The organism is Streptococcus sp. HMSC10E12 (genome assembly GCF_001807855.1).
In the GTDB taxonomy this organism is placed as follows: Bacteria; Bacillota; Bacilli; order Lactobacillales; family Streptococcaceae; genus Streptococcus; species Streptococcus salivarius.
The window spans coordinates 250,085-307,755 of the sequence record NZ_KV791104.1; the positions used below are offsets into that span (position 1 = coordinate 250,085).

Genomic DNA, 57,671 nt, shown 5'->3' on the forward strand with positions numbered 1-57,671 from the left:
TTTTGCTTTAGGCTTTATACGGGCTTTGTATCTTAATTTTAAGGAGTCCTTTGATATCGTGAATAACGTAAAATATGATGTGAATGATATGCCAAAACCTGGTTTATTGGTTGGTTTGTCATTCCAGCACTTGTTTGCCATGTTTGGTGCGACGGTGCTTGTGCCGATTTTGGTTGGGATTGATCCCGCTATTGCTCTTTTCTCATCTGGTTTGGGAACTTTAGCTCACTTGACGGTGACCAAGTACAAAATTCCAGCTTACATGGGCTCTAGTTTTGCCTATATTGCGGCTATGCAGACACTTATGAAGACGGATGGAATTGCAGCGGTGGCTCAAGGTGCCATGGCAGGTGGTTTGGTTTACTTGCTTGTGGCTCTGATTGTTAAGTATGCGGGTAAAGACTGGATTGATAAGGTCCTTCCACCAATCGTGGTTGGTCCCATTATCATGGTGATTGGTTTGAACCTTGCAGCCAATGCAGTCAATGATGCGACAACTTTAAATAAAAGCTATAGTATCTATGCTCTATTGATTTCGATGGTCACCCTCTTTGCGGTTATCCTCTTTAACATGTATGGCAAGAAGATTGTCGGTGTTATCCCAATTTTGCTTGGTTTAGTTGTGGGCTATATTTTCTCAGCGGTTCTTGGTTTGCTGACAGGACATAGTTTTATCAATTTCTCAGAGGTAGCTGCGGCACATTGGATTCAAGTTCCAAACTTTGACATTCCATTTGTGGATTATAGCTTTAAGCTCTACCCAAGTGCGATTTTGACCATGGCTCCGATTGCCTTTGTGACGATGACTGAACACTTTGGTCACGTCATGGTTCTAAACAGTTTGACTGAGCGTGATTACTTCAAAGATCCAGGACTTGACCACACCCTTACTGGTGATGGTTTGGCACAGATTATCGCTGGTTTCTTTGGAGCTCCTCCGGTAACTTCTTATGGTGAAAATATTGGGGTTATGGCCCTCAGTAAGGTCTACTCAGTTTACGTTATTGCGGGCGCAGCAGTGATTGCGGTCTTGATGAGCTTTATTGGTAAGCTATCAGCACTCTTGCATTCTATTCCAACTCCTGTATTGGGCGGATTATCTATTGCCCTCTTTGGAGTTATCGCTGCTAGCGGTTTGAAAATTTTAGTTGAACATAAGATTGATTTTGATAATAAAAAGAATCTCTTGATTGCTAGTGTTATCTTGGTATCTGGTATCGGTGGTTTGATGATTGACCTTGGTGGTCTTCAAATCACGGGTGTGGCAAGTTCAACCATTCTTGGTATCTTGCTCTATCAAATCTTGCCAGATCCTAAAAAAGGTAGCAAAGATTAGTCAATCAATTTAAAAGGAAAAACTATGGCGATTGCAGATGGAAAAGTGTCACTGAAACATTTGGTGACAATGGAAACCCTCACGAATGAAGAGGTCTTAGGCCTGATTCGTCGAGGTGGAGATTTTAAAAATGGCAGAGCTGATTTCCAGCTGGATCGACAGTATTTCGCTGCCAATCTCTTTTTTGAAAATTCAACACGAACGCACAAGTCCTTCGAAGTGGCTGAGAAAAAACTAGGCTTGGATGTGATTGAGTTCGATGCTGGAACTAGCTCGGTGAACAAGGGTGAGACCCTCTATGATACGATCTTAACCATGTCTGCTTTGGGCGTTGACATCTGTGTGGTCCGCCACTCGGAAGTCGATTATTACAAGCAGTTGATTGATAGTAGAACTATTCAGACCTCTATTGTCAATGGTGGTGATGGTTCAGGGCAACACCCAAGTCAGTGTTTGCTTGACTTGATGACCATTTACGAAGAGTTCGGAACCTTTGAAAATCTTAAGATTTGTATTGCAGGTGACATTACGCATTCGCGTGTCGCTAAGTCAAATATGCAGATTCTCAAGCGTTTGGGAGCTCAGCTTTATTTTGCTGGTCCGGCAGAGTGGTACTCGAATGAGTTTGATGTTTATGGTCAGCATGTGGCCATTGACGACGTCATTGAGGACTTGGATGTTCTCATGTTGCTTCGTGTTCAGCACGAGCGTCATGGGGATGACAAAGGATTTTCAAAAGAAGACTACCATGCTCTCTATGGTTTGACTGAAGAACGTTATGCCAAATTAGCTGATCAGGCGATTATCATGCACCCTGCTCCGGTTAATCGTGATGTGGAGATTGCTGATAGTCTGGTTGAGGCGCCTAAGGCTCGTATCGTTGCTCAGATGCAAAACGGGGTCTTTGTCCGTATGGCAATTATTGAAGCTATTTTAAATGGCAAAGCGTAAACAACGTTAACCGATTCCTGAGAGAATCAGACGAAAAAGAACATGGGCTAAATCTTTGAAAAGAGACATATCTTCCTAGAGGCTAGAGCCTCTCTGTCAGATTTGATTTTCATTCAGATTTTAACGCCCTTGTATCTTAGTGAAAGGAACAATTTACTATAATGGCAAAACGTTTACTTATTTTGGAAGACGGCACTATTTTTGAAGGTCAGGCCTTCGGTGCTGATGTGGATGTGACGGGTGAAATCGTCTTTAATACTGGTATGACAGGTTATCAAGAATCTATCACAGACCAGTCTTACAATGGTCAAATTTTGACTTTTACTTATCCACTTGTTGGTAACTACGGTGTTAACCGTGACGACTATGAGTCAATTAAGCCAACGACTAAGGGTGTTGTTGTGTCAGAAGCCAGCCGTCGTGCTAGCAACTGGCGAAACCAAATGACCTTGGATGAGTTTTTGAAGGCGAAAAACATCCCTGGTATCTCTGGTATTGATACACGTGCCTTGACTAAGATTATCCGTCAACACGGTACCATGAAGGCCACTTTGGCTAGCCCTGGTGACAGTATCGAGCACTTGCAAGATCAATTGCGTGCGACTGTTTTGCCAACCAACAATATTGAGCAGGTATCAACTAAGACAGCCTACCCAGCACCAGGAGTTGGTAAAAATATCGTTTTGGTTGACTTTGGTCTCAAGCATTCTATCTTGCGTGAATTTTCAAAACGTGATTGTAACGTGACTGTGGTGCCACATGATATCACCGCAGAAGAAATCCTTCACCTTAATCCAGATGGTGTGATGTTGTCAAACGGTCCAGGTAACCCTGAAGATGTGCCATATGCACTTGATATGATTCGTGGCATCCAAGGTAAAATTCCAATCTTTGGTATTTGTATGGGTCATCAGTTGTTTAGTTTGGCTAATGGTGCCAAGGCCTACAAGATGAAGTTCGGTCACCGTGGATTTAACCATGCGGTTCGTGAAATTGCGACTGGTCGTGTTGATTTCACCAGTCAAAACCATGGTTATGCCATTGACCGTGAGTCACTTCCAGATTGCCTCATGGTAACACACGAAGAAATTAACGATAAGTCAGTTGAAGGTGTTCGTCACCGTGACTTCCCTGCATTCTCAGTGCAATTCCACCCAGATGCAGCACCTGGTCCACACGACGCTAGCTATCTCTTTGATGAGTTCTTGGAATTGATTGATGCTTTCCAAGCTGAAAAAGCACGTCGTTAATTGCAACTGTCTAGTGACTATAGTGGGGTGTGACTCTTGTTCGCCCCAGTCTACTACCTTATTTAATGACAACCAGAGAGTTGTCAAATAGAAAGGAGAAGATACAGGTTCACGGAAGTGAACACGCCCTAGGGACTATGTGAAAAAGATAAACGGTGACTAGACGCTTGGGCGTCGTCGTCACGTTTCCTATTTTCACTGGGTCCTTAACGGGCTTTGTATCATAAATTATGCCTAAACGTTCTGATATTAAAAAAATTATGGTTATCGGGTCTGGTCCTATCATCATTGGTCAGGCTGCTGAGTTCGACTACGCTGGTACGCAAGCCTGCTTGGCCTTGAAAGAAGAAGGTTACAGTGTTGTCCTTGTTAACTCTAACCCTGCGACAATCATGACTGATAAAGAAATCGCAGATAAGGTTTACATTGAACCAATTACGCTTGAGTTTGTCACACGTATTCTTCGTAAAGAGCGTCCTGATGCCCTCTTGCCAACACTTGGTGGACAAACTGGTTTGAACATGGCAATGGAATTGTCAAAAGCTGGTATTCTTGAAGAGCTTGGAGTAGAGCTTTTGGGAACAAAATTGTCTGCCATTGACCAAGCCGAGGACCGTGACCTCTTCAAACAATTGATGGAAGATTTGGAACAACCAATTCCAGAATCTGAGATTGTCAATACGGTTGAAGAAGCAGTTGCCTTTGCGACAGAAATTGGCTACCCAGTTATCGTGCGTCCTGCCTTTACCCTTGGTGGTACTGGTGGTGGTATGTGTGCCAACGAAGAAGAACTTCGTGAAATCGCTGAAAATGGATTGAAATTGTCACCAGTAACACAATGTTTGATTGAACGTTCTATCGCTGGTTTCAAGGAAATCGAATACGAAGTTATGCGTGATGCCGCAGACAATGCTCTTGTGGTATGTAACATGGAAAACTTTGACCCAGTTGGTATCCACACAGGGGACTCAATCGTATTTGCCCCAACGCAAACCTTGTCAGATATTGAAAACCAAATGCTTCGTGATGCCAGCTTGAAGATTATCCGTGCCCTTAAAATTGAGGGTGGCTGTAACGTACAGTTGGCTCTTGACCCACATAGCTTCAAGTACTATGTTATCGAAGTAAACCCACGTGTATCACGTTCATCAGCCCTTGCCTCAAAAGCAACTGGTTACCCAATCGCCAAATTGGCAGCCAAGATCGCTGTTGGTTTGACACTTGATGAAATGATTAACCCAGTCACTGGTACAACTTATGCCATGTTTGAACCAGCTCTTGACTATGTGGTTGCTAAGATTCCACGTTTCCCATTTGATAAATTTGAACACGGTGAACGTCGTCTTGGTACTCAGATGAAAGCAACAGGTGAAGTTATGGCTATCGGTCGTAACATCGAAGAGTCACTTCTTAAAGCCTGCCGTTCACTTGAAATCGGTGTTTACCACAATGAAATGTCTGAGCTTGCGGACGTCACAGACGACGCCTTGGTTGAAAAGATTGTCAAAGCTCAAGACGACCGTCTCTTCTACCTTTCTGAAGCCATCCGTCGTGGTTACACTATTGAAGAATTGTCAGAGTTGACTAAGATTGATATCTTCTTCCTCGACAAATTGCTCCATATCTTTGAATTGGAACAAGAATTGGCTACTCACGTAGGCGATGTTGATGTTCTAAAAGAAGCTAAACGTAACGGTTTCTCTGATCGTAAGATTGCTGATCTTTGGAATCAAACAGCCGACCAAGTTCGTACGACACGTTTGGAAAATAACATTGTTCCTGTCTACAAGATGGTCGATACCTGTGCGGCTGAGTTTGAGTCATCAACACCATATTTCTATTCAACTTACGAGTGGGAAAATGAATCAATCAAATCTGATAAAGAATCTGTCATCGTTCTTGGTTCAGGTCCTATCCGTATTGGACAAGGGGTTGAGTTCGACTATGCGACAGTTCACTCTGTAAAAGCTATCCAAGCTGCAGGTTACGAAGCTATCATCATGAACTCTAACCCTGAGACAGTTTCAACAGACTTCTCAGTTTCAGATAAACTTTACTTCGAACCATTGACTTTTGAAGACGTGATGAACGTTATCGAATTGGAACAACCTAAGGGTGTCGTGGTTCAGTTTGGTGGACAGACAGCCATCAACTTGGCAGAGCCATTGTCTAAAGCTGGTGTGAAAATCTTGGGTACACAGGTTGCTGACCTTGACCGTGCCGAAGACCGTGACCTCTTTGAACAAGCCCTTAAAGACCTCGATATCCCGCAACCACCAGGACAAACAGCGACAAATGAAGAAGAAGCGGTTGAAGCAGCTCGTAAGATTGGTTTCCCAGTTCTTGTTCGTCCGTCATACGTTTTGGGTGGACGTGCCATGGAAATCGTTGAAAATGAAGATGACCTTCGTTCTTACATGCGTACTGCCGTTAAGGCAAGTCCAGACCACCCAGTCCTTGTCGATAGCTATATCATTGGACGTGAGTGTGAAGTGGATGCCATCTCTGATGGTAAGGATGTCTTGATTCCAGGTATTATGGAACACATCGAACGTGCAGGGGTTCACTCAGGGGACTCAATGGCAGTTTACCCACCACAAACCCTTTCTAAGAAAATCCAAGAGACTATCGCTGATTACACTAAACGTTTGGCTATTGGTCTTAACTGTATCGGTATGATGAACATTCAGTTTGTTATTAAGGATGAAACGGTCTATGTTATCGAGGTTAACCCACGTGCTAGCCGTACCGTACCATTCTTGTCTAAGGTTACTGATATCCCAATGGCTCAAGTTGCTACAAACTTGATTCTTGGTAAATCATTGGCTGAACAAGGTTACAAAGATGGTCTTTACCCAGAAAGTAACCATGTCCATGTCAAAGCACCAGTCTTCTCATTCACAAAATTGGCTAAGGTAGATAGCCTCCTTGGACCTGAAATGAAATCAACTGGTGAAGTTATGGGGACAGATGCGACTCTTGAAAAAGCGCTCTACAAAGCCTTTGAAGCATCTTACCTCCACTTGCCAACCTTTGGTAATGTCATCTTTACTATTCATGATGATACTAAAGAAGAAGCCCTTGACTTGGCCCGTCGTTTCGATGCTATCGGTTATGGTATCTATGCAACTGAGGGAACAGCTAAGTTCTTGAATGAACACGGGGTTCACGCAACGCTTGTTAACAAATTGGGTGAAAATGATGATAACGACATTCCAGCCCTCGTTCGTACAGGTAAAGCGCAAGCTATTATCAATACGGTTGGTAACAAACGTACTTATGACGAAGACGGAGCAGCTATCCGTAGCTCAGCTATTGAAGCTGGAATTCCACTCTTCACAGCGCTTGATACAGCAGATGCTATGGTGCGTGTGCTTGAAAGCCGTAGCTTTACAACAGAAGCTATCTAATCACGAAATAAAGTCTCAGCCTTGCTGGGGCTTTTTTATTGATGACAAAGTTTTCTTTTGAGACTTTTCTTAAGTGATGACGGACGTCAGCGACCTTCTGCGAAGTTCCATGACTAAGTTTTGAGCCGAAAGTCTCAAAACTTCCGAACGCCTGAAACTAATCGTTTCAGACGTTTTTATCACTGCGAAAAGTCTCGGTATAAGCTTACTAGGTTCGCAAAATCTATTTCATATTTAAAAATAGTTTAATTATGTTCTGAGTCTCAGCCTTGCTGGGGCTTTTTTCTTACACAAATGTAAGCTAAGAAGTTAAAAATGAAAGCTAAGTCTATAGTTTTGTTTCCTATGATTCTGCTATACTAGTAACATGATTATTACCACATCTTTACGTGAAAATGAGGCCTTGATTGCGCGTGCTCAAGAATTGGCCCACGAACTAGGAGCTGACTACCAGCCTCGTCGCAAGTTATCCTTGGCAAAATGTTTAGAGCGATTTGGAGCTTTTTATCTTCTATATAAAGATAGACTGTCTTTTGTCAATTCGGATGGCAGTGAGCTATCCTTTCATCCAGATACAGCAGTTCTTAGGATTAAGGCACCACATGATGCTTTAGTCAATCTTTTGGGTCCGTCTTCCAAGTCTATTCTCGACACGACCATGGGTCTGGCTTCCGATAGTCTAGTTATGGCGGCAGCGGGAAATAAGGTGACTGCCCTTGAGAGTCAAGAAGTGATTTTTCAGGTGGTTTCTCGTGGTCTGGCCACTTATCAGACAGATGACAAGCAACTTGAAAAAGCGACGCGTTCTATTAAGGCTATTAAGAGCGATAGCTTATCCTTTTTGAAATACCAGGCTGATCACTCTTTTGATATCATCTATGCCGATCCTATGTTTTCAGAGACTATCAAGGAATCGGAAAATCTACAAGCTATCAAACCTCTAGCTAATGGCAGTCGTCTGACAGAAGAATGGTTAAATGAGGCTAAGCGTGTCGCACGAGAAAAAATTATCATCAAGGCGCATTTTCGAGATACCGTTTTTGAGGAACTTGGGTTTGAACGTCAGATTCGTCCCAATCAAAAGCTGCACTATGGTGTCATGGATTTAAGCGAAGGCCATTGACACAGAAAGTTAAAAGTATTACAATTGTTTTATTTATGTGATACAAAAGAAAAGAGAGACTTATGCGAAAGAAAATCAGTCCAAAGTTATTTAAAAATAAAAAAAGAGTTTGGATCATTGGAGGAATTGGCTTCCTTGTCCTTTTGGTCCTAGGTTTTAACCTTTTTGCAGGTGGTGGCAAAGATGATAAGGCTTTCGAGTCCCCTACAGCAAGTAGGGTAACCAAGGGGCAGTTGGCCTCGTCCACCCTTCTGACTGGCATGGTGAAGGCTCAGTCGGAACAGTACGTTTATTTTGATAATACCATTGGACGCAATGCCACTGTGACAGTCTCTGTTGGTGAGGAAGTTAGTGCTGGTCAGCAACTGGTCCAATACGACAGTACCTCTGCCCAAGCGGCTTATGATACGGCTAGCCGTGCCTATAATAAGGCAGTTCGTGACCGTAATTATTTCCAACAGTATGGGACGGCTCCTGCGGCTTCGGCACAAACAAGTAGTGATTCGGATGAGGATGATTCGACGACTACCGTTAGCCCTCAACAGCGTCAGCAAACCGAGGCAAGTAATTACCAAACCTTGCAAGATTATAATGATGCTGTTGCTAACGCAGCATCAGAGCTAGAAAAGGCACAAGACGTCCTCAATCAAACGGTCATTGTTTCAGATGTTAATGGGACAGTTGTAGAAGTTGCGGACTCTGTGGATCCTGCTTCAAAAGAGAGCCAGACTCTAGTTCATGTGACCAGTGAAGGCCAATTTGAGATTCAAGGAACCTTAACAGAATATGACATTCCAAATATTTCAGTAGGTCAAAAGGTCAAAATTACTTCCAAAGTATACCCAGATCAAACTTGGACAGGGAAAGTTAGCTACGTTTCCAATTATCCTAAGCAAAATGCCAGTCAGTCAGCGGGTACATCTGGCAATTCAGGACAGACAGGTTCCCAGTATGAATACAAGGTTCAATTGACCAGTCCTATAGGCAAGCTCAAGCAAGGTTTTAATGTATCACTTGAAGTGACCAAAGATGATGATGCCTTGTTGGTTCCTGTAACTGCTGTGACCAAGAAAGGCTCTGACAACTATGTCTGGGTTTACGATGATGAAACTCAGAAAATCAAGCAAGTCAAGGTCAAACTTGGCAATGCGGATGCCAAGCAACAGGAAATTGCTTCAGGACTTAAAGAAGGCCAAAAAGTTATCACCAAGGCAGATAAATCCCTTAAGGATGGCAAAATCCTAAAAGATGTGACGGATGCTGATAGCAAACAATCAAAAGACACTAGTGGAGAAGAGGTGAGGTCTAGTGACTAAGCCAGCACTTATGGTTTTAAAGAGCATCACCAAGTCTTTCAAAAATGGTCAAGAGTCCTTGCAGGTCCTTAAGGGGATTGACTTATCGGTAGAAGAAGGGGACTTCGTGGCAATCATGGGCCCTTCAGGATCAGGGAAATCAACCCTTATGAATATTATCGGACTTCTTGATCAACCGACTACAGGTTCCTATCAACTCGAGGGCGAGGATGTGGCTGATCTCTCTGAAAATCGCCTAGCCAAGGTAAGAAATGACCAGATTGGCTTTATCTTTCAACAGTTTTTTCTCTTGCCAAAGTTAAGTGCCCAAAAGAACGTAGAGCTTCCTTTGATTTATGCAGGGAAATCTCCACGTGAACGTAAGCAAAGGGCACAACAATTCTTGGAAAAAGTTGGCTTGTCAGACCGTAGCCATCACCTACCATCGGAGCTGTCTGGTGGACAGAAGCAGAGGGTTGCCATTGCGCGTGCACTGTCTAACGATCCGGCAATCATTTTGGCGGATGAGCCTACAGGTGCGCTTGATACCAAGACAGGAACCCAGATTATGGATCTCTTAACCCAGCTAAACCGTGAAGGAAAGACCATTGTCATGGTTACCCATGAGCCAGAGATTGCAGACTATGCCCGACGTAAGATTGTCATTCGTGATGGGGAAATTACCCAAGATACGACTGATAGCGTTCGGATTGACTAGGAGGTAAGAATGGAAAATTGGAAATTTGCTCTTAGTTCTATCCGTTCACACAAGATGAGGTCCTTCCTGACCATGTTGGGAATCATCATTGGTGTTGCTGCGGTAGTACTTATCATGGGGCTAGGAAATGGAATGCGTCAGAGTGTTACCGATAGTGTGACTGGTGACAAGGATACAGTTCAAGTCTACTATGAAGCCAAGGGTGAGGAGCTAGATCCTGCCTATGCGGACTTGTCACAACCGACCAAACCGGTTAAAGAAGTTTGGTTGGAGCAAGTGGCTAAGCAGACGCCAGGTATCGATAGTTATTTTGTGACCAACAGCCTAACTTCCTCTATCTCCCTCCAAAAAAAGACCGTGAAGAATGTTAATATCACAGGTGCCAGTCAGGGCTACTTTAAAGCTAAAAAGTTAGAGATGTTGACAGGACGTTCCTTGCAAGACAATGATTATAAAAACTTTTCACGAGTTATTGTCATTGATCAGATGGTGGCTAAAAAACTCTTTGAGACGAATGGGGATGCCCTTAACCAAGTGGTTACTATTGGGAACAATGATTATCGTGTGATTGGTGTTTATAAGAATAAAGACACAGCAATCGGTGCCTATGGTGAAATTGGAACAGCTCTTGTGGCCAATACCCAGTTAGCGGCTGAAAATAACACTGATGCTATTGGCCAGATTTTTTTCCATGTGACCGATGTGAAAAATAGTAGTAGCGTTGCTAAGGATGCTGCTAAACGCTTGACCCAGTTGGCCCGAGATGATAATGGAGAATATAAGGCGGCAGATATGAGTTCGACCCTAGATCAGGTGAACACGATCTTTGGAACCATTACCACCGTTGTCGGAGCTATTGCTGGGATTTCATTATTAGTTGGCGGAATCGGTGTTATGAACATCATGTTGGTTTCGGTAACTGAGCGGACACGAGAGATTGGTCTTCGTAAGGCTTTAGGTGCTACACGTCGTAAAATCTTGACCCAGTTTTTGATTGAGTCGATGGTTCTGACTATTCTGGGAGGTTTGATTGGGCTAGGCTTTGCAGCCCTAGTCGTTGGTCCAATTGGGAATGCCATGGACCTTAAAGCGACGGTTTCTCTTGGTGTAGCCATGGGAAGCATAGCCTTCTCAGCAGCTGTAGGGATTATCTTTGGTCTCCTACCGGCTAATAAAGCTTCGAAACTCGATCCTATCGAAGCCCTTAGGTATGATTAGAAATAACCTCTTGAAATCTTTAGATTTTGAGAGGTTTTATGGTCTTCGAAAAAAAATAGAGAAAAAAATAAAAAAATTGCATTTTTTTCTTGACGTCTGATTTAGGTCATGATATTATAAATAAGGTTTGAAAAAACTGACCTAAGACAGTTGGGGAGTTAAACTCATAAACATCCAACCGAGGCACAAAACGTAACTATTTTTTTGGAACGTATTGTACTTTCGTGTCTAGGTTTAGGTACGATTTTTTTGTGCCTAGCCCAAAAATAAAAACGGAGGTAAAACTACTAATGAGTGAAGCTATTATTGCTAAGAAAGCTGAACAGGTTGCTATCGTCGCTGAGAAAATGAAAGCAGCAGCATCTATCGTTGTTGTTGACTCTCGTGGACTTACAGTTGACCAAGATACAGTTCTTCGTCGTAATCTTCGTGAATCAGGCGTTGAATTTAAAGTTATCAAAAACTCTATCTTGAGCCGTGCAGCTGAAGAAGCAGGTCTTGAAGACCTTAAAGAACTTTTTGTTGGTCCATCTGCAGTAGCATTCTCAAACGAAGATGTTATCGCACCAGCAAAAGTTATTAGCGAATTTGCTAAAGACGCAGAAGCTCTTGAAATCAAAGGTGGTGTTGTTGACGGTGCGTTCACTTCAGTCGAAGAAATCAACGCTCTTGCATCACTTCCAAACAAAGAAGGTATGCTTTCTATGCTCCTTTCTGTACTTCAAGCGCCAGTGCGCAACGTTGCATACGCTGTCAAAGCGGTTGCAGAAAGCAAAGAAGACGGTGCTGCATAAGCCCATCTTCACAACTCGTAGCCTAAGCTACGTTTAAAACACTATATTAAAAAACACATTTGGAGGAAATCACAATGGCATTGAACATTGAAAACATTATTGCTGAAATTAAAGAAGCTTCAATCCTTGAATTGAACGACCTTGTAAAAGCTATCGAAGAAGAGTTTGGCGTAACTGCTGCTGCTCCTGTAGCTGCTGCTGCAGCTGGTGCTGCTGACGCTGGTGCTGCTAAAGATTCATTCGACGTTGAATTGACATCTGCAGGCGACAAAAAAGTTGGCGTTATCAAAGTTGTACGTGAAATCACAGGCGAAGGTCTTAAAGAAGCTAAAGCTATCGTTGACGGTGCACCATCAGTTATTAAAGAAGGTGTTGCTGCAGCTGAAGCTGAAGAAATCAAAGCTAAACTTGAAGAAGCTGGAGCTTCAGTTACTCTTAAATAATAAGGTAACGACTCAAGTCGCTTAATAAAGAAAACCAGGGCATCAGCTCTGTTTTTTTCTATTGCTTTTAATATTTTCATTTGTTAGAATGTAGGTAATGTGCGTGCTTGTCACGCCCTTTTTTCTGTGTCTTTTACGGCTTTAGTGGTTGTAAATAACTATAAAAATCTTAAAGGCATGGTAAATGCTAAAAAGAAAAGGAGAAATTTATGGCTTATATTTGGTCTTATCTCAGACGTTATCCTAAGTGGCTAGCAATGAATTTTACGGCAGCCATTTTATTTGTTATTGCTAACTTGGGTTTGCCGACGGTTCTTGCCAGAATGATTGATGAGGGAATAAACCGTGGTGATGTTGATAAGCTTTACGCTTATGCTTGGGTCATGTTTGGTGTAGTTTTGACTGGGATTGTTGGTCGTATACTTCTGTCCTATGCAGTTGGTAAGTTGACCACTACTATGGTGCAAGTCATGCGTAATGACATTTATGCTAAGCTTCAGGAGTATTCCCACCACGAGTATGAGCAGATTGGGGTATCCTCTTTGGTGACTCGTATTACATCAGATGCTTTTGTGCTTATGCAGTTTGCGGATCAGGTTCTTAAGCTAGGGGTTATCACTCCTTTGATGATGGTTTCCAGTGTCTTTTTGATTTTGACGACAAGTCCATCTTTGGCTTGGATTGTGGCAATCTCCTTGCCTTTCCTAGCCGTAGTAGTCTGGTATGTGGCGGTAAAAACGCGTCCGCTTTCTGAGAAGCAACAGGCAACTCTCGACAAGATTAACCAGTATGCTCGTGAAAATCTGACTGGACTTCGTGTCATCCGTGCTTTCGCTAGAGAAGATTTTCAAGAGAAGAAGTTCGCTTCTGAAAATGCTGTCTATGCGGATAATTCAAACAAACTTTTCAAATTGACTGGTTTGACCGAGCCACTTTTTGTGCAAATCATCATCGCCATGATAGTGGCAATTGTTTGGTTTGCTCTTGAGCCATTAGGTTCTGGGACTTTGGCTATCGGTGACTTGGTTGCCTTTATTGAGTACAGTTTCCATGCACTATTGTCCTTCCTCTTCCTAGCTAATCTTTTTACCATGTATCCTCGTACAGCGGTGTCTAGTGAACGTCTGCAGGAAATTATGGACATGCCGATTTCTATCAATCCAAATGAAGATGGCGTGACAGAAACCGAGACTAAGGGATATTTGGAATTTGACAATGTTACCTTTGCCTATCCCGGTGAAACTGAGAGTCCTGTCCTACACAATATTTCCTTCAAAGCTAAACCAGGTGAAACCATTGCCTTTATTGGGTCTACGGGTTCAGGGAAATCATCACTTGTACAGTTGATTCCACGCTTTTATGATGTAACACTTGGACGCATTCTTGTTGATGGTGTGGATGTCCGTGACTACAATCTTAAGGCTCTTCGTCGTAAGATTGGCTTTATTCCACAAAAAGCCCTACTCTTTACAGGGACTATTGGTGAAAATATCCGTTATGGTAAGGAAAATGCCAGTCATGAAGAATTGAATCAAGCTACTGATGTGGCTCAAGCCAAGGAATTTATCGAAAGTAAGGAAGAACGTTATGATTCTCACTTGGCTGAGGGTGGTAGCAACCTTTCTGGTGGTCAGAAGCAGCGTTTGTCAATTGCACGTGCGGTGGTTAAACGTCCTGATCTTTATATCTTTGATGATTCCTTCTCTGCCTTGGACTACAAGACTGATGCGACCTTGCGCCGTCGTCTAAAAGAAGTGACTCAAGATGCAACAGTCCTGATTGTAGCCCAGCGTGTGGGAACTATCATGGATGCAGACCAGATTATCGTTCTGGATAAGGGTGAAATCGTTGGTCGTGGCCGTCATGAAGAGCTTATGGAAAGCAATGACATTTACCGTGAAATCGCTAATTCACAATTGAATCAAAAGAGTCTTACGGAAGACTAGAAGGAGGTCAAAATGAAGAATAATAAAAAGAAAACAAATCATTCCTCAAGTTTTGGCCGTCTTTGGTCATACTTGCAGGCTTATCGTTTCCCACTTTACCTAGCCATTTTCTTGAAAATTGTTAGTGTCATCATGAGTGTCATTGAACCCGTAGTCATTGGTTTAGCTATTACCGAGTTGACTAAAAATACGCTGGCCATCATCAAAGGTGTGGAAGGTGCTCGTATCAACGTCTCCTATGTTGGTTGGGTTCTAGTTGTTTATCTCTTGCGTGGTCTTATTTATGAGTTGGCCGCCTACTATTCCAACTATTTCATGACCAATGCTGTGCAAGCAACGGTTCAAGATATGCGTAATGAGATGACTGAGAAAATCAATCGTACCTCAGTGTCATACTTTGATAAGCACCAGTTTGGGGACCTCTTGGGCCGCTTTACTAGTGACGTCGAGACAGTATCTAATGCCTTGCAGCAGTCATTCTTGCAGGTTGTTAATGCCGTCTTTACTCTAGCCTTGGTTATTGGAACAGTGCTTTACCTTAATCTTCAATTAGGAACTATAGTTGTCATCACTATTCCGATTACTTTCTTTGGTGCCCGCTTTATCATGAGTAAGTCTCAGCCCTACTTTAAACAGCAGGCTGATGCCCTAGGTACTCTTAATGGTTTTGTTCAGGAAAATCTGACCGGCTTCAATGTGCTTAAGCTATTTGGCCGTGAGGATAGATCCTTGGATGATTTTAAAGAAATCACGGAAGACCTTCAGAAGGTAGGTTTTAAGGCTAATTTCATTTCAGGACTTATGATGCCGGTTCTTAATGGTTTATCTGACTTGACTTATCTCATTGTTGCTGTTTTGGGTGGTTTGCAAGTTTTGGCAGGTCACTTGACGATTGGTAATATGCAGGCCTTTGTTCAGTACGTTTGGCAGATTAACCAACCTATTCAGAACTTGACTCAGTTGGCTGGACAATTGCAGAGTGCCAAGTCTTCTTTGGACCGTATTTTCCAATTGATGGATGAACCAGATGAAGTCAACGATGTTACAGAAGTACTTGATGGAGACTTGACTGGTCAAGTTAGCTTTAAGCATGTGGACTTCCAGTATGTGGCTGATAAACCTTTGATTCGTGACTTTAATCTTGAGGTTAATCCTGGTGAAATGGTGGCCATTGTCGGTCCTACCGGTGCTGGGAAATCAACGATTATCAATCTTCTCATGCGTTTCTATGATGTGACTGCTGGTTCTATCTCGGTTGACGGTCATGATATCCGTAACCTGTCTCGTCAGGATTATCGTAAGCAGTTTGGTATGGTGCTTCAGGATGCTTGGCTCTTTGAAGGAACTATCAAGGAAAATCTTCGCTTTGGTAATCTTGATGCGACTGACGAAGAAATTGTTGAAGCCGCTAAGGCAGCCAATGTGGATCACTTTATCCGTACACTACCTGGTGGTTACAACATGGAAATGAACCAGGAATCAAGCAACATTTCACTGGGACAAAAGCAACTTTTGACCATTGCGCGTGCGCTTTTGGCTGATCCTAAAATCTTGATTTTGGATGAGGCAACCTCATCGGTTGATACTCGTCTAGAACTCCTGATTCAAAAAGCCATGAAGACCCTTATGCAAGGTCGAACAAGCTTTGTCATTGCCCACCGTCTGTCAACTATCCAAGAGGCAGACAAGATTTTGGTCCTTAAAGATGGTCAAATCATCGAACAAGGGAACCATGAATCCCTCCTTGCAGATAAAGGCTTCTATTACGACTTGTATAATAGCCAGTTTGCAGAGAAATAAATAAAAAATCCATCAGTTCATAGCTGGTGGATTTTTTCTGAATTTGACGAGCAATAAGAGAGACTCCCCAATCTAAGAGAAGTCTCAAAAGCAATATTTATTTCTCAGCAGGTCGTGTGACGAACATGGCATCTCCGAAACTGAAGAAGCGGTAGCGTTCTTGGACGGCGTGTTTATAGGCATCAAGGACGAATTCACGGCCAGCAAAGGCTGAAACCAACATCACCAAGGTTGATTTTGGAAGGTGGAAGTTGGTTGAGAAGGCATCTACGACTGTGAATTGGTAGCCTGGTTTGATAAAGATATTGGTCCAACCTGAGTCGGCTTGGAGTTGACCATCGTATTTATTGCCGATTGTTTCCAGTGTTCGGATAGAGGTTGTTCCAACTGCAATGATGCGTCCTCCAGCGGCTTTGACACTATTGAGTGTATCGGCAGCTTCTTGGCTGAGAGTGTAAAACTCAGAGTGCATCTCATGTTCGTCGACATTATCGACAGAAACAGGTCGGAAGGTTCCCAGTCCAACGTGGAGGGTGAGGTAGACCAATTTTACGCCTTTAGCTTCAATCTTTTGAAGTAATTCAGGAGTGAAATGGAGGCCAGCTGTTGGAGCAGCGGCAGAGCCATTTTCCTTGGCGTAGACTGTTTGGTAACGGTCGCGGTCTTCCAATTTTTCATGGATATAAGGTGGCAATGGCATCTCGCCCAAGCTTTCCAAAACTTCAAGGAAGATACCGTCGTAGCTAAATTCTACGATTCGTCCACCATGATCCAGTTCCTCAGTAACAGTGGCTGTCAAGCGTCCATCACCAAAACTGACTTTAGCACCTACTTTAAGGCGTTTGGCTGGTTTGGCTAAAACTTCCCATTGATCCCCTTGGGTATTTTTCAAAAGGAGAAATTCCACATGGCCGTGGGTATCAGGCTTTTCACCATAGAGGCGGGCAGGAAGCACGCGCGTATTGTTCATGACCAAGGCATCGCCAGGGTTAAGCTGGTCAATGATGTGGTCGAAGTGGGTATCAGTCATTTCCTTGGTTACAGGATCAATGACCAAGAGTTTAGAGGCATCACGTTGTTCCAATGGGGTTTGGGCAATCAGTTCTTCTGGTAGTTCAAAATCAAAATCGTTTGTATTCATTTGTTTCCTCGTTTAAAAATTTTCAGCCTTTTTATTATAGCACGATATAGGGCGACCGTCATTAAAGGAGTTGAGTGAAAGCGCTTGACAAAAAGGTTAAAAAAAGAGATAATAAAGAAAATGGTATATACCAATATCGAGGTGAATAGAATGAAAAAGATTTTAGTTAAGAATCAAGTTGAGGGAGGCCAAGTTGCCTTTGATCTTCTTAAAGAGAGCCTTGTAGCAGGTGCTCAAACATTGGGCTTGGCGACAGGTAGTTCCCCTATCGCCCTTTACCAAGAGATGGTTGAAAGTGACGTGGATTTTTCGAAACTTTACAGCGTCAATTTGGATGAGTACGTCGGACTAGCACCAGACCATGAGCAGAGCTATCATGCCTTTATGAAGGCTCAACTCTTTGATGCCAAACCATTTAAGGAGAGCTTCTTGCCTGACGGTATGGCTGAGGATTTGGAGCAGGCGGCTAAGGATTACGATGACGTCTTGGCACAACATGCCATTGACCTGCAAATCCTAGGCATCGGAAGTAATGGGCACATTGGTTTTAATGAGCCAGGTACGCCTTTTGATAGTCAAACTCATGTGGTCGACTTGACTGACAGCACCATTGAAGCCAATAGCCGTTTCTTTGCCAGTCGTGACCAAGTCCCTACAAAGGCTATTTCAATGGGAATTGCTTCTATTATGGCTGCCAAGAAGATTATCTTGTTTGCCTATGGTGACAAGAAGGCAGATGCCATTTTCAAGATGGTCAAGGGTCCGGTGACAGAGGAAGTCCCAGCTAGTGTTTTGCAAAATCATCCAGATGTGACTCTCATCTTAGATGAGGCAGCTGCTGCGAAATTGTAATACTATCTTTTGAAAAACAATCTTACGAAACTCAGGTTGAGGCATCTGGTACTCAGCCTTTTTCTTTTGTGACAATTCTCCTCCAAACAAATCAATTGCCTAGTCCTCTTTGATAGCGCTATAATAGTTAAGTTGACTTTGACTATCAAACAACAGATATAGATATTTCATAAAGAAAGAGGACATACAATGGCAAAACCTATTCGAGTATTGCTTTATTATAAATACCTTCCCATCGAAAATGCTGAGCAATTTGCGGCTGATCACTTGGCTTTCTGTAAGTCAATCGGTTTGAAAGGACGTATCTTGGTCGCTGACGAGGGAATCAATGGAACGGTTTCTGGTGACTATGAAACCACTCAAAAATACATGGACTACGTTCACAGCCTTCCAGGGATGGAGGACCTCTGGTTCAAGATTGATGAGGAAGAAGAGCAAGCCTTCAAGAAGATGTTTGTTCGTTACAAGAAGGAAATCGTCCACCTTGGTTTAGAGGATGACAACTTTGATAGCGACATTAATCCACTTGAAACTACAGGTGCTTACTTGTCACCAAAAGAGTTTAAAGATGCTCTTTTAGATGAGGACACTGTTGTCCTCGATACACGTAACGACTATGAGTATGACCTTGGTCACTTCCGTGGAGCCATTCGTCCAGACATTCGCAATTTCCGTGAATTGCCACAATGGTTCCGTGACCATAAAGAAGAGTTCATGGACAAGCGCGTGGTTGTGTACTGTACGGGTGGAGTCCGCTGTGAGAAATTCTCAGGTTGGATGGTCCGTGAAGGCTACAAAGATGTTGGTCAATTGCACGGTGGTATCGCGACTTACGGAAAAGATCCAGAGGTTCAAGGGGAGCTTTGGGATGGTAAGATGTATGTCTTTGACGAACGTATTGCCGTTGACATCAACCATGTAGACCCTGTCGTTGTCGGTAAGGATTGGTTCGATGGGACGCCTTGCGAACGCTATGTCAACTGCGGTAACCCATTCTGTAATCGTCGTATCCTTGCTTCAGAGGAAAATGAAGACAAGTACCTTCGTGGCTGCTCACACGAATGCCGTGTTCACCCACGTAACCGTTATGTCACTGAAAATGGTTTGAGCCAAGAAGAAGTTGTTGCACGTCTTGCGGCAATTGGTGAAAGCTTGGATGTAACACCTGCCTAAGTTTAAGGAGTGAAGAAGCTGAGAGAAATCTCGGCTTTTTATTTTGCAATTTATTTCTAAAATAATGACATATATATATTGCAATTAGAAATATATAGTGTATAATTAAGATGAAAACAGATGGTGAATCTAGTCAATTTCGACGATAATATCAGATATGATGAAAAGGAGGGGCATGTGGCAAAGAATTTACGCTTAAAAGCAGCTCGAGCAGAGCATGATATGACCCAGGGTGACTTGGCAGAAGCTGTAGGTGCAACAAGACAAACCATAGGATTGATTGAAGCTGGAAAGTACAATCCCAGCCTAGCCTTATGCATTGCTATTTGCAAAACACTGGATAGGACTTTGGATCAACTGTTTTGGGAGATTTAGGAAGGAAGTAAAGATGATGAAATTTAAACTGTTTAATAATAAGGTTACAGATGAACGCGAAGAAGCTCTAAATAATAAAGTTGCTGCCGAATGTTTTTACATAATGATTGCAGGGACGCTTGTATGCTTATATTATGGCTCCCTCTTTAACAATGGTGTCATCTCTGCTGATTACTTACTTTATCCAATATTAATTGCATGGATTTGGTCTATTTATAGAGCTGAACGTCTTGCTGTAAATGCTTTTGGAGGTTCTGGTATGACAGTCTTAGGTTGTTTACTGGTGACTGGGCTTTTCACCCTTTTTATTATGATACGTAACTATCAGTACAACCACAATGTCTATCATAATAATTCCTTGGATCCTAGATATCTCATGACTTGGGTATTTACTTATATTCTGTATGCTCCCTTTGTCTTTTTTATGAATTGGGCTCTTACTGCACTGGGAAGATATGAGAGAAGACGTCTCGAAAAACAGCTGGACGATTTGGAGAATGAAGAATAAATAGTGATAGAATCAGACCGTTCTTTTGGGTCTGATTTTATTATGTTATAATGGGTCCTAAAATTAAGGAGGTCACGTATGCTACTAACTGAATTTGATGCCAACCGACAGGCTATTATTAATCCACAAGACTTACACCAACCAATTGAAGGATTTCCCAAAGTAGTCATCTCTTGCTTTTCAAGGGTAACTTTTGCTCGCCTGCTTGAGAATTACGATCATGAGGTCATCGCAAGAACCTCTATGGCTAACTTTGAAGTCATTGTCTATGGGATTACGATTGGAGACCAACAGATTGGGGCCTTTAATGCGCCCGTTGGGGCAGCTTCCTGTGTAGGGATTATTGAGGATTTGATTCAATTTGGGATGGAAAAACTTGTTCTTTTTGGGACCTGTGGAGTTTTAGACCGTGATATCGAAGCAACCTCCATCATCATTCCAACAGCAGCTCTTCGTGACGAGGGGACTAGTTACCACTATCTTCCGGCTAGTGATGAAGTGGAAGTAAATAAGAAAACCCTTCCGCTCTTCCAAGCCTTTCTGGAAAGCCACAAGGTTTCCTATCAGTCAGGAAAAGTGTGGACGACAGATGCACCGTACCGGGAAACCATCGACAAGATGAAGCGACGAAAGGAAGCAGGAGCCATCTGTGTGGATATGGAATGTTCAGCAGTGGCAGCTTTAGCAGCTTATAGAGGCTTTGAGCTCTGCCATTTCTTCTACGCGGCAGACCACCTCTCTGAAGAAAAATGGGATATCCGAACCTTATCTAGTCATGAGGATTTGGATGAAAAGGACAAGGTAGCTTTATTAGCTTTGGAGTTTGCGTGTGACTGGAGTGAATCTTAAAAATTCTACTTTTTAGTTTTCTTATTTGTAATCATTCTAAATAACTGTTATAATATTTTTTAGAATGATTCTAAATAAGGAGTGAATAAATTGGAAGATAAGAATTTTGCAGAGCGTTTAAATATTTTGAGAGCTGGTGTTTTAGGTGCCAATGATGGAATCATTTCCATTGCAGGAGTGGTTATAGGTGTGGCCAGTGCGACATCAAACATCTGGTTTATTTTGATTTCTGCCTTATCAGCGATTTTTGCCGGTGCCTTTTCGATGGCCGGTGGCGAATATGTCAGTGTCTCAACACAAAAAGATACCGAAGAAGCTGCCATCGCTAAGGAACAAGCTCTCCTGGATCGCTCACCTGAAGCAGCTAGAGAGAGTTTGTACCAAACCTTCCTCAGTCAGGGGGATTGCGAAACAGCAGCCGAAGTCAAGGTCAATCAAGCCTTCAGTAAAAATCCTATTAAGGTCTTGGTTGAGGAAAAATATGGAGTGGACTTGGATGAAATTACCAATCCATGGCATGCTGCCGTATCTAGTTTCTTTGCTTTTTCGGTTGGTTCCTTGCCACCAGCACTAGCTATCATGCTTTTCCCAGAGCCTTACCGTATTCCTGTAACAGTGGTCGTGGTTGCACTGACTTTGCTCTTGACTGGCTATATTAGTGCCAAGCTCGGAAAAGCACCTATTAAACAAGCTATGTTGCGTAATTTGACAGTAGGACTCTTGACCATGCTTGTGACCTTCTTGGTTGGGCATATCTTCCATGTGAATGTGTAAGTGTTAATAATGGATAAGTCTACCATGTTAGGTGGGCTTTTTTAGTCTGCTAGACCAGGCTTATCCGTGGTACAATAGGGTTATGCGTTTAGATAAATTATTAGGACAGGCGGGCTATGGTTCTCGTAATCAAGTCAAGAAACTTATTCGTAGCCGTCAGGTATATGTGGATGGCATCTTGGCTGAACAAGATAATCTTAATGTGGATGCTAGTCTTCAAACCATCACGGTTTCTGGTAAGGAACTGGAGCATGCCCCAGAAGTCTACTATCTTATGAATAAGCCGTCAGGGGTGGTGTCAGCTCGAAAGGACAAGAAACACCAAACAGTCATTGATTTGATTAGACCTGAGGATCAGTGAGAAGGGCTTTATCCTGTTGGGCGATTGGATAGAGATACGGAAGGTTTGGTGCTGATTACTAACAATGGTCCCTTGGGATTTGCCATGCTTCACCCACGTTATCATGTGGCTAAGAGGTATTATGTAGAGGTCAATGATGTTCTTGGGCCTGCTGCACCTGAATTTTTTGAGTCAGGTGTTGTCTTTGAGGATGGTACTATTTGTCAATCAGCTCAGCTGGAAATTCTAAGTTCTGCAAGTGACAAGAGCTGTGCTCGAATTACGATTTCTGAAGGCAAGTTTCATCAAGTGAAAAAGATGTTTTTGGCTTATGGCGTCAAGGTGACCTATCTTAAGCGTATTTCTTTTGGAGAGTTTAAGCTTGATGAAGGGTTAGCAGTAGGATCCTACCGAGCATTAACGGAAGCGGAAAAAGCAATCTTACGTACTTATCTTGGCTAGCAGCCCTATGTGACTTAAAGTGCGATAGGAATTTTCAATCTCATGATAGGTTCCCTCTATCATGAGACTTAATACTGTAAGGCTCATAACGGCGGTCTTTTCTAGGGGTATAAGTAAAACTTATGACATTCCATAAGTTTTTTTAATTTCTCAAGCCTTGTTTCTGGTGGTATGATGGTATCAATTCGATTGAGAGCTGAAGTAAGTCAGGAGCAATGAGCAAGTCTAATCAGAGAGGGAGGTTCGTTATGACAGAAGCATTTTATAATCATTTAGCAAAGACACGTCATCAGATTCACCAACATCCAGAGGTTTCTGAGGAGGAGCATGAGACGACAGTCTTTTTGAAAGGTTATTTGAAAAATCTAGGTATTGAGCCTTTAAATTATCCCTTGAAGACGGGACTCATCGCTGAGATTGGGTCAGGTCATCCGATTATTGCTTTGCGTGCTGATATTGATGCCCTACCAATTAAGGAAAAGACAGGACTTCCTTATGCTAGCGACAATGGGGCCATGCATGCTTGTGGTCATGATTTTCACCAGACCTCTCTTCTCGGAGCTGCTCAGCTTTTAAAAGAAAGAGAAGCCGAGCTTAAGGGGACTGTTCGCTTGATTTTCCAACCGGCCGAGGAAAATTTCCAAGGGGCCTATCAGGTCATTGAAGCGGGTGGTCTTGACGGTGTGTCAGCTATCATCGGTTATCACAATAATCCTCACTTGAAACCTGGTCAGATTGGTCTTCGTTCGGGAGCTATCATGGCAGGTGTGGAGCAGTTTAGGGTTGATGTTAAGGGTGTTTCGTCCCATGCTGCTCGTCCTGATTTGGGTGTGGATACGGTCTTGGTCACTACGACAATCATCAACAATTTACAACAGATTGTTGCTCGTACGGTATCGCCCTTTGAATCAGCAGTATTGTCAGTTACTCATATCGAAGTTGGAAATACCTGGAATGTTCTTCCAGCAGCAGGCTTTTTTGAAGGAACAATTCGTACCTTTGAGCCTAAGGTTCGTGAAGATGTCATTGCCCGCTTTGAAAAAGTTGTTCAAACGACAGCGGATCAGTTTGGTGCTCAAGTTGACATTACTTGGGGTAATTCACCTTACGTGACCTACAATGACCAGTCACTCACACCACTCATCTTTGAAAATTCTAAAGCCTTCGCAGAAGTGATTGAAACGCTGCCATCAACAGGGGGCGAAGACTTTGCGGCCTATCAAAAGGAAATACCAGGAGTCTTTGCCTTTGTTGGCTCAAATGGTGAAGAAAATGCACCAGACTGGCACCATGATGATTTCCTTGTGAAAGATGAGGCCTTGCCAGTAGCTGTGAATTACTATGTGGAAAACGCCCTTTTCCTACTTGATTATTTTAAGGAGAAAGGCAAATGACCATTCCCTTAATCGGTATTACCAGTAATGAAAACCCTGTTAGAGAGTTGAGAGCTTCACTGACGCCCCATTTATAGGTGTTCAGTGGCATCCTGAGTTTCTCTTGGGACATAAGCTCTTAAAAGACCAAGGACTCTTTGATTATTTTGTTAAGAGTTTTAAATAAAGCTTAAGGACTTTAAATTGGTACTACTTTTGATATTGAAAAGGAGGACGTGCTTAAGGAGAAAAAATCTTTTGATCATTTAGTTTACACTTAAGAACCCAGCCGATTGGTTGGGTTCTTTTGTCGTATTTTAGAAGCAAGATTTCAGGCCTTAAAAAGGGAGGGAAGATTTTTCACTTGCTATTTTTGAGTTTTTTAGATAAAATGAAAGCGTTATCATTTCAAAAATAGATAGGGAGTGGTCAAGTCATCTTTTTGATGGTTGACCTTATAACTTCCGAATAAGGAGAAACGTATGTTAATTGGTATTCCAAAAGAAATCAAAAATAATGAAAACCGTGTGGCTCTAACGCCTGCTGGTGTCCAAAGTCTTGTGGCTAAGGGACATGTCGTGTTAATCGAAACAAATGCAGGCCTTGGCTCTGGTTTTGCGGATGCAGATTATGCCAATCAAGGTGCTAAAATCGTTGCAACTGCTGCAGAAGCATGGGCAGCTGAGCTTGTGGTTAAAGTTAAGGAGCCTCTTGCAGCAGAATATGGCTTCCTTCGTGAGGATCTTTTACTCTTTACCTACTTGCACATGGCAGCAGCTCCAGAATTGGCAGATGCTATGGTCAATGCTAAGACAACAGGTGTGGCCTATGAAACAGTACGTAGCCAAGAAGGTCACCTACCACTTTTGGTTCCAATGAGTGAAGTTGCAGGACGTATGGCCGTTCAAATCGGTGCTCACTTCTTGACCAAACAAGAGGGTGGCTCTGGCGTTCTCCTAGGTGGGGTACCTGGTGTTCCTAAAGGGAAAGTGACTATTATCGGTGGTGGTGTCGTAGGGACACATGCAGCCCGCATTGCCCTTGGACTTGGAGCTCAAGTGACTATCCTTGATATCAGTGCTAAACGTTTGTCTGTCCTTGAAGAGGTCTTTGGTAGCCAAATTCAAACACTTATGTCAAATCCGCTCAATATTGAAGCGAGTGTCCGAGATGCTGACGTGGTTATCGGTGCTGTTCTTATCCCAGGTGCTAAAGCACCGAAACTTGTTACTAACGATATGGTTAAACAAATGCGTCCAGGTTCAGTTATTGTTGACGTTGCCGTTGACCAAGGTGGGGTTGTTGAAACTGCGGATCGCGTGACCACTCACGATGAGCCCGTTTATGAAACACATGGTGTTCTTCACTATGCCGTTGCCAATATCCCAGGAGCTGTAGCACGTACATCAACTATTGCCCTTACCAATGTCACTTTGCCTTATATCGAAGCCCTTGCAGGAAAAGGATTCAGAAAAGCCATTAACGACGACGAAGGTCTGCGTCAAGGGGTTACAACCTACCAAGGTCATATTACTAGCAAACCGGTTGCAAAGGGCTTAGACAGAGAGTATACATCAATTGATGAATTGGCATAAATAGATTATTTAGCATAAACAAAGAGGAGTCGCACCATGATTTGGTTGACTCTTTTTTTGTGGTCTGAGACAAGAAATGCTACAAAGCCGAAACTGTTAGAATTTTTCTAATTTTGCTCTTATTTTATGCTATAATGAGTAGACATATTAAGGGCAGTAATGAGTATCTATAAGGTATTTTATTCATGTTTGCCATTAGGAGGTTTTATCGTGGCCAACCATATTCGTGTGATCACAGTAATTATTTTCTCTCAGCTTGTCGTTCTTTATTTTGGTTTTCGTATGGATGTCTCTTTGACCGAACTGCTAACTACAGTAGCTGTGGCATCTCTGGTTGAGATTATTTATCATGTGAAGTTTGTTCGTAAGATAGGAGCCAATATTTCTTTTGAGACTTTTTGGAAAAACTGTGACCAACTTTTTAGAAAAAATGCTGTGCTGTTGGCTATTTTACTTTGTGATCTGCTTATTTTTAAAGGTGGGGATTTCTTGGCCTTCATTCTTTGGCAAGTTACCTTTGTTGTCTTGGTAAGTATTATCATCATGGCATCAAATAATGCACCGAACGCATGATACTACTTAAATCTTACAATAGAAAGTGTGTAGATAATGTTTACCATTCAAAGAAATCATTTGTCGGACCCAGGTGTAGATTATGTCACTTTGGGTAAGGGAGACAAAACTCTTATTATCATTACGGGATTAAGTTTGCAACGATTAGGCGATATGTCCAACCTGACTATTTATTCACTATTTTATCGATACGCTAAGGAGTATACGGTCTATATTTTTGATAGAAAGGATCATATCGAAGAAGGCATTACTATTGAGAATATGGCGGATGACCTTTATCATTCTTTGGAAGTATTGCATATTGCTAATGCCTCTATCATAGGCATATCACAGGGAGGTATGATTGCTCAGCTATTTGCTATCAAGTATCCTCAAAAGGTGAAGAAGCTAGTATTAGCTCTGACACTTTCTCGCAATAATGCCGTCAGTAGAGAAACCATCGGAGGGTGGATAGAGATGACTGAAAATAACGATATGGACCAACTAAATAAGGATTCGATGAGTAAATCATTTTCGTCACCTGTTTTAAAGAAATTATATGTGATTAACAGATTATTTTTGAAGTCTGTAAGCAAGGAAAAACGCAATCGCTTTGTCTGTTTAGCCAAGTCTATTCTTGAGTTTGACTGCTATAAGTCGCTTGATAAAATCACTTGTCCGACCCTTGTTCTGGGAGCCAAAAACGATTTAGTTCTGGGTGTGGGTGGTGCAAGGGAACTTGCAAATAGCATTCCAAAAGCCTCCTATTATGAGTTTAGCAAACAGGGGCACGCGGCCTTTATTGAAAGTAATCAATTTAATAAAATGATATTAGAATTTCTGCGAAAGAATGCTTAGGCAGCAAACTCATAAAAATAAATCTAACCACTTACTCTCTCTAAAAAAATCAAAAAAAATAGTAAAAAAGTTATTTATTCATTTTAGGTTCATCTTTCTTAGCTAAAATAAAATCATCAAGAAGAACTTGATAAGTTAATCAAAAAGAAAGTTGGAATATATCATGAAAAAAACAATTAAACAAAAAACAGTTATTACACTTGCATCACTTGGTCTCGCATGTAGTTCAGTAGTAGTGTTTGCTAATACTACTAAAGCTACTAAAAGTACTGGGTCAACTACCCAATCAAGTTTGACGGTGGAACAGGCCAAAGAAAAAGCCCTCAATGAATCGAAAAGTGGTCAGGTAATTGGTTATGAGCAAGAGAATAAGTCTAGAAAAACTGTTTTTGAGATTACAATACTTGATGGTCAAAATGAGAAAGAATACAAAATTGATGGCCAGACAGGGGATGTCTTGAAGTCTAAAACGAAAGACTTGACCAAGGATAAGGATGATAAGCAATTGATTAATGCTAGTTATAAGATTGATTTAGCTGGTGCTGAAAGTCAGGTTAAATCTAAATATCCTAAGGCTACTATTGAAAAATTGCAATTAGATGTTGAGAATAATACACTTGTCTATGACGTTAGTCTAACTGAGGGCAAGAAAGAGATTGATCTTGAACTTGATGCTAATACAGGCCAAATTGTAGAAGAAGAGATTGAAACAGACAAAGGTTAATTTTAGTTATTAAAAATCTAAATCTCGACTAGTCCTTTACTAGCCGAGATTTTTCATACGAACATGATATAATATGGGATAAGAGAGTGAGAGTAGATATCTATGAAAATATTAGTAATTGAAGATGAAGTTGACTTAAACCGGAGCATAGTGAAATTATTAAAAACACAAAAATACAGTGTTGATTCGGCGTATGATGGTCAAGAGGCATTGGACTACATCAAAGTTTCACAGTATGATGTGATTATTTCAGATATTATGATGCCTAAATTAGATGGTTTGGGGGTATTGTCCTACTTGAGAAATCATCATATTAAGACACCGCTTTTGTTGTTAACGGCAAAAGATACACTAGAAGACAAGGTGACGGGTTTGGATGCTGGTGCAGATGACTATCTCGTAAAACCTTTTGAATTCGATGAATTGTTAGCTAGAATTCGTGTCATGCTTCGAAGAGATAATAGGGAAAATCTAACCAGTAGTGTGGTTTTTGGAGACTATTGTCTAGATTTTGTGAAAAAAACGTTGACTCAAAATGGCCAGCTGATTGACTTAACCTCTAAGGAATTTGAACTTCTTGAATGCCTGGTTAGACACCCGAATATTGTTTTAAGTCGGGAGCAAATTAGAGAGCATATTTGGGATTTTGATTATGTGGGAGAATCGAATATCATTGATGTGCTAGTCAAGAATATTCGAAAGAAATTGGGGAATCCGTCAATTATTCAGACAAAGAGGGGCATGGGCTATGTTTTCAAAAATGAAGAATCAGACTAAACAACCCTCTATAATTTCGAAGGTAACACTTTGGTATACAGTGTTTGTCTCCTTACTATTCATTGTCATGTTTGTAGCCTCTTTTATCATATCAGGAACTTGGTCTGACTATGAATCACGAAGTGAGTTGGAACAAGAAACGGTAGAATTGTCTACGGATCTTGATGATTTTGAGTCCTTTGATGATGGTATCTATTTTGCACTCTACAATCAAAATAAGGAGTTTGAAAAAGGGGCACTCCCAAGTGATTTTGATGCGAATGCTTCCTTTAAGTCTGGTAAATTATCTACCTATAGCAGTTCACAAATGAACTATTATTATTACGATGTTTATAATGCCAAGAAAGGAAAGTGGATTCGTGGTGTGCGAACCGCATCTGGACTGAGTAAGGAATTAACCTTGTTTTTAATTTCGATAGCTATTCTTGCTCCCATTTCAATTCTTGGTATGGCATGGGTAGGACGTCGAATTTTAAAACGTGCCTTTGTGCCAATTAAAGATGTGACTCAGATGGCGGAAGAGATTACAGAAAGTAGAGACTACACTAAACGTGTTTCCTCTTCTTATAAGCTGTCTTATGTTGAAACGACACGATTGACCAAAGTTTTTAATGACATGATATCATCGGTCCAGTCGACTTTTGAGAAAGAAAAGCGGTTTAATCAAAATGTTTCTCATGAACTTAGAACACCACTTTCTGTCATCTTGTCTGAAAGTGAGTTTGGTTCGAAATATGCTGATAGTCTGGAAGAATCCAAAGAATCCCATACTATCATAAAGCGTCAGGCGAAATTAATGAAAAATATGACGGAGCAAATTTTGGAGTTGTCTAAAACTCAGAAGCTTAATTGGAATGATTTAGAAAGATTATCGTTGTCAAGCCTGATATCAGAATATTGCCAGGCACAAGAAAGAAAGTGGGCAGAATCAGCTATTGATTTTAAAGTAGCTATTGAACCCAATTTATGGATAAAGGGTGAGAAGTTACTTGTCATCCGAATGCTCGATAATCTGCTGAGTAATGCTATGAAATTTACTCGTACTAGTATTTCCATTACTCTTGAAAGGGTGGACAATCAGGCTCTTTTAAAAGTGGCAGATGATGGTATTGGTATCTCAGAAGACCAGCTCAATAAAATCTGGGACCGTTTTTATCAGGTCGAAGATTCTCGAAACAAATCGCTCAATAGTGGTGTTGGGTTAGGTTTATCCTTTGTCAAAGATATTGCAGAGTTACACCGGGCAGAACTTGATATTCAGTCTAAAGAAGATGTCGGCAGTACGTTTATTATTTGTTTCCCTCTAAGTGATTAAGAATACTGGATGAGGCTTAAAAGTATTTATTTCTAGCTAAACTATATTGAAGTTTTGGGATCTAAAAAAGATTTGGTTCTGGGAGTGGATGGTGCAAGGGAACTTGTCGATGGAATCCCAAATGCTTCCTATTATGAATTTAGCAAACTGGGGCACGCGCCTTTATCGAAAGTAAACAATTTAATAAAATGATATTAGAATTTCTGCGAAAGAATGCTTAGGTAGTGGACTGATAGAAACCTATTAAAATAGAATGAGAAAGGGGTTACAATAAAAGCTGTAGCCTCTTTTTATTTCCGGTTCAATTGTGTGCAGTCTGAAAAATTAAATGATAGAATGGCGGTAGATAGGAGGATACAGAAATGTTAAACTATGATTTGATTGTTATCGGTTTCGGTAAAGCCGGTAAAACTCTGGCTGCTAAGATGAATGCAGCTGGTAAGAAAGTTGCTGTCATCGAGCGCAGTAAAGCGATGTATGGTGGTACTTGCATTAATATTGCTTGTATCCCAACTAAGACTATGATTGTTGCGGCTGAGAAGGGCTGGTCATTTGACGATACCATGAAGGAACGTGGTGCAGTGACTGGTCGTCTTAATGCTAAGAATTATAAAATGTTGGCAGACAATGGCGTTGATGTCATTGATGCAGAGGCACATTTTGTGTCAAATAAGGTTATTGAAGTAGTGGCTGGTGATGATCGCCAAGAGCTAACAGCTGAGACTATTGTCATCAACACAGGTGCCGTGTCTAATGTCTTGCCTATTCCTGGCTTGACAACAACTAAGCATGTCTACGATTCAACTGGTATTCAAACCCTTGAATCCTTGCCAAAACGTTTGGGTGTCTTAGGTGGTGGTAATATCGGCCTTGAATTTGCTGGCCTTTATAACCGTTTGGGAAGCCAAGTGACTGTCTTGGATGCAGCGACTAGCTTCTTGCCACGTGTGGAGCCATCTATTGCTAAGTTGGCCAAGGAATACATGGAAGAGGACGGCATTGTCTTTGAGCAAGGTGTTAAAACTTCCGAAGTGAAAAATGACGGTGATGAAGTTGTCGTTGTTACTGACAAAGGCGAGTTCCGTTTTGATGCCCTCCTCTATGCAACAGGACGCAAGCCTAATATCGAACCTCTTCACTTGGAAAATACTGATATTGCCTTGACTGAACGTGGTGGTATCCAGGTCAATAAACATTTGGAAACAAGTGTTCCTGGTGTCTTTGCAGTGGGTGATGTTAATGGTGGTCTTCAATTTACCTATATCTCACTAGACGATTTCCGTATTGTCTTTAATTACCTAACTGGTGATGGTAGCTATAACCTTGAAACACGTGGAGCTGTTCCAACTGCTATGTTCCTCAACCCACCTTTGGCTCAAGTTGGTCTTACTGAAGACCAAGCCAGAGCAGCAGGTGGACCGGTTGCTGTCAAGGAACTTCCAGTTGCTGGTATGCCTCGTGGTCATGTTAACGGTGATTTGCGTGGTGCCTTCAAAGCTGTGGTAAATCCTGAAACTAAGGAAATTTTGGGAGTGACCCTCTTTGGTCAAGAATCTCATGAAATTATCAATTTAATTACCCTAGCGATGAATCATCACATTTCATATACAGATTTGGCTAAACAAATCTTTACTCACCCAACTATGGCTGAGAACCTAAATGATTTGTTTGCGATTTAACATGAAAAGAGCCGAGAGGCTCTTTTTTGTGAGTATATCATCCATACAAAGCGACACTCTAGGTTAGATGTCGCTTTTTTTGCGCTTTGATGATAAGATAGAAGTGCTATAAGAAAATTCTTTAGATTGGTGCTCTTTGTCTCCTTTGAATGCTTGATTGACCTTGAGTCACCACTAGAATCTGTATGAACAACATAGAAAGATACTCGTATGCCAACTGGTCTGTGAGTGTGTGTAATTTATGACTAAGAAAGTAGGAGTGGGCAAGGCTCACAGTAAGATTATTTTGATGGGGGAGCATTCGGTCGTTTATGGTCATCCTGCCCTTGCCCTCCCTCTTAAGGATATTGAGGTTGTTTGTCAGATTCAGGCGGCTGAGACTCCTTTGACGCTCAGGGCTCAGGATCCCTTGACGACAGCCATATTTTCAGCCCTTAACTATCTAAAAATCAAGAATCAACCTATCAGCTATGCTATTAAGTCTAGTGTCCCTGAAAAGCGTGGCATGGGGTCGTCTGCGGCTGTAGCCATTGCGGCAATTCGAGCGGTCTTTGATTATTTTGATCAGGAGCTTAGCCAGGAGACCTTGGAAATGCTAGTTCATCAGGCAGAGACCATTGCCCATAGTAAACCTAGTGGTTTAGATGCCAAGACCTGCTTGAGTGACCAAGCCATTAGCTTTACGCGTAATATCGGTTTCAAGGAAATCGAGGTCAATTTAGGTGCCTATCTGGTCATTGCTGATACGGGTATCCATGGAAATACCCGTGAGGCTGTGGAAAAGGTTGAGGCCATTGGTTTAGATGCCTTGTCAGATCTCAACCAACTGGGCGAATTAAGTCAGAAGGCAGAACGCGCCCTCAAAGCCAAGGATCAAAAGCTTCTTGGTCAGCTCATGTCTCAAGCACATAATCACCTTAAATCTTTAGGGGTGTCTTGTGATTTGTCGGATCTTCTAGTAGCAACTGCTCTGGAGCAAGGTGCACTGGGAGCCAAGATGTCAGGTGGAGGATTGGGTGGTTGCATTATTGCCCTAACAAGTACTAAAGACCAAGCCCGAACGATTGCTAAAAAACTTCAAGAAAAAGGAGCCGTAAACACGTGGATAGAAAGCCTGTAAGCGTCAAATCGTACGCAAATATTGCTATTGTCAAATACTGGGGTAAGGCGGATGCGGAGCGTATGATTCCTTCAACCAGTAGTATCTCACTGACTTTGGAAAATATGTATACGGAAACCAAGTTATCTTTTCTGCCTGAGGATGCGACTGGTGATGTCATGTATATCGATGATGAGCTCCAAGGGGAAAAAGAAACAATCAAGGCCAGTAAGGTTTTAGATCTCTTCCGTACTAATCCAAACCAACATGTCAAGATTGAAACTTGGAACAACATGCCAACAGCAGCGGGTCTATCCTCAAGTTCCTCAGGACTTTCTGCCCTAGTTAAAGCAGCTAACGAGCTCTTCCAAGTCGGAAAAACGCAGTCTGAATTAGCTCAAATTGCCAAGTTTGCTTCAGGTTCGTCATCACGGTCCTTCTTTGGACCATTGGCAGCCTGGGACAAGGATAGTGGTGAGGTTTACCCGGTTGAAACAGACCTTAAATTGGCCATGGTTATGCTGGTTTTGACAGATCAAAAGAAACCCGTATCAAGCCGAGACGGTATGAAATTGTGCACCGAAACATCGACCTCTTTCCCAGAGTGGATTAAACAGTCTGAGCAGGATTACAAGGATATGTTAGACTACCTCAAGGCTAATGATTTCCAAGCGGTGGGTGAGCTCACTGAAGCCAATGCCCTTCGTATGCACCAAACCACAAGCACGGCTAACCCACCATTTTCATATCTAACGGAAGCCTCATATCAGGCTATGGACAAGGTTAAGGCCCTCCGTGCCTCTGGTGAGCAGTGTTACTTTACTATGGATGCAGGACCAAATGTTAAGGTGCTCTGTCTGGAAGAAGACCTAGACCGCCTAGCAGACCACTTCCGTAAGGACTATCAGGTCATCGTTTCACGCACTAAGGAGTTGCCAGATGCCTAAGCAGTCGGTCAGTCAGGTCACAGTAAAAACAGGTGGGAAACTCTACATTGCTGGAGAATACTCAGTCTTAACACCTGGGCAGACAGCCCTAATCCAATTTATTCCCATTTTCATGTCAGCAGAGGTCAAGGAAGCACAAACTACCCAGTTGTCCTCAGACATGTTTGACTATAGTGTTGGTCGTGAGCCAGACGCAAATTACGCCCTCATTCAAGAGGCCTTGAATACTTTTGAGGCCTTTTGTGGTGAGAAGTTGCCCGCTCTGGATCTTTCCATCACTGGAAAGTTGGAACGAGATGGGGTTAAATTTGGCATCGGTTCTTCGGGTTCTGTTGTGGTATTGACCCTCAAGGCCTTGGCAGCAGCCCTTCAGAAAGACTTATCTAAAGACATTCTCTTTAAGCTAGCTAGCTACACTCTCCTCAAGCAAGGAGATAATGGTTCTATGGGAGATTTAGCTTGTATCGTATACGAGGGCCTGATTTCCTATCGTTCCTTTGACCGTGCAAAAATAGCAGAGCTTATAGATCAAATAACTCTAACAGAGCTTTTGGAAAAAGATTGGGGCTATCGTATCAGTCCTATAGTGCCAGTTCTCCAAGCTCACTTTTTGGTGGGGTGGACCAAGCAAGCTGCTATCTCAAAAGACATGGTTAAAATGGCCAAATCTCGCATATCAAGCAAGTATTTAAGTGAAACAGAAGTTGCCGTCCAAGATGCCATCAAGGCACTGGAAACAGGAAATAAGAATTTACTTAAGAGCAGCCTTCAAACTGTCAGTGACCAGTTGGAATCACTTAGTCCAGATATTTATGTGGCCAAGCTGAAAAAACTCAAAGAAGCAGAGCAAGGACTCGATGCCATTGCTAAGTCCTCTGGAGCTGGGGGTGGCGACTGTGGTATCGCCTTTGCCTTTGACCAAGCTAGCCGAGATGCTCTAGTTGAGCGTTGGCAACAGGTAGGAATAGAGCTCTTGTATGAGGTTTAAAGGTCAGCCTAGTAGATAATAATCACGCAAGAAAGTAAAGAAATAACCTATGACAAATCGTAAAGACGATCACATCCGTTATGCCCTTAAGTACCAGTCGCCCTACAATAGTTTTGACGATATGGAACTTATCCACAAGTCTCTACCAACTTATGATTTAGATCAGATTGACTTGTCCACACATTTTGCAGGACGAGATTGGAACTTTCCCTTTTATATCAATGCCATGACAGGTGGTTCGGCCAAAGGTGGTGCAGTTAATCGTAAATTGGCTGAGGTGGCCAGTCGAACAGGTATTCTCATGGTGACGGGTTCCTACAGTGCTGCTCTAAAAGGAGAAGCACCAGAATCCTTTGACTATCGTCAAGAGTTTCCAGACTTAGACCTAGCGACTAATATCGGTGTGGATAAGTCTGTGGACTTGGGGACTAAGACGGTGGAAGCCATGAATCCAGTCTTTTTACAGCTCCATGTTAACCTTATGCAGGAGCTTCTCATGCCTGAGGGAGAGCGTATTTTCCACACTTGGAAGGAAAATGTGGCGGCTTATGCACAGAACATAGAGGTTCCACTTGTGCTTAAGGAGGTCGGCTTTGGTATGGATGTGGAAACCATTCGTTATGCCATGTCTCAAGGAATCAAGACTGTGGATATCTCAGGTCGTGGTGGGACTAGCTTCGCCTATATTGAAAATAGTCGAGGTGGCAACCGTGATTACCTCAATGACTGGGGACAAAGCACCGTTCAGACCCTCTTGCAAGCCCAAGACCTTCGTGATAATGTGGAAATCCTAGCCTCTGGTGGCGTGCGAAACCCACTCGATATGGTCAAATGTCTGGTCCTAGGAGCAAAAGGCGTTGGCCTCTCACGAACTGTCCTTGAATTGGTGGAACGTTACCCTGTGGATAAGGTTGTGGCTATTGTCAATGGCTGGAAGGACGACCTTCGTCTCATCATGTGTGCCCTCGATTGTCGGACTATTGATGAGCTCAAATCTGTGGATTACATCTTACATGGTAAGCTACAAGGGACTTATATCAAGCAAGGAAAGTAGGAAAGAGCCAAGTGCTCTTTTTTTCTTTTTCTTATTATGTTAAAATATTGTAATGTAACTCATTGTATTTTTCAGTCAATGCATGCTTACTTTCAGAAAAATGCATGGAATGATAGGTGTTAGGTTAAAGAAATATTAAAGGAGTAACTATGTCTCAGCAGGTTATTAAAGCGGACAATTTAGGCAAAAGCTTTGGGTCTTTTAAGGCCATAAGTTCCCTCACTTTCGAGGTCAACAAGGGAGAAATTTTAGGTTTTCTTGGGCCGTCTGGATCTGGTAAAACGACCACAATCAATATTCTCACAGGTCAATTGACACCAGACCAAGGGCAATCATCAATTTTAGGTAAGTCTTCTACCAATTTGAACGAGGAAGACCTTGCTAATATTGGTCTAATTACGGAAAATAGTGGCTATTATGAAAAGTTGAGCCTTTATGACAATCTCCTCTTTTTTGCAAAGCTCTATGATGTTCCACAAGGGGACCTTGATGATTTGATGAAGCGTGTAGGTCTCTATGACAGACGTAAGACCCTGGCTGAAAAGTTATCAACAGGGATGAAGCAACGTATGTTACTCGTCCGTGCCATTATTAACAAACCTCAAGTTCTCTTTTTGGATGAACCGACTTCAGGCTTAGATCCGTCAACTTCCCAGTCTATTCATGAACTTATTAAGGAGTTGCAAGCAGAAGGGACGACCATTTTCCTAACGACCCATGACATGCACGAGGCGACTATCCTCTGTGACAAGATTGTCCTTCTTAATAAGGGACAAATTGTGGAAGCGGGGACTCCAAGTGATCTGATTCAAAAGTACAATACAGCTAGACGTGTCAAAATTACCTATCAATCTGGTGAGGAGAACTACCTATCGTTTTCAGAGTTGGGACAGATCAGCCAGACTGATGATATTCTAACCATCCATTCTTGTGAACCAACCTTGGAAGATGTCTTTATCCAACTAACAGGAGGTAAGCTCAATGCGTAAGCAGTTAAAATCACTTATGTGGCTCAGACGCCGAATTATCTTATCAAATAAAAGTCTTTTGCTTCAAGTCTTGCTACCATTTGGCTTTCCCTATCTATACAAAAAGCTCTATGAGGTACAAGGAACATTAAATACAGAGACAAAGTTCAATCTTCTAGCGACTTGTTTGTCTATGGCTCTTTCCCTTGGTGTAGGAAATATAATTAGTACCATTGTGTCTGAGGAAAAAGAGAAAAAGACCCTCCGAACTCTCCTTCTGAGTGGTGTTAAGACGGAAAATTACATAATCTCTACCCTTGTTTTCCCATTTGCCATTAGTCTTGCTTCAGCACTTTTCATTCCTAACATTCTAGAGATTGATTTGGGTAAACAGTCAGATGCTTATTATCTCATTGTTTTATTAACTGCGGTAGCAATCATGCTTATCTATCTATTAATTGGTATGGTGTGTAAGACTCAAGTTTCTTCACAAATTGTTAGCTTACCAGTAATGATGATTAGCCTTTTCATTCCAACATTTTCAGGTATGAGTGACACTTTTGATACCGTTATAAAATATAGTCACATGGGACTTTTCACAAATGCGCTCAGTGATTTTGACCACTTTAAGTGGCAGGACCAAAAAGCTAGTTTAATAGCTCTAATCATCTGGATTCTTGTCTTTGCATTGCTTGTCTTCGTGCAGGCTAAGAAAATACGAAAGATCTCTTAATTTTTCTATTGGAGAGATAAGTTCCTATTTTGACTATGACGTCTGCCCTCACTTAAGGAAAGTCTCAAAAGAAGATTTTATCTAAGTATAAAAAGAGCGGAAGCTCTTTTTTATTATCCAATCAAGCAAAAAGTAACTTTTCCCCTTGACAAGTCACTGCCTTAGGAGTAATATTTTCAGTGAAATACGGTAGGTGAGGCTACCACAAGGATACGGATGACTACCGCAAAGCAGTGGAGACACTACTCGTTGGTCAACAGTCCTGATCGCCAAGGTCAAGACTAAGCTCATTTCATTGCCTTGCGGAGCTAAAGCTTGAACGGTCCATTTTTTGACAGAATCTATTAAAAAATCCACCTCGAGTTTATAGAGTCTTACCTGTATATGGGTAGGACTCTTTTCTTTTGTCCGAGGTCCGCCCACCATTAATAAATTGAAAGGAGAAAACTATGAGACTAATCGACGATCACCCCGAACCGCACCTAACCAGTCAATCGCTGATTAGTGTCTTAGGGACTCCGTAAGTGATTGGCTCCTGATTAAAAAAGGAGATTCCAATGTCAACAAATAAAGAAAGACTTATTGCTGCTCTTCAAGAGCCACTTGAAACAACCCTTACTCGCTACAAGACTCATTTGGATGGCTTGAAGGAAGACCAAGTAGAAGAAAACCGTAACCTTTATGGGGAAAATGTCATTACCAAAGGACAAGAGGATTCTATCATCAAAAAGATTTATGAATCTATCATCAATCCCTTTACTGTTATTCTCCTAGTCATCGCTCTGGTTTCCTTTATCACCAATGTCTGGCTTGCTAAACCAGGTGAAGAAGACCCAACGACTTCTATCATCATTGTCACTCTAGTTTTGATATCTGGTGGTATCCGTTTCATTCAAGAACTTCGTAGCGACAAGGCTGCTAGCAATTTGTCTCGCATGATTGTCAATACTGCAACAGTGCTTCGAGATGGCAGTGAGCAAGAAATCCCAATCGATGAAATTGTGGTTGGAGATGTGGTCAAACTGAGTGCGGGAGATATGATTCCTGCGGATGTGGTTTTGCTAGACTCTCGTGATTTCTTTGTTCAACAGTCTGGCTTGACAGGTGAAAGCGATGCTGTGGAAAAGGCTTGTCTGTCTAAGGCGGATGGTCAAAATCTAGAGAGTTTGCTTGAAAGTGAGAGCCTTGCTTTCATGGGAACTAATGTTATCTCTGGTCGTGCAATAGCCTTGGTTTTAGTTGTTGGTGATGACACCATGATGGGAGCTATCGAGCAGACCATCAATACTTATGACGAACCAACTTCATTTGAACGTGAGATGAACTCCATTTCTTGGCTCTTGATTCGACTCATGTTGGTCATGGTTCCTGTTGTTTTTGTGATTAACGGTTTAACAGATGGGGACTGGCTTGAAGCCGGCGTCTTTGCCCTTAGTGTGGGAGTCGGTTTGACCCCAGAAATGTTGCCGATGATTATCACAGCCAGTCTTGCCAAGGGTTCTATCATTATGGCCAAGGAAAAGGTGGTCATCAAAAAACTTAATGCTATTCAAGACCTAGGGGCTATCGACATCCTTTGTACGGATAAGACAGGAACCCTGACTCAGGATGAAATCGTTCTTGAGTACCCTCTTGATATCCATGGTGACCTTGACCTATCAGTACTTCGGAGAGCCTATCTTAATTCTTATTTCCAAACTGGCTTAAAAAATCTTATGGACCGTGCCATTATTAGCCGAACTGAAAGAGAAGCTAAGAAACATGACATCGTTCGTGACCTTGACCAGACCTTCCACAAGATTGATGAGCTACCTTTTGATTTTGAACGTCGTCGCATGAGTGTCATTGTTCAAGACACTGATGGATTTGTTAGCATGGTGACAAAAGGTGCCCTTGAAGAAATGCTCTCTGTTTCTAACTATGTGGAATACAAGGGAGACATTATCCCATTGACTGACGATGTTCGTGAGGAAGTCCTTGCGGAAGTTTCACAGTTGAATGAACAAGGTTTGCGTGTTCTCGGTGTTAGCTACAAATCACAGCTTAATGAAAATGATGTCTTTAGTGTCGAAGATGAAAGTGATATGATTTTGACGGGATATCTTGCCTTCCTTGACCCACCAAAACCATCAGCAGCACCTGCTATCAAGGCTTTGGCGGAATATGGTGTGACCACAAAAATTTTGACTGGAGACAATGATAAGGTGACACAGGCTGTCTGTGAAAAAGTTGGTCTAGATGTGACGCACATTCTACTTGGAAGTGATCTTGATACCATGTCAGATCAAGATTTGGCTAAGGCTGTGGAAACGACAACAGTCTTTGCTAAGTTATCCCCAGACCAAAAGGCACGAATTATCCTAAGCCTTAAGGAAAATGGGCATAAGGTAGGCTATATGGGTGATGGTATCAACGATGCCCCATCCATGAAGGTGTCAGATGTGGGGATTTCTGTGGATACAGCTGTTGATATCGCCAAAGAAACTGCAGATGTTATCTTGCTTGATAAGGATTTAATGGTCTTGGAAAAAGGTTTGGTTGAAGGACGGAAGGTCTATGCTAATATGACCAAATATATCAAGATGACCGTTTCTTCAAATTTCGGGAATATCTTTTCTCTCCTCTTTGCCAGCATTTTCTTACCATTCCTACCAATGGCACCTGTGCATTTGATTGTCCTAAATCTTGTCTATGATATCTCTTGTATCGCCCTTCCATTTGACAATGTGGATAAGGAATTTCTTAAAGAGCCACATATCTGGGAAGCCAAATCAATCATGCGTTTCATGGCTTGGATAGGACCTATTTCGTCCGTATTTGATATTTTGACATATATCTTGCTCTATTTCATCATTGTGCCAATGATTTTGGGGCATGGCTATGTTCATGGTTCACCAGAAGCAGCAGCCTTTATCATTATTTTCCAAACAGGTTGGTTTATCGAATCTATGTGGTCTCAAACCATGGTTATCCACATGTTACGTTCACCAAAACTACCATTTATTCAAAGTCACCCAGCACTATCAGTTGTTGTGACAACCTTATTTGCTGCTTTCTTTGTGACTTCTCTTCCATACAGTCCATTGGCTAGTCTCTTAAAACTCAGCCATCTAAACGGTCTCTATTTCATTCTCTTGTTTGTTATTATCGTTTTGTATATGCTTAGTGTTACCTTTGTGAAGCATATCTATATTAAGAAATATAAAGAATGGTTATAGGACAACTATCCTTAGAAAAAAGAGCGTTAGCTCTTTTTTCATTACCTTTCATTCTGCCAAAACCTTTTCATTTATGGTATAATAGGGCGATTATAGATAATCAGAGGCCCTAAAAAACGTCAGTTATGAGGACATATTTTCTAAGAAATGAGAGACTATGTTTTCAAGGCCCCTTTCTTTCGTAGGCTATCCCAGTGGGAGGTGGAGGCTCTGAGATTTGGGGCTCAAGGCTAAGACCGCCACGAAGGAAACCATCAAAAAAATATTAAGAAGGAAAAAGAAAATGACTAATTACGCTATTATCCTTGCTGCGGGTAAAGGAACTCGCATGAAATCAGATCTTCCAAAAGTATTGCACAAGGTTTCAGGCATCACTATGCTTGAGCATGTCTTCCGTGCAGTTTCAGCCATTGATCCAGCTAAAAACGTTACTGTTATTGGTCACAAGGCTGAACTTGTTCGTGAGGTTTTGGATGGTCAATCTGCCTTCACTATGCAAACTGAGCAGTTGGGGACTGGTCACGCAGTAATGATGGCTGAAGATGAGTTGGCTGGACTTGAAGGTCAAACGCTTGTTATTGCTGGTGACACGCCTTTGATTACTGGTGAAAGCCTTAAAAACCTTATTGATTTCCACGTTAATCATAAAAATGTTGCCACTATCTTGACTGCAACTGCGGACAATCCATTTGGTTATGGTCGTATCATCCGTAACGAAAATGGCGAAGTGACTAAGATTGTTGAGCAAAAAGATGCCAACGAATTCGAACAACAGGTTAAAGAAATCAATACAGGGACTTACGTTTTTGATAATAAACGCCTCTTCGAAGCGCTTAAAAATATTAACACCAATAATGCTCAAGGGGAATACTATTTGACTGATGTTATTTCTATTTTCCGTGAGAATGGTGAAAAAGTAGGTGCCTTCACCCTTCGTGATTTCGAAGAAAGTCTTGGGGTTAATGACCGTGTTGCCCTAGCTACAGCAGAAGATGTTATGCGTCGTCGTATCAACAAAGCTCACATGGTCAACGGTGTTACTTTCCAAAATCCAAACGCTACTTATATCGACGTGGATGTGGAAATTGAGCCAGATGTTGTCATTGAAGCTAATGTGACACTTAAAGGACAAACTAAGATTGGTGCAGAGTCAGTGCTTACTAATGGTACTTATATTGTTGATTCAACTATCGGTGCCAAAACGGTTATCACTAACTCTATGATTGAGCACTCAGTGGTTGAAGAGGGCGTTACCGTTGGTCCATTTGCCCATGTTCGTCCAGATTCAACCCTCAAAAAAGATGTTCATATCGGTAACTTTGTTGAGGTTAAGGGTTCTACTATCGGTGAAAATACCAAGGCTGGTCATTTGACCTATATTGGTAATGCGGAAGTTGGTTCTGACGTTAACTTTGGTGCTGGAACCATTACCGTTAACTATGATGGCCAACACAAGTTCAAGACACAAATTGCCAATAACGTCTTTATCGGAAGCAATTCAACCTTGATTGCACCGCTTGAAATTGGGGCTAACGCTCTCACAGCGGCTGGCTCAACCATCACAGATGATGTGCCAGCTGACAGTGTAGCCATTGGACGTGGCCGCCAGGTCAATAAAGAAGGCTATGCCATTAAGAAACCTCACCACCCAAGTCAACAAAAGTAGGCTTAAGGCTATCTGAGTTTGGTTGTTTATAAAAACAGCTTAGAATGAGGTCAGAAGTAAAAGGAGTCAATTCATGGATTTTGAAGAAAAAACACTCAAACGTGAGTCAAAATTTAAGGGACATATTTTTGAAGTCGCAGTAGACGAGGTCCTCTTGCCAGACGGTAAGACAGCTGGTCGTGAACTCATCTTCCACAAGGGTGCAGTAGCTGTTTTAGCAGTTACCCCAGAAGGAAAAATCATTATCGTCAAACAATACCGTAAGGCTATTGAGGCGGTTTCTTACGAGATTCCTGCGGGTAAGCTGGAAGTCGGTGAAGCTGGCGATGAGATGGCTGCAGCGGCGCGTGAACTTGAAGAGGAGACTCAATACAAGGGTGATCTGGAATTGATTTATGAATTTTACACAGCCATTGGCTTTTGTAATGAGAGAATCAAGCTCTATGTAGCGACTAACCTTAAACCTGTGGAAAATCCACGTCCACTTGATGATGATGAGTTCCTTGAACTCTATGAATTGACCTATGAAGAGTGTATGGAACTTGTAGCGTCAGGGGCTATCCAGGATGCCAAAACTATCATCGCCCTCCAATACTATGCACTTCATTTCGGAGGAAAATAAGCTATGGGAAAACCACTTTTGACCGACGATATCATTGAGCAGGCCAAGCGTGGGGAAATCGATTTAGAGGAATATCCTTATTATGAGGACTATGAGCAAGAGTTCTACGATGAGGATTATGAGGCTGATTACCAGCCTTCTGCCTACAAGAGCCGTCGAATTGAGAATGCTAAACGCAATCAATTTCAACACAAGCTTAATCGCATCCTCTTTTGGGTTGTGGTCCTCTTGATTCTTCTCTTCATTGCTGTCTTTTATTTCTAAAAAGTCTATGAGTCAGATAGCCCTAGCTACTGATTCAGGAAAGATTACAAGCTGAAAAGGAACTATATGAAAATCGGAATTATCGCTGCCATGGAGCAGGAGTTAGTGCTTCTAGTGGAGCAATTGGAAAATAAGGTTGAAGAAACTGTTCTTGGCAATACCTACTACACAGGACGTTTGGGAAAACACGACGTCGTTTTGGTACAATCAGGTGTTGGTAAGGTTATGTCAGCCATGTCTGTGGCTGTCTTGGCAGACCATTTTGGCGTTGATGCCCTCATTAACACTGGTTCTGCTGGAGCAGTAGCACCTGGACTTAAAATTGGAGATGTGGTTGTGGCGTCAAAATTAGCCTATCACGATGTTGATTTGACAGCCTTTGGCTATGATTATGGGCAAATGTCTATGCAGCCACTCTACTTTGAAAGTGACTCTACCTTCGTAGAGACTTTCGAAAAGGTCTTAGCTCAGGCTTCCATTGATTCTAAGATTGGGCTTATCGCTACGGGTGATAGCTTCATTGCGGGTCAAGACAAGATTGATGCTATTAAGGATCATTTCCCAGAAGTCTTGGCTGTAGAGATGGAGGGAGCAGCTATTGCTCAAGCCGCACACAGTGTCAAAAAGCCTTTCATCGTTGTACGTGCCATGAGTGATACAGCTGCTCATGATGCTAACATTACCTTTGATGAATTCATTATTCAGGCGGGGAAACAATCAGCTGCTATCTTGGTTGAGTTTCTCAAAGAACTTGCTTAAAATACATTAAATGAGTGCTTATGCTCATTTTCTTAATTAATTTAAAGACGACTGCTATTCATTTAAGAATGGCAGTTTTTTTCTGCTTTTAGATAAGATAAGCTTCTCATTTTTTAAAGAAAAAATCTGAATTTTAGCATTTTTCAGACGGAAATTGAATTAAAATTATGGCAATAAAATGAGAAAGAAAAACAATATTAAAAGAGGGACTCCGAAAGAAAGCTTATAATATAAGGGTTTGAAAATTTCACTATCTATTGATATCTTAGAAAGCTTTACAAAACCTCCAAAGGGGTAAATAATTATCTTGCAAAGTTCTGAAAATAGTGTATAATTCAGAATGAAAAGGGTTACAAAAATGTTAAGATTTGTAAAAATGGGAGGATAGAATCATGAATAACCGATTCGGTGATTCGAGGCAGCGTTTCTCCATACGTAAGTTTACGGTGGGCGTTGCTTCGGTCTTACTTTCGTCTGCAGTTTTTGGTGTAAGTACCGCCAAAGCAGATCAAGCTGAAGAGCCTAAAGGCCAACCAGCGACGAGTGTACTTGAGGAAGCCAGTGAGTCTGATGGTGGGGGCCAAAGGACAAGCACTAGTGCCTCAAGTCAAGAAGTGACAGCTGAACCTACCGTTCAAGCAGAAAGTACTAGTGCTATCTCAGTAACTGCTGTTTCTAGTGAAGTTGCGCTTCAAGAGCAAACGGTTGCAAGCTCTGAGCAAACAAGTTCATCACAAGATAAGACTAGTGAGGGGCTCAGTGAGAAACCTGTTACAGTCAATGAAACACGAGAAGCTAGCGCTAGCGACCTCGCTGCAGCAAACAATACGAGTTCCGCTTCGTCTGATAATTTCGGACTTAAGGTTACCAACCTAAGTCGCCCGATTCCATCGGATGTCAAGGTGACAAAGACAGGAACTGAAATCACTGTTCAAAATCCTGATGTGGAAATGGAATTTCCGAACGGAAATAGTAAGTACGCTACTAGCAAGGTTGTCTACCACAATATTCCTTTCCCTGATGATATGACCATCAATGAAGGGGATCAGGTCATTTTTAATTTGCCTGAGCAGTTGCGATTCCGTACTAGCTACGATATCAATGTCTATAATCCAGACAATCAAATTGTAGGTCTGGCTCAAATTGATCCTGAGAAGAATCGTGTCACTACGACCTTTAATAACTATTTCCAAACACATCCTAACAATAAGCTCATGAGTTTGGAGTTGGATACCCTTTATTCTGAAGAAGTAGATGAAGGGGAACATCTTACTCTTGATTTTGAGGGACGTATCATTCATGTTTCAGTGGGTAAAGTGCAGTCACCTCCTCCAGGTCAAGAGGTTATTTCTAAGTGGGGTAGTCAAGACAAGCATGATCCAACTATCCTAAATTGGCAGATGCGTCTTAATTACTCACGACGTCTCCTTAACAACTTGAAACTGGTTGATACTTGGTCTGACAATCAAAGATTTGTGGACGGTTCTTTGCAACTTCGCTACATTGATTCGGCAGATCCTTGGATTGACAAGGGTTCAGCTATGGATTTGATTAAGAGTTTCTCTTATGATGATAGCCATTTTGAGCTTAAACTCAATCAGTTGGACCGCATGGTTTATGTTTGGTATCAAACCCGTTTGACAAAACCTGTTGAAGAATCAACCAACCCTGTCAACCGTATTAAACTCCATGCGGATGTTGTTTCTGATTCTTACAAGTCAACCATTCGCTTAGTTGGAGGTCGTGGAGATGCCATCGGGGATAATCTCGCTCATTTCAATCTTGAACTTGAGAAGGACTTGGCAGGCAGAGACCTCAAGGACAAAGAATTTACCTTCAAACTGGTTGATGTGACGGATAGTGCCAATCCTGTTGACTTAGGGGAAACCACTAATGATGCCAAGGGTAAAATTGTCTTTTCAAATCTCTCACTCAGTAAGCCAGGCGTCTATCATTATCGTGTGACTGAAGTTCCAGGTAATGACGAAGATGTGGTCTATGACAAACTAGAAGCCAATATCACCATTCAGGTTGTTCGTGAAACTGTGGACAATCAAGTCAAATTGGTTGCCAAGGTTGCCTATCCAGAAGACATTATCTTTAACAATAAATTGGTAACACCAGCCAAGGCCAAAATTGCATTTGGTAAGGAATTGACCAAGGCAGGCGTTAAACAAGATCTAAAAGCAGATCAATTCCAATTTGTTCTTAAAGACCGTTTTGGAAAAGTCCTTGAAACTGTTGGTAATACAGCTGATGGTCAGGTTGCTTTTAGTGAGTTAACCTTTAACAAGGTAGGTACTTACAACTACACTGTTGAAGAGCTTACAGGTAAGGATGACTCAATTGTTTATGACAGCATGAAAGCTGCTGTTTCTATCACGGTAACACGTGATGGCGACGCCCTTGTTTCAACCGTGGTTAATCCTAAAGACACTATCTTTAACAACAAGTTTGTGACTCCAGCTAAGGCCGCTATTCAGTTCAGTAAGGAATTGACTAAGGCAGGTGTCAACCAAACTTTGACTGCTAATGAGTTCCAATTTGTTCTCAAAGATAGTGCCGGTCATATTGTCGAAACAGTTGGTAATACAGCTGATGGTCGTGTTGCCTTTAGTGAACTTCACTTTGATAAGGCAGGAACTTACACTTATACTGTTGAAGAAGTTAAGGGAACTAACGAAGATATCATCTATGATGGTATGAAAGCAACTGTCTGGATTACAGTGACACGAGATGGTGATGCTTTGGTATCAACAGTTGCTAATCCAAAAGATACTGTTTTCAATAACTATGTGAAAGACGTGCAACCAGCTAAGGCCAAATTCGAATTGACCAAGGTTCTTACAGGTCGTAACCTCAAAGATGGTGAGTTTAGTTTCGTTCTCAAGGACGACAAGGGTAATGTTATCCAAACAGTGACCAATAATGCACAAGGAAACATTAGTTTTGAAAATATTGTCTACGACAAACCAGGTGTTTACTACTACACTGTTGAAGAAGTCAAGGGCAATGAAGCTGACGTGGTTTATGATAACATGGTGGCTAAATTCCAGGTGACCGTTACTAAGACTGTAGGTGAAAAGGAAAATCTGCTCGTAGCAGCCGTTCTCCTTCCTTTGGATACAGAATTTAACAATAGTTACATTCCTCCAAAACCTCCTACACCGCCAACACCACCGACACCACCAAGTGTCCCACCTAAACCACCAGTGGTTCCGCCAACACCACCAACTCCGCCTACTCCACCGGTGACTCCAAAACCAGCTAAGCCAGTTCAATCCTCTGAGAAATCAGGACCTCAACTTCCAGAGACTGGTCAAGCTAATGATACTGCTTTGCTTGCCCTTGGTGTGGCAGCAGAAGTGGCAGCAGTCATGGGTGTAGCATATAGCCATCGTCGCCGTAAAGACGTTTAAGATGATGACCTAAAAGATCGAGTATTCTCGATCTTTTTTAGTATTTGGCCGCCTATCTCATTAAATGAGAAATCAAGATAAAGCCAACTGCAAGATGAAATTTCTACTAAATTAAGCTATAATGAAGAGTATGAAAGTTCTACTTTATCTTGAAGGAAAATCGGTTCTTGAAAAATCAGGAATCGGACGGGCTCTCCACCATCAGATGCATGCCTTGGACTTGGCGGGGATTCCCTATACAACGGACATCTTGGGTGATTACGATGTCGTTCATATTAATACTTATGGGCCACGCAGCTTGATGTTATTGCATGCTGCAAAACGCCGTGGCAAGAAGGTCATCATGCATGGTCATTCGACACGTGAAGACTTTGAGAATTCATTCATCGGTTCTAACCTTTTGGCTCCACTTTTTGGGAAATACTTGGCCCACATGTATCAAAAGGCCGATTACGTGATTACGCCATCTGAGTATTCCAAAAAATTGATTCAGTCTTACGGAGTTACCACACCAATCATTGCTGTTTCAAATGGGATTGATTTGAAAAAATACGGTAAGGATCCACGTAAGGAAGAAGTTTTCCGAGACTACTTTGGTATCAAGGAAGGACAGCCAGTGGTGATTTGTGCGGGTCTTTATTTCCAACGCAAGGGAATTGAAGATTTCGTCAAGGTTGCCGAAAAGATGCCTCATGTTCGTTTCATTTGGTTAGGTAGTATCAGCAAATGGTTGATTCCTAAGAAGATTCGAGACATTGTCAATGGTAAGCATCCTGATAATGTCAGCTTCCCAGGTTATTTCAAGGGAGCCGTCTTCCAGGGAGCTATGAGTGGTGCTAATGCTTTCTTTTTCCCATCTTACGAGGAAACAGAAGGGATTGTGGTGCTAGAAGCCTTTGCCAGTCACCAGCATGTGGTTTTGCGTGATATTCCTGTTTATGAAGGCTGGGTTAATGACAAGTCGGCTTCATTCGGGCACAACGTGGACGAATTTGTAGTAGCCTTGCAAGATCTTATCGATGGTAAAGTGGACAAACGTGAAGAAGGCTATAAGGTTGCAGAAAGTCGCTCGATTGATGATGTCGCCCAAAAGCTTGTTGAAGCCTACAAAGAAGTATTGGAGATTTAAATGCGTATCGGATTGTTTACAGATACCTATTTTCCGCAGGTATCAGGTGTTGCGACCAGTATTCGCACGCTGAAGACGCAGTTGGAAAAAATGGGACATACAGTCTTTATCTTTACCACCACTGATAGAGATGTTGACCGCTATGAAGACTGGCAGATTGTCCGTATTCCGAGTGTGCCTTTCTTTGCTTTTAAGGATCGCCGTGTAGCTTATCGTGGCTTTTCCAAGGCACTAGAGATTGCTAAACAATATAAGCTTGATATTATTCATACGCAGACAGAGTTTTCATTAGGTCTGCTAGGGATTGCCATTGCACGCGAACTTAGGATTCCTGTTGTGCATACCTACCATACTCAGTATGAAGACTATGTCCGCTATATTGCCAAAGGTATGGTTATCCGTCCAAGTATGGTTAAGTACATTGTTCGTGGCTTTATGAGCGATTTGGATGGAGTCATCTGTCCGAGTGAGATTGTTTATGACCTTTTGCTCAAGTACAAGGTTGCAGCTGAAAAACGTGTCATTCCAACTGGAATTGAACTTGAAAAATTCCAACGTCCAGAGATTACTGAAGATGATGTGGCAGACTTGAGATCCAAGCTTGGTATCGCCTCTGATGAGACCATGTTGTTGAGCCTCTCTCGTGTGTCCTATGAGAAAAACATCCAGGCTGTGCTGGCTGCTCTCCCTTCTGTTTTGGAGGAAGACGACAAGGTGCGTTTGGTTGTGGCTGGTGACGGTCCTTACCTACCAGATCTTAAGTCTCAAGCCAAAAAACTTGGTATTCAGGACAAGGTGGTTTTCACTGGTATGATTGCGCCTAGTGAGACAGCACTTTATTATAAGTCTGCTGATTTCTTCATTTCGGCATCAACCAGTGAGACTCAGGGCTTGACCTATCTGGAAGCCTTGGCTAGCGGTACCCCTATCATTGCCCACGGAAATCCTTATTTGGATAATGTGATTACAGACCAGATGTTTGGAACGCTTTATTATCATGATAATGATTTAGCCGGGGCCATTTTGGAAGCTGCCATTGCAACACCAGAAAAAGACGAAACTAAGTGGGCTGACAAGCTTTATGAAATTTCTGCGGAAAACTTTGGAAAACGTGTCTATGAGTATTACTTGGACCTTACGATTTCTAAGGATTTCCACAACGATTTGAATGGTGAAGACAGTACCATGAAACGCTTGACGCGTATGGTAACTTATTTGCCGACTAAGGCTATTACCTTGCCTGTTAACGGCTCTGTTCGTATCCTCAAAGGATCAGCCAAACAGGTCAAGAAAATCAGAAATATCACGAAACTTTTGGATTAGGAAAGCTACCAGATTTTCCTAGTCAGATAAAATCTTAGAATTGATTAATAAAAGAGATAATTAGCTTGAAAAATTACAGTTTCATGCTATAATAACGCATAGAGACATATCAGTCATGGGAAATCTTTCAGAGAGCGTGTGGTGCTGGAAATCACGCAGAGGACATGATTGGGACTACTCGATTAACTTTTTATGCAAACATAAAACGGTGGCCACGTTAGAGCCAATCAGAGGTGTAGGACAGACTCATTTTTTGTCGTACACGAACTAAGGTGGAACCACGTTGCGACGTCCTTTTTAGGATGTCGCTTTTTGTATTGTTTGGTATGCTTTACAATTTTTAGAATGTCTAGTTTAGATAGAAAAGCTTTACTTTGTGACTAAATATTTTCTCTTTGATTACTAAAAGGATTGTTTAGAACGAGGTGACACTATCTTTTTAGTTGAGGGAGAATTTTATGGGGTTCAAATATGAAGCTATCAAGGCCTACTTGATTGACCACGGTGTGGATGCTAGTCTTGCTGAGACTATGCACGCTATCTATGCTACTCAAAGACTTGGTGGAACAGCCAATGCCTATTTTCTTATTGTTTTTACAGAAAAAGAGGTTTTCATTATCTCGATTACTCCTTTAGGAAAATTAGGGGAGATTATTGCTACACTTCCTGAAGAGATGATTAAGTCCTATCAGTTTAAGAAACGTTTGTTTATTGGTTACAAACTTCGTTTCTTTCTAACTGATGGCAGGGATCTAGACTTTAATGTCAACAAGATGATGATTGGTGCTGGTTGGCATAAGAAGGAATTGCAAAGCATCCTAGAAACAAACTATTACAACAAAAAGATTAAATAGAAAGGAAGAAGGGGCTCATCCTTTAGGGCTCTGACATCTTAATTATGATTAACATTACTTTCCCAGATGGCGCTGTTCGTGAATTTGAATCTGGCGTTACAACTTTTGAAATTGCACAATCTATCAGCAACTCTTTGGCTAAAAAGGCACTTGCTGGTAAATTTAACGGTAAATTGATTGACACAACTCGTGCGATCACTGAAGATGGAAGCATCGAAATCGTGACACCTGATCACGAAGACGCTCTTCCAATCTTGCGTCACTCAGCGGCTCACTTGTTTGCCCAAGCAGCTCGTCGCCTTTTCCCAGATATTCATTTGGGTGTTGGTCCAGCCATCGAAGATGGTTTCTACTACGATACTGACAATGAAGCTGGTCAAATTTCTAACGAAGACCTTCCTCGTATTGAAGAAGAAATGAAGAAAATCGTTAAAGAAAACTTCCCATCAATCCGTGAAGAAGTGACTAAAGACGAAGCGCGTGAAATCTTCAAAAATGACCCATATAAATTGGAATTGATTGAAGAGCACTCAGAAGACGAAGGTGGTTTGACTATCTACCGTCAAGGTGAGTACGTTGACCTTTGCCGTGGCCCACACGTACCATCAACTGGTCGTATCCAAGTCTTCCATCTTTTGAATGTTGCAGGTGCTTACTGGCGTGGAAATAGCGATAATGCTATGATGCAACGTATCTACGGTACAGCTTGGTTCGATAAAAAAGATCTCAAGGCTTACCTTAAACGTCTTGAAGAAGCTAAAGAACGTGACCACCGTAAACTTGGTAAAGAACTTGATTTGTTCATGATTTCTCAAGAAGTTGGTCAAGGTCTTCCATTCTGGTTGCCAAACGGTGCGACAATCCGTCGTGTCTTGGAACGCTACATCGTGGACAAGGAAGTAGCAGCAGGCTACCAACACGTCTACACTCCACCAATTGCCTCAGTTGAGCTATACAAAACTTCAGGTCACTGGGATCACTACCGTGAAGATATGTTCCCAACAATGGATATGGGAGATGGTGAAGCCTTTGTCCTTCGTCCAATGAACTGTCCTCACCACATCGAAGTTTACAAACACCATGTGCACTCTTACCGCGAATTGCCTATCCGTATCGCTGAAATTGGTATGATGCACCGTTATGAAAAATCTGGTGCCCTTACAGGACTTCAACGTGTGCGTGAAATGTCACTTAATGACGGTCATACTTTCGTAACACCAGAACAAATCAAAGATGAGTTCCAACGTACGCTTCAATTGATTATCGACGTTTACGAAGATTTCAACTTGACTGACTATCGTTTCCGTTTGTCATACCGCGACCCTAAAGATACTCACAAATACTTTGACAATGACGAAATGTGGGAAAATGCTCAAAGCATGTTGAAATCAGCCATGGATGACATGGAACTCGACTACTTTGAAGCAGAAGGTGAAGCTGCCTTCTACGGTCCAAAACTTGATATCCAAGTGAAGACTGCCCTTGGTAATGAAGAAACACTTTCTACTATCCAATTGGACTTCTTGCTTCCAGAACGTTTTGACCTTAAATATATCGGAGCTGATGGAGAAGAACACCGTCCAGTTATGATTCACCGTGGGGTTATTTCAACAATGGAACGCTTTACAGCTATCCTTATTGAAAACTATAAAGGAGCCTTCCCAACTTGGTTGGCACCTCAACAAGTAACTGTTATCCCAGTTTCAAATGAAGCCCACACAGATTACGCTTGGGAAGTTGCTAAACAACTTCGTGACCGTGGTATCCGTGTTGAAGTGGATGAACGTAACGAGAAAATGCAATACAAGATTCGTGCGTCTCAAACACAAAAAATCCCTTACCAATTGATTGTTGGTGACAAGGAAATGGAAGACGGAACTGTTAACGTTCGTCGCTATGGACAAAAACAAACACACACTGAAACTGTATCAGAATTTGTAGAAAATATCCTTGCTGATATCGCCCGCAAATCACGCTCAGATGCCGAATAAATCAGAAAGTCGGTTAGCTAAGCTAGCTGACTTTTTAGTAGGATAAACCATGCACGTTTTTATGAAAAGACTCTTATTCCTGGTGGGAGCAGTTCTGGTTTTGTTACTGGCGAGTTTTACTTATCATAGATTGGCCTTGCAAAGGGAAAAGGCTTCTCTTAAACCTATGGGACAAATGGTGTCTGTTAATGGCCATGAAATGAGCGTCTTTGTAAAGGGGGAGGGGTCACAAACTCTAGTTTTTCTATCTGGTGCTGGAACGGCCTCTCCCATTCTAGATTTTAAAGACTTGTATGATGGGCTTTCGAAGCAATACAGGATAGTCGTTGTAGAGAGGGCTGGTTATGGTTACAGTGAGGACACTTCAGAGTCCAGAGATGTTTCTGAGGTTCTGTCAGAAACACGTCAAGCCCTAGCCAAGGCTCATGTCTCAGGTCCTTATATAATCCTTTCTCATTCGATGTCCTCCTTAGAGACACTTCTGTGGCAGGAAAAATACCCTAGTGAAGTGAAAGCTATCATTGGTTTAGATTGGGCCCTACCAGAAAGTTATGCACATTTAACAATACATCCCCAGATTTTACGTATGGCTCGTTGGGGAAGTCAATTAGGCTTATTAAGGTATTTACCGGGTCGCTTATATGTGCCTAATGCCAATCTCAGTAGTAGTGACCACCGCCTCTATCAACGGATAGCCTATCGTCAAATTTTGTCAAAGGCTATGTTAAATGAGAGCCTGTCTGTTAAGGAAAATGCGAAAAAGGTTACTTCTAGCATTGATTCACAAATTCCAACCTTACTGATGGTCTCGAATGGTGGGGGTACTGGTTTTAGCCAGAAGGACTGGCGGCATTATGCGACTAGCTTTGCAAAGGACCAGAAAAATATCGAAGTGACTTTTTATGATGCTCCGCATTATCTTTATCACTATCAGACCAAAGAGGTGGCCGAGAAGATAGAGGAGTTCATCAAAGAGACGACTGAATGAATTTACATATATTATCGAGGAGGGATGTGATGCTCATTGGTTCAAAAGCCTTTCGACACTTATGGGAGGACTGGCGAAGGGACTACCAGCCATTGCAAGTACTAAAGCTATTGTTAGCTTATATAGGGATGCCAGAGGATTTATCGGGAGAGCTTGAAGAAACCCAACACCTTTTATCTTATTTTGATCCTGACTTGGCACCGCATGATTCCTTCTGGAAGGATGTCGTTAAATTGGTAGACCTGGCTTTTCCTGGTGATAGTTTGTCTAAGAATGCCTCTATTGAGAGACAAATCCATCAGCTACGTTACCTGATTTCTAGTCAACAGGCTCAGTATGTGCGGACGCATTATAAAAAGCCAGGGATGACAGATAAAGAAGCTTTGGCTGTCTATCTGAGATGGAAGCCTTTCACCATGTTTGATCAGGGACGTTTGCACCAGAAGGTTTCTATCTGTGATGGCAAGGCGGTTTATCCTGATGGGATTCCAAGTGTTAATCTAAAAATTCTTCTCTATAATCGGATTGAGTTTATTCTGGATAGTCAGGGAAACTTTCTCAATGAGGTCGATGCGGAGCAGGTGACCGAGAGTGGGGTGGTTAATGGTGCCAGTTTTAACTATGGTAATTTCAAGCGCCACTGGCAATTGGATGTGGAGCCGGTCCAACCACATGACCCTGATTTTCGTAATCGAATGACTAGGGGCTTTCGTTCACCCAACAAATTGAAAAAACGTTGGGGACAGCAAGCGCCTGAACAGTTTGATAAATCTTTCTACAATCCAAAAGGCATCTATGCTCAGTCTCATAGGTCTTTGGCAAATGATGTCAAACGCCAAGCCAGACTTTTTCTCGCTCTGGTTTATGGCTTTAAACCGGATCAGACCAAGCAATCAAAGGAGGTTCATATGTCTAAACAACCACAAAACAATAAGGGAACAGCAGTTCTAGGCTCACTAGTCTTTATGGCCTTATACGCCCTAGGTATTTGGCACAATGCTGTCCGAGGAAATATTCCCTTTCTCATTCTTTGGAGTGTTTTACTCCTTGTTAATGTCAGCTATTTTATTTTCCGCTTGAGAAAATAAAAAAGAAAGTGATACAGACCTAAATAGTAAGAAATTTAGGTCTGTATCACTTTTTTGTATATTCAATGATAACTTACCACTTGCTTTCTTCTGGGATAATAATCCAGCAGATGATGTAGAAAAGAAAGCCTGTTCCGAATAAGAAAATCGCTGCAGCCCAAATGAGGCGAATAATGACAGGGTCGATGTCAAGATATTTAGCGATACCAGAACAAACACCGGCAATGATTTTGTTGTTTGGATCTCGTCTGAGTTCTTTTTTCATATGATTTACCTCCGTATGCCTTATTATACCATAACACCTAGAAGTCTAGTATTAGCTTAAGGAAGCATAAAGTAGACGATACCCAGATATTGGAGTGCTGAAGCCAGCATGATGAAGAGGTGCCAAATCATGTGGAAGTATGGTTTTTTCTTAGCGTAAAAAGCTGCTCCAACCGTGTATGACAATCCTCCAGCAAGCATGAGCCCCCAAAAGGCTGGTCCTGTCTTAGTGACGATAGCTGGAATGATAAAGATAACCAACCATCCCATCATCAGATAGAGGAAGAGGGAGAACTTTTCATTGATTTTTTTAGCAAAAATTTTATAGAGAATACCAAAAATTGTTGTTCCCCATTGAAGGATGATGATGCTATAGCCTAGCCAACCGCCAACCAATGAGAGGGCAACAGGGGTGTAGCTTCCAGCAATGGCGATATAAATCATGCTGTGGTCAATAATTCTTAGAACCATCTTGTGGGGTGAGTTGTAATCCATAGCATGGTAGATGGCTGAGCTCAAAAACATGAGGAATAGGCTGATAACGAAAACAGACATCCCGACAGCAGCAGTCATACCATAGCCGTTGTTGGCATGAACAGCAGTAATTGGCAGTAAGACTAGCATGGCCACAGCACCGACGGCGTGTGTCACGCTGTTTGCCACTTCCTCACCAAAGCTAAGTTTTTTACTGAGTTTGAGGTTGGGAGAAGTATTAAAAGTAGCAGTATTAGACATTATTTCCTCCTTCAAGGTCGTTCAAAAGTTGATGGGTAGCTCGGTAGCATTGCAGCGTCTGACAGGCTGAGAGTATGACTTGCGGAGCTTCTTGAGGAAACTGACCATTCATACAGGCTACAAAGTCATTGTAGTAGCTCTTTTGGCTTTCAGCATCTGTTCGTAGGATTTCTAAGGTTTTGGCAATCTCAGAAATCTCAAAGACGGTCTTCAGACTAGTGATGACAATAAGTCTAGCTACCTGAGCAGCATTATATTTTTTCTTGATGGGTTTTGCGACATGGCCATGTTTGACATAATTATTGACCATAGAGGCGGTTAGCCCCTTGTCGTTTGGTCCCAAAGTACTTTGGGTGACCTGGTTGACATAGAGCAAAACCTGATCCAAATAGAGTTCAATCTCTGGTAATTCTTCCCAGAGAGGGTATTGTTGTGTTGTCAAATTATAAAAACCTCTTTATCTAGTTTTCATAACTAGATTATAACATTATAGAAATTCAAGTCAAGTCAGAACTTGTAAGATATGAAAAAGATGTTGAGATAAAATTTCCAACATCTTTATTTTTTATGTGATAAGGCAGGTTGATTTTTTATGCTTTTGGATCACTTCTTATGGGGTTCTGAGTTTCTCCAAAATTGCTTGTGCAGTTTCTTGGTTCATATGTTTGGCCTTGAGAAGTTCAGCCAAAACCTGAGGCATTTCTTCAGGAATAGCCCCAGCTAACAAAGCTAGGGATTTGGCTTGGAGTTTCATATGTCCTGCCTGTATTCCTGTTGAAGTCAGAGCTTTGAGAGCAGCCAGATTTTGTGCCAAACCAAGAGAGACGATGATACTGGCTAGAGTTTTGGCATCTGGATGATTAAGCAAGTCATGGGCGATAGAAGCACTAGGGTTAAGTCCGATAGAACCTCCACGAGTTGCGATTGGCATGGGGAGGGTTAATTCTCCCACTAGTTCCTTAGCTTCATGATCATAAGTCCATGTGGAGAGACCACGGTAGCTACCATCCTTGCTAGCATAGGCATGGCTACCGGCCTCAACGGCTCGCCAATCGTTTCCGGTCGCGATAACTAGGGCATCGATACCATTGAAAATTCCCTTGTTATGGGTAGCTGCTCGGTAGGGGTCCACCTGAGCCAGTTGGCTAGCCATCTCCATTTTCTTGGCTAGGTCATGTGCCTCTTCCTTATTACGACTGAGGAAGCGTGTGCTAAGACGACAAGTCGCTGTCACAAGACTCTCAGTGGCTAGATTTGAGAGAATAGCCATGAGGCTTTGACCTTTTGAGAGGTTTTCCAATTCTGGCACCAGGGCTTCCATCATGGTGTTGACCATATTGGCTCCCATGGCTTCTTGGGTATCAACGGCTAGATAGACAATGAGGAAGTTTCCTTTAGTCTCAGTCCAGAGCTTGCGAGGGCCACCCCCACGCTTAACAATAGAAGGGTGAGCCTCTTTGGCAATCTCTATAAGGTCCTGACTGGCTGCTTGAATTTTACTTGAGGCAGCAGCCTTATCAGGAACGTCAAAGAGGGCAACTTGGCCAATCATCTGACGGTCATGAATCGTAGTCGTGAAACCACCAGAACGCTTAATGAGCTTGCTAGCGTAGGAAGCAGCAGCCACAACTGAAGGTTCTTCGGTAACCATGGGAACCTGATAAGTCACACCATCTACCAATACATCTGGGCAAATGGCAAAGGGAAGTGTGAATCGACCAATAACATTTTCAGCCATTTGATTGGCTGTTTCAAGGGTGAGTTGTTGGTTCTTATCCAGAAGATCTTGATTTTCCTGAGACAAAAGAGCATTCGTTTTCAAATGCTCTTTACGTTCTTGCGGTGTCTTCTTGGAAAAACCAGTCCAAGAGAGTTTAGTCATATTAATGTCCTTTATAGATACGTTGGTGTTCAGAGATTTCAGCTAAACG

At 42.0% G+C, this 57,671-nt stretch carries 50 protein-coding genes, 1 pseudogene, 1 riboswitch and 1 other annotated feature (1 of these 53 cut by a window edge); of the genes and pseudogenes, 45 read left to right on the plus strand and 6 right to left on the minus strand.

Features of this window, described 5'->3' with window-relative positions:
* Positions 1-58 precede the first annotated feature (58 nt).
* The 12 genes from HMPREF3112_RS07890 (at position 59) to HMPREF3112_RS07945 (ending at position 16,284) form a co-directional block, all read left to right on the plus strand.
* Complete coding sequence (locus HMPREF3112_RS07890; RefSeq protein ID WP_045001885.1) at positions 59-1,336, plus strand: uracil-xanthine permease family protein; 1,278 nt, start codon at positions 59-61, stop codon at positions 1,334-1,336.
* Between the two features lie 24 nt (positions 1,337-1,360).
* Positions 1,361-2,287: an aspartate carbamoyltransferase catalytic subunit gene (locus HMPREF3112_RS07895; RefSeq protein WP_002890256.1), complete on the plus strand. Its 927-nt coding sequence runs from the start codon at positions 1,361-1,363 to the stop codon at positions 2,285-2,287.
* 161 nt (positions 2,288-2,448) lie between these two features.
* On the plus strand, positions 2,449-3,537 hold the full coding sequence (locus HMPREF3112_RS07900; RefSeq protein WP_002885900.1) for a carbamoyl phosphate synthase small subunit: 1,089 nt from the start codon (positions 2,449-2,451) through the stop codon (positions 3,535-3,537).
* A 230-nt stretch (positions 3,538-3,767) separates the two neighbouring features.
* Positions 3,768-6,947 carry a carbamoyl-phosphate synthase large subunit gene (carB, locus tag HMPREF3112_RS07905; RefSeq protein WP_070439113.1) on the plus strand — a complete coding sequence of 1,060 codons (3,180 nt, stop codon included), beginning with the start codon at positions 3,768-3,770 and terminating at the stop codon, positions 6,945-6,947.
* Between the two features lie 367 nt (positions 6,948-7,314).
* Positions 7,315-8,070, plus strand: coding sequence for a class I SAM-dependent methyltransferase (locus HMPREF3112_RS07910; protein ID WP_070439116.1), 756 nt, complete (start codon positions 7,315-7,317; stop codon positions 8,068-8,070).
* Between the two features lie 62 nt (positions 8,071-8,132).
* Positions 8,133-9,386 (plus strand): efflux RND transporter periplasmic adaptor subunit, encoded by a 1,254-nt coding sequence (locus HMPREF3112_RS07915; protein ID WP_070439119.1) that lies wholly within the window; start codon positions 8,133-8,135, stop codon positions 9,384-9,386.
* A 10-nt stretch (positions 9,387-9,396) separates the two neighbouring features.
* A complete protein-coding gene (locus HMPREF3112_RS07920; protein WP_371106355.1) occupies positions 9,397-10,083 on the plus strand; it encodes an ABC transporter ATP-binding protein in 687 nt (228 codons plus the stop codon).
* A gap of 9 nt (positions 10,084-10,092) precedes the next feature.
* The gene (locus HMPREF3112_RS07925; RefSeq protein WP_070439125.1) at positions 10,093-11,301 is read left to right on the plus strand and encodes an ABC transporter permease; all 1,209 of its coding nucleotides are present in this window, start codon (positions 10,093-10,095) and stop codon (positions 11,299-11,301) included.
* Positions 11,302-11,423: 122 nt separating this feature from the next.
* Positions 11,424-11,560 (plus strand) — a sequence feature (ribosomal protein L10 leader region).
* 31 nt (positions 11,561-11,591) lie between these two features.
* Positions 11,592-12,095, plus strand: a complete 504-nt coding sequence (gene rplJ, locus HMPREF3112_RS07930; protein ID WP_003095623.1) for a 50S ribosomal protein L10 — start codon at positions 11,592-11,594, stop codon at positions 12,093-12,095.
* Positions 12,096-12,169: 74 nt separating this feature from the next.
* A complete protein-coding gene (rplL, locus tag HMPREF3112_RS07935; protein ID WP_004183006.1) occupies positions 12,170-12,538 on the plus strand; it encodes a 50S ribosomal protein L7/L12 in 369 nt (122 codons plus the stop codon).
* A 209-nt stretch (positions 12,539-12,747) separates the two neighbouring features.
* Positions 12,748-14,484 (plus strand): ABC transporter ATP-binding protein, encoded by a 1,737-nt coding sequence (locus tag HMPREF3112_RS07940; RefSeq protein WP_070439128.1) that lies wholly within the window; start codon positions 12,748-12,750, stop codon positions 14,482-14,484.
* A 12-nt stretch (positions 14,485-14,496) separates the two neighbouring features.
* Positions 14,497-16,284 carry an ABC transporter ATP-binding protein gene (locus tag HMPREF3112_RS07945; RefSeq protein WP_070439131.1) on the plus strand — a complete coding sequence of 596 codons (1,788 nt, stop codon included), beginning with the start codon at positions 14,497-14,499 and terminating at the stop codon, positions 16,282-16,284.
* Positions 16,285-16,381: 97 nt separating this feature from the next.
* Here HMPREF3112_RS07945 and queA read toward each other — a convergent pair whose 3' ends face one another.
* The gene (gene queA, locus HMPREF3112_RS07950) at positions 16,382-17,425 is read right to left on the minus strand and encodes a tRNA preQ1(34) S-adenosylmethionine ribosyltransferase-isomerase QueA (protein WP_070439134.1); all 1,044 of its coding nucleotides are present in this window, start codon (positions 17,423-17,425) and stop codon (positions 16,382-16,384) included.
* A 150-nt stretch (positions 17,426-17,575) separates the two neighbouring features.
* Here queA and HMPREF3112_RS07955 point away from each other — a divergent pair, with 150 nt between their 5' ends.
* From HMPREF3112_RS07955 to HMPREF3112_RS08115, 33 genes and pseudogenes are all read left to right on the plus strand, one after another.
* Positions 17,576-18,277, plus strand: coding sequence for a glucosamine-6-phosphate deaminase (locus HMPREF3112_RS07955; RefSeq protein WP_022496435.1), 702 nt, complete (start codon positions 17,576-17,578; stop codon positions 18,275-18,277).
* A gap of 189 nt (positions 18,278-18,466) precedes the next feature.
* A complete protein-coding gene (locus HMPREF3112_RS07960) occupies positions 18,467-19,450 on the plus strand; it encodes an oxygen-dependent tRNA uridine(34) hydroxylase TrhO (RefSeq protein ID WP_070439137.1) in 984 nt (327 codons plus the stop codon).
* 177 nt (positions 19,451-19,627) lie between these two features.
* The gene (locus tag HMPREF3112_RS07965; RefSeq protein ID WP_014621323.1) at positions 19,628-19,825 is read left to right on the plus strand and encodes a helix-turn-helix transcriptional regulator; all 198 of its coding nucleotides are present in this window, start codon (positions 19,628-19,630) and stop codon (positions 19,823-19,825) included.
* Between the two features lie 13 nt (positions 19,826-19,838).
* Positions 19,839-20,333 carry a DUF6773 family protein gene (locus HMPREF3112_RS07970; protein ID WP_070439140.1) on the plus strand — a complete coding sequence of 165 codons (495 nt, stop codon included), beginning with the start codon at positions 19,839-19,841 and terminating at the stop codon, positions 20,331-20,333.
* Positions 20,334-20,411: 78 nt separating this feature from the next.
* Entirely contained in the window at positions 20,412-21,182 is a 771-nt protein-coding gene (locus HMPREF3112_RS07975; RefSeq protein WP_070439142.1) for a nucleoside phosphorylase, read from the plus strand.
* A 90-nt stretch (positions 21,183-21,272) separates the two neighbouring features.
* The gene (locus tag HMPREF3112_RS07980; protein WP_070439145.1) at positions 21,273-21,956 is read left to right on the plus strand and encodes a VIT1/CCC1 transporter family protein; all 684 of its coding nucleotides are present in this window, start codon (positions 21,273-21,275) and stop codon (positions 21,954-21,956) included.
* Positions 21,957-22,038: 82 nt separating this feature from the next.
* Positions 22,039-22,758, plus strand: a pseudogene (locus HMPREF3112_RS07985) (16S rRNA pseudouridine(516) synthase).
* Between the two features lie 248 nt (positions 22,759-23,006).
* Positions 23,007-24,152 carry an amidohydrolase gene (locus HMPREF3112_RS07990; protein ID WP_070439148.1) on the plus strand — a complete coding sequence of 382 codons (1,146 nt, stop codon included), beginning with the start codon at positions 23,007-23,009 and terminating at the stop codon, positions 24,150-24,152.
* Positions 24,153-24,613: 461 nt separating this feature from the next.
* Positions 24,614-25,726, plus strand: a complete 1,113-nt coding sequence (gene ald, locus HMPREF3112_RS07995; RefSeq protein WP_037601550.1) for an alanine dehydrogenase — start codon at positions 24,614-24,616, stop codon at positions 25,724-25,726.
* A gap of 210 nt (positions 25,727-25,936) precedes the next feature.
* Positions 25,937-26,299, plus strand: coding sequence for a hypothetical protein (locus tag HMPREF3112_RS08000; RefSeq protein WP_225791443.1), 363 nt, complete (start codon positions 25,937-25,939; stop codon positions 26,297-26,299).
* Positions 26,300-26,335: 36 nt separating this feature from the next.
* Complete coding sequence (locus HMPREF3112_RS08005; RefSeq protein WP_070439151.1) at positions 26,336-27,136, plus strand: alpha/beta fold hydrolase; 801 nt, start codon at positions 26,336-26,338, stop codon at positions 27,134-27,136.
* Between the two features lie 163 nt (positions 27,137-27,299).
* Positions 27,300-27,860 (plus strand): PepSY domain-containing protein, encoded by a 561-nt coding sequence (locus tag HMPREF3112_RS08010; RefSeq protein ID WP_070439154.1) that lies wholly within the window; start codon positions 27,300-27,302, stop codon positions 27,858-27,860.
* Between the two features lie 102 nt (positions 27,861-27,962).
* Complete coding sequence (locus HMPREF3112_RS08015) at positions 27,963-28,637, plus strand: response regulator transcription factor (RefSeq protein ID WP_002890309.1); 675 nt, start codon at positions 27,963-27,965, stop codon at positions 28,635-28,637.
* A gap of 67 nt (positions 28,638-28,704) precedes the next feature.
* Entirely contained in the window at positions 28,705-29,952 is a 1,248-nt protein-coding gene (locus tag HMPREF3112_RS08020) for a sensor histidine kinase (protein ID WP_241525151.1), read from the plus strand.
* A gap of 362 nt (positions 29,953-30,314) precedes the next feature.
* Positions 30,315-31,631, plus strand: coding sequence for an FAD-containing oxidoreductase (locus HMPREF3112_RS08025; protein WP_070439161.1), 1,317 nt, complete (start codon positions 30,315-30,317; stop codon positions 31,629-31,631).
* 241 nt (positions 31,632-31,872) lie between these two features.
* Positions 31,873-32,751, plus strand: a complete 879-nt coding sequence (mvk, locus tag HMPREF3112_RS08030; RefSeq protein WP_070439164.1) for a mevalonate kinase — start codon at positions 31,873-31,875, stop codon at positions 32,749-32,751.
* Positions 32,733-33,677 (plus strand): diphosphomevalonate decarboxylase, encoded by a 945-nt coding sequence (gene mvaD, locus HMPREF3112_RS08035; RefSeq protein WP_070439167.1) that lies wholly within the window; start codon positions 32,733-32,735, stop codon positions 33,675-33,677. Before mvk ends, mvaD begins: the two co-directional genes overlap by 19 nt.
* Positions 33,670-34,665, plus strand: coding sequence for a phosphomevalonate kinase (locus tag HMPREF3112_RS08040; RefSeq protein ID WP_070439170.1), 996 nt, complete (start codon positions 33,670-33,672; stop codon positions 34,663-34,665). The genes mvaD and HMPREF3112_RS08040 overlap by 8 nt, the downstream gene beginning before the upstream one ends.
* A gap of 49 nt (positions 34,666-34,714) precedes the next feature.
* On the plus strand, positions 34,715-35,719 hold the full coding sequence (gene fni, locus HMPREF3112_RS08045; RefSeq protein WP_070439173.1) for a type 2 isopentenyl-diphosphate Delta-isomerase: 1,005 nt from the start codon (positions 34,715-34,717) through the stop codon (positions 35,717-35,719).
* 149 nt (positions 35,720-35,868) lie between these two features.
* Positions 35,869-36,708, plus strand: a complete 840-nt coding sequence (locus HMPREF3112_RS08050; protein WP_070439176.1) for an ABC transporter ATP-binding protein — start codon at positions 35,869-35,871, stop codon at positions 36,706-36,708.
* Entirely contained in the window at positions 36,701-37,420 is a 720-nt protein-coding gene (locus tag HMPREF3112_RS08055) for an ABC transporter permease (RefSeq protein WP_070439179.1), read from the plus strand. The genes HMPREF3112_RS08050 and HMPREF3112_RS08055 overlap by 8 nt, the downstream gene beginning before the upstream one ends.
* Positions 37,421-37,598: 178 nt before the next feature.
* A riboswitch (M-box (ykoK) riboswitch) is annotated at positions 37,599-37,754 on the plus strand.
* A 223-nt stretch (positions 37,755-37,977) separates the two neighbouring features.
* A complete protein-coding gene (mgtA, locus tag HMPREF3112_RS08060; protein WP_070439182.1) occupies positions 37,978-40,638 on the plus strand; it encodes a magnesium-translocating P-type ATPase in 2,661 nt (886 codons plus the stop codon).
* 283 nt (positions 40,639-40,921) lie between these two features.
* Positions 40,922-42,304 carry a bifunctional UDP-N-acetylglucosamine diphosphorylase/glucosamine-1-phosphate N-acetyltransferase GlmU gene (gene glmU, locus HMPREF3112_RS08065; RefSeq protein WP_070439186.1) on the plus strand — a complete coding sequence of 461 codons (1,383 nt, stop codon included), beginning with the start codon at positions 40,922-40,924 and terminating at the stop codon, positions 42,302-42,304.
* 73 nt (positions 42,305-42,377) lie between these two features.
* Entirely contained in the window at positions 42,378-42,926 is a 549-nt protein-coding gene (locus HMPREF3112_RS08070; protein WP_002886219.1) for an NUDIX domain-containing protein, read from the plus strand.
* A 3-nt stretch (positions 42,927-42,929) separates the two neighbouring features.
* On the plus strand, positions 42,930-43,190 hold the full coding sequence (gene macP, locus HMPREF3112_RS08075) for a cell wall synthase accessory phosphoprotein MacP (RefSeq protein WP_048676060.1): 261 nt from the start codon (positions 42,930-42,932) through the stop codon (positions 43,188-43,190).
* A gap of 66 nt (positions 43,191-43,256) precedes the next feature.
* Positions 43,257-43,949: a 5'-methylthioadenosine/adenosylhomocysteine nucleosidase gene (locus HMPREF3112_RS08080; RefSeq protein WP_048676057.1), complete on the plus strand. Its 693-nt coding sequence runs from the start codon at positions 43,257-43,259 to the stop codon at positions 43,947-43,949.
* 392 nt (positions 43,950-44,341) lie between these two features.
* A complete protein-coding gene (locus HMPREF3112_RS08085) occupies positions 44,342-47,368 on the plus strand; it encodes a Spy0128 family protein (protein ID WP_048676054.1) in 3,027 nt (1,008 codons plus the stop codon).
* 130 nt (positions 47,369-47,498) lie between these two features.
* A complete protein-coding gene (locus HMPREF3112_RS08090) occupies positions 47,499-48,497 on the plus strand; it encodes an LTA glycolipid anchor biosynthesis glycosyltransferase, IagA/BgsA family (RefSeq protein ID WP_048676051.1) in 999 nt (332 codons plus the stop codon).
* Positions 48,498-49,820: a glycosyltransferase family 4 protein gene (locus HMPREF3112_RS08095; protein WP_037610833.1), complete on the plus strand. Its 1,323-nt coding sequence runs from the start codon at positions 48,498-48,500 to the stop codon at positions 49,818-49,820.
* 458 nt (positions 49,821-50,278) lie between these two features.
* The gene (locus tag HMPREF3112_RS08100) at positions 50,279-50,674 is read left to right on the plus strand and encodes a hypothetical protein (protein ID WP_048676048.1); all 396 of its coding nucleotides are present in this window, start codon (positions 50,279-50,281) and stop codon (positions 50,672-50,674) included.
* A 44-nt stretch (positions 50,675-50,718) separates the two neighbouring features.
* Entirely contained in the window at positions 50,719-52,665 is a 1,947-nt protein-coding gene (gene thrS / locus HMPREF3112_RS08105; protein ID WP_048676045.1) for a threonine--tRNA ligase, read from the plus strand.
* A gap of 49 nt (positions 52,666-52,714) precedes the next feature.
* On the plus strand, positions 52,715-53,653 hold the full coding sequence (locus HMPREF3112_RS08110) for an alpha/beta fold hydrolase (RefSeq protein ID WP_048676042.1): 939 nt from the start codon (positions 52,715-52,717) through the stop codon (positions 53,651-53,653).
* A gap of 29 nt (positions 53,654-53,682) precedes the next feature.
* Positions 53,683-54,741, plus strand: a complete 1,059-nt coding sequence (locus tag HMPREF3112_RS08115; protein ID WP_022495921.1) for a DUF3114 domain-containing protein — start codon at positions 53,683-53,685, stop codon at positions 54,739-54,741.
* A gap of 73 nt (positions 54,742-54,814) precedes the next feature.
* Here the strand turns inward: HMPREF3112_RS08115 and HMPREF3112_RS08120 are convergent, their stop codons facing one another.
* The 5 genes from HMPREF3112_RS08120 to HMPREF3112_RS08140 form a co-directional block, all read right to left on the minus strand.
* Positions 54,815-55,006 (minus strand): PspC domain-containing protein, encoded by a 192-nt coding sequence (locus HMPREF3112_RS08120; RefSeq protein WP_002886147.1) that lies wholly within the window; start codon positions 55,004-55,006, stop codon positions 54,815-54,817.
* A 56-nt stretch (positions 55,007-55,062) separates the two neighbouring features.
* Entirely contained in the window at positions 55,063-55,740 is a 678-nt protein-coding gene (locus tag HMPREF3112_RS08125) for a PAQR family membrane homeostasis protein TrhA (RefSeq protein WP_002886236.1), read from the minus strand.
* Positions 55,733-56,182: a DUF1836 domain-containing protein gene (locus HMPREF3112_RS08130; RefSeq protein WP_002885964.1), complete on the minus strand. Its 450-nt coding sequence runs from the start codon at positions 56,180-56,182 to the stop codon at positions 55,733-55,735. Before HMPREF3112_RS08130 ends, HMPREF3112_RS08125 begins: the two co-directional genes overlap by 8 nt.
* Positions 56,183-56,350: 168 nt before the next feature.
* On the minus strand, positions 56,351-57,622 hold the full coding sequence (locus HMPREF3112_RS08135) for a hydroxymethylglutaryl-CoA reductase, degradative (protein WP_021144513.1): 1,272 nt from the start codon (positions 57,620-57,622) through the stop codon (positions 56,351-56,353).
* 1 nt (position 57,623) lies between these two features.
* On the minus strand, positions 57,624-57,671 hold the final stretch of the coding sequence (locus HMPREF3112_RS08140) for a hydroxymethylglutaryl-CoA synthase (protein WP_021144512.1). 1,119 nt of this gene lie beyond the right edge of the window; the window shows 48 of its 1,167 coding nt (coding positions 1,120-1,167); its start codon lies off the right edge, out of view; it ends in the stop codon at positions 57,624-57,626.

Bases quoted from the DNA above. Each gene is read 5' to 3' on its own strand.
- HMPREF3112_RS08020 (WP_241525151.1), top strand. From the start codon at position 28,705: ATGTTTGTAGCCTCTTTTATCATATCAGGAACTTGGTCTGACTATGAA.
- HMPREF3112_RS08025 (WP_070439161.1), top strand. From the start codon at position 30,315: ATGTTAAACTATGATTTGATTGTTATCGGTTTCGGTAAAGCCGGTAAA.
- HMPREF3112_RS08100 (WP_048676048.1), top strand. From the start codon at position 50,279: ATGGGGTTCAAATATGAAGCTATCAAGGCCTACTTGATTGACCACGGT.
- thrS (WP_048676045.1), top strand. From the start codon at position 50,719: ATGATTAACATTACTTTCCCAGATGGCGCTGTTCGTGAATTTGAATCT.
- HMPREF3112_RS08085 (WP_048676054.1), top strand. From the start codon at position 44,342: ATGAATAACCGATTCGGTGATTCGAGGCAGCGTTTCTCCATACGTAAG.
- HMPREF3112_RS08090 (WP_048676051.1), top strand. From the start codon at position 47,499: ATGAAAGTTCTACTTTATCTTGAAGGAAAATCGGTTCTTGAAAAATCA.
- HMPREF3112_RS08120 (WP_002886147.1), bottom strand. From the start codon at position 55,006: ATGAAAAAAGAACTCAGACGAGATCCAAACAACAAAATCATTGCCGGT.
- HMPREF3112_RS08125 (WP_002886236.1), bottom strand. From the start codon at position 55,740: ATGTCTAATACTGCTACTTTTAATACTTCTCCCAACCTCAAACTCAGT.
- HMPREF3112_RS07940 (WP_070439128.1), top strand. From the start codon at position 12,748: ATGGCTTATATTTGGTCTTATCTCAGACGTTATCCTAAGTGGCTAGCA.
- HMPREF3112_RS08015 (WP_002890309.1), top strand. From the start codon at position 27,963: ATGAAAATATTAGTAATTGAAGATGAAGTTGACTTAAACCGGAGCATA.
- mvk (WP_070439164.1), top strand. From the start codon at position 31,873: ATGACTAAGAAAGTAGGAGTGGGCAAGGCTCACAGTAAGATTATTTTG.
- HMPREF3112_RS08050 (WP_070439176.1), top strand. From the start codon at position 35,869: ATGTCTCAGCAGGTTATTAAAGCGGACAATTTAGGCAAAAGCTTTGGG.
- ald (WP_037601550.1), top strand. From the start codon at position 24,614: ATGTTAATTGGTATTCCAAAAGAAATCAAAAATAATGAAAACCGTGTG.
- HMPREF3112_RS08055 (WP_070439179.1), top strand. From the start codon at position 36,701: ATGCGTAAGCAGTTAAAATCACTTATGTGGCTCAGACGCCGAATTATC.
- carB (WP_070439113.1), top strand. From the start codon at position 3,768: ATGCCTAAACGTTCTGATATTAAAAAAATTATGGTTATCGGGTCTGGT.
- HMPREF3112_RS07900 (WP_002885900.1), top strand. From the start codon at position 2,449: ATGGCAAAACGTTTACTTATTTTGGAAGACGGCACTATTTTTGAAGGT.
- HMPREF3112_RS07975 (WP_070439142.1), top strand. From the start codon at position 20,412: ATGCTACTAACTGAATTTGATGCCAACCGACAGGCTATTATTAATCCA.
- mgtA (WP_070439182.1), top strand. From the start codon at position 37,978: ATGTCAACAAATAAAGAAAGACTTATTGCTGCTCTTCAAGAGCCACTT.
- HMPREF3112_RS07895 (WP_002890256.1), top strand. From the start codon at position 1,361: ATGGCGATTGCAGATGGAAAAGTGTCACTGAAACATTTGGTGACAATG.
- HMPREF3112_RS08070 (WP_002886219.1), top strand. From the start codon at position 42,378: ATGGATTTTGAAGAAAAAACACTCAAACGTGAGTCAAAATTTAAGGGA.
- HMPREF3112_RS07925 (WP_070439125.1), top strand. From the start codon at position 10,093: ATGGAAAATTGGAAATTTGCTCTTAGTTCTATCCGTTCACACAAGATG.
- HMPREF3112_RS07945 (WP_070439131.1), top strand. From the start codon at position 14,497: ATGAAGAATAATAAAAAGAAAACAAATCATTCCTCAAGTTTTGGCCGT.
- HMPREF3112_RS08135 (WP_021144513.1), bottom strand. From the start codon at position 57,622: ATGACTAAACTCTCTTGGACTGGTTTTTCCAAGAAGACACCGCAAGAA.
- HMPREF3112_RS07990 (WP_070439148.1), top strand. From the start codon at position 23,007: ATGACAGAAGCATTTTATAATCATTTAGCAAAGACACGTCATCAGATT.
- fni (WP_070439173.1), top strand. From the start codon at position 34,715: ATGACAAATCGTAAAGACGATCACATCCGTTATGCCCTTAAGTACCAG.
- HMPREF3112_RS08040 (WP_070439170.1), top strand. From the start codon at position 33,670: ATGCCTAAGCAGTCGGTCAGTCAGGTCACAGTAAAAACAGGTGGGAAA.
- HMPREF3112_RS07970 (WP_070439140.1), top strand. From the start codon at position 19,839: ATGATGAAATTTAAACTGTTTAATAATAAGGTTACAGATGAACGCGAA.
- HMPREF3112_RS08005 (WP_070439151.1), top strand. From the start codon at position 26,336: ATGTTTACCATTCAAAGAAATCATTTGTCGGACCCAGGTGTAGATTAT.
- rplL (WP_004183006.1), top strand. From the start codon at position 12,170: ATGGCATTGAACATTGAAAACATTATTGCTGAAATTAAAGAAGCTTCA.
- HMPREF3112_RS07955 (WP_022496435.1), top strand. From the start codon at position 17,576: ATGAAAAAGATTTTAGTTAAGAATCAAGTTGAGGGAGGCCAAGTTGCC.
- HMPREF3112_RS08080 (WP_048676057.1), top strand. From the start codon at position 43,257: ATGAAAATCGGAATTATCGCTGCCATGGAGCAGGAGTTAGTGCTTCTA.
- HMPREF3112_RS08010 (WP_070439154.1), top strand. From the start codon at position 27,300: ATGAAAAAAACAATTAAACAAAAAACAGTTATTACACTTGCATCACTT.
- queA (WP_070439134.1), bottom strand. From the start codon at position 17,425: ATGAATACAAACGATTTTGATTTTGAACTACCAGAAGAACTGATTGCC.
- HMPREF3112_RS07915 (WP_070439119.1), top strand. From the start codon at position 8,133: ATGCGAAAGAAAATCAGTCCAAAGTTATTTAAAAATAAAAAAAGAGTT.
- HMPREF3112_RS07960 (WP_070439137.1), top strand. From the start codon at position 18,467: ATGGCAAAACCTATTCGAGTATTGCTTTATTATAAATACCTTCCCATC.
- glmU (WP_070439186.1), top strand. From the start codon at position 40,922: ATGACTAATTACGCTATTATCCTTGCTGCGGGTAAAGGAACTCGCATG.
- rplJ (WP_003095623.1), top strand. From the start codon at position 11,592: ATGAGTGAAGCTATTATTGCTAAGAAAGCTGAACAGGTTGCTATCGTC.
- macP (WP_048676060.1), top strand. From the start codon at position 42,930: ATGGGAAAACCACTTTTGACCGACGATATCATTGAGCAGGCCAAGCGT.
- HMPREF3112_RS08115 (WP_022495921.1), top strand. From the start codon at position 53,683: ATGCTCATTGGTTCAAAAGCCTTTCGACACTTATGGGAGGACTGGCGA.
- HMPREF3112_RS08095 (WP_037610833.1), top strand. From the start codon at position 48,498: ATGCGTATCGGATTGTTTACAGATACCTATTTTCCGCAGGTATCAGGT.
- HMPREF3112_RS08110 (WP_048676042.1), top strand. From the start codon at position 52,715: ATGCACGTTTTTATGAAAAGACTCTTATTCCTGGTGGGAGCAGTTCTG.
- HMPREF3112_RS07920 (WP_371106355.1), top strand. From the start codon at position 9,397: ATGGTTTTAAAGAGCATCACCAAGTCTTTCAAAAATGGTCAAGAGTCC.
- HMPREF3112_RS07910 (WP_070439116.1), top strand. From the start codon at position 7,315: ATGATTATTACCACATCTTTACGTGAAAATGAGGCCTTGATTGCGCGT.